This is a genomic window from Legionella birminghamensis, from assembly GCF_900452515.1.
Taxonomy (GTDB): domain Bacteria; phylum Pseudomonadota; class Gammaproteobacteria; order Legionellales; family Legionellaceae; genus Legionella_C; species Legionella_C birminghamensis.
This window is the reverse complement of sequence record NZ_UGNW01000001.1, coordinates 1-57,671: the sequence shown is the minus strand read 5'-3', so window position 1 is coordinate 57,671 and position 57,671 is coordinate 1. Positions and strand designations below refer to the sequence as shown.

Below are 57,671 nucleotides of genomic sequence, written 5' to 3'. Positions count from 1 at the left end.
CATCAACACACTGAAGAACCACGATCTCATTAATATCCTTGCTGTGAATAAAGAACTTGTCAATATAAAAAACAAGCCATTGAAACGTGTCTAAATGGTAGCACCTTTGCGTTTGCTCGCCCAGTCTTAGAATAAAAAAACCAGCTCTATGAGACGAGAAGCCGCTGGCCTGGCCTGTTGGCCTGCCAGCCTGATCTCAACCAATATTAACCAAATGCAGAGAAGCGAGCCCGCCGACCAATGCGGTGATTAAATAAAATACCAGCATCTTCACTCGCTGACGGCCGCGCAACAGGAGGCATAAAGCGGTCAGCACAATGACTGCGGGATAGGTTAGCTGAAGAATTGGGGCAAGAAAAGCAGCAATTCCCTTGAAATCCAATAAAGAAACCGCAAAAGCCGTCAAGCTGGTGAAACAGAGAAACAGCGGAAATTTTTCTTCCTGCCTGAACAGGGTAGAAAGGTAACGCGCAAACAGATTATTCAAGGCCACTGCCGTAGTCAGGCATGAGAAAAACATTGTAATACCCATGAATAAAGTCGCTTTATCACCCATTGCAGTCGAGGCAATGGCCGGCAGCATTAATTCGGGAGAGATATTGCCAATCAGATTTGCATAATGGGCACCCAAATACACTAGCCCTAAATAAATGATTGCCAGCAAGCCCGCGCCAATGATGCTGGGCTTAATTGCAAAGCGAAGAATTTCACGCGAAGAGGCGTTGGGAAATTGCTGTTGAATTTGTTGAAATATCAGGGCAGAAAAGAAAAAAGAAGCGAACAAATCCATGGTCTGATAACCAGTGACAAAGCCATTGCTAAATGCCTTTGCCCCGGCAATGTCGCCTCCGGTTTCCGGCGATTTCCATATCGCTATTCCGATTAACGCAATAAGCGTCAATAACAAAACAGGACTCATCCATTTGCCCAATAATTTGACCATTACCCGATCATTAAGGCAGAAAAAGAAGGTGATTAGGCAGAAAATCAGGCTGAAGGGTAAAAGCGAAATCTGCGGGAACAGGAAATTGACACTACCATAGGCTACCGTGATACAGCGAGGAACTACGCCAAACGACCCTAGTAAGGCCAGCATGATTAGCGGTAGAAGCACGCCCGCAGTCTTTCCGGCTTCTGAAAAAAAGCGCTGGTAGCTGCCTTGATAGAGCTTGATGACAAATAAGCCCATGAGCGGCAAAAAAATGCCTGTTAGTAAAAGTCCGGCAAATCCTAGCAACCAGTTATTTTCACCGGCAAAACCAATTTGCAGCGGGAACACCAGGTTGCCTGAACCAAAAAACATAACAAAGATGGCAAATCCATAAATAAAAATTGATTTGTAATTTTGCATTTAGTTCTCCTTCATGTGCGTTTGGGCGAGAGCAGTTCTGTTTTATATGTCGTTAACAGGCCCTAACGGCCACATTGAAGATGCGCAAGGAAAAGCACTGGAGAAACAAATAACGCTTATTGAAAGACAATTTTATCATCACAAAAGCCAAAAGGTGTTTAATAATACTACAGCTCACACGCTTTGTACACAGTTTTTCTGAGAACTGGATCGCAGCGAAGCAAACACACCGGTATCGCCTAATGGGCCCCGCGGTCGCAGCCGCGGGGATACGATTTCTGCAATTCGACGAGGGTGGCTCGTATCCCCCAGCTTCAACTAGCCCGCATCCCCGCGGCTTCGACTAGCCCATCCCCCCAGCTTCAACTAGCCCGTATCCCCGCGACTGCGACTAGCACGTATCCCCGCGGCTTCGACCGCGGGGCCCAACCCAAGCCCTGTTGAGGCTTATACGCCAATACTCTCAAACGAACAGTGCCCACAGCTGTTCAATCACCTGATTAAGAAAAATGGCATAAACAATAAATCCAAGATAAGCCAGCAGGATTAGCAGGCCGTCTTTTTCAATCAGCCCCAAACCTAAACAAATAATAAGACTGGCAAATATAAAATTGCTAAAAGGGATCGGCAGCAATAATAGCAGGCTCATAAACAGCAAAAGGATACCGTGAACATGCTCAGCGATGTTGGAGGAAAAAAATAACAGCCGGGGTTTTAGCAAACGTTCAACAAACAATAAGTAAGGCCTTGTCTTTGCCAACATTTTTTCAAGTGTCTGAATATCAACGGTTTGCCCGGCCAGGCGTGCAGGCAGCCACAGGCTTTTCCTGCCAATCAGCAAATGCAGCGCAATAAAAACAATCGGCAACCCAAAAACAAATGAAAAACCGGGAATTACTGCGATTGGCAAACCGCTCGGCAAAGCAAACAGGACTGTGATTAAACCGAATGCCCGCTCTCCCATGGATTTAATCAACTCACCAAAACTGATCGACTTCTCGTGGCGATGAAGCAACACAATTTTTCGCAATAACCGTGAAACCGACTCCTTTGCCCTGGCTTTTTTTACTGGCCTTGATTGTTTCAAATCATTTTTCAACCTTAACCCCATTCAGCCCGCTATGCGCATAACTATAACTAAAATAGACAACCAAGCCTATCACCATCCAGATCACAAACCGTAAAAGCGAGAGAGTGGGTAGATTAAATATGAGATAGAGGCAGGATATCACCCCCAAAATCGGCACTACGGGCATAAACGGGGTTCTAAACGGTCGAGGCAACTCGGGATGGGTATAACGCATCACAATGACGCCAACACAAACCGTTATGAATGCGAAAAGAGTTCCGATATTGACCAATTCCGCCAATTCGTTGATCGGCAGCAAAGCAGCAATCAACGACATGAGAATACCACAAATAACAATAATTCGAACGGGAGCTTTGGTTCTTGGCGAGGTATGGGCAAAAAAACGCGGCAATAAGCCGTCCCTGGACATGGCCAGGATAATGCGTGTCAGACCATAGAACAATACCAGCATCACTGTCGTTAAGCCGGCCACAGCGCCAACACCAATAAACCCGGCGGCCGCCCGGTATCCCAGCAAGAGCATGGCATGGGTGACGGGTGAGGAAACATTCAGCGAAGAATAAGGAACAATTCCGGTGAGCAGTCCTGAGACAATAATATAGAACAGGGTACAAAGAATCAGTGAACCCAGAATGCCAACTGGCAGGTCACGCTGTGGATTAATTGCTTCTTCCGCAGCTGTGGACACCGCATCAAAACCAATATAGGCAAAAAATATCAGGGCTCCACCCTGTACAACTCCTTGCCAACCAAAAGGCAGGAAGGGGCTCCAGTTGGCAGGATTCACATTTGAGCTGGCAATGATAATAAATACACAAAGGATTATTAATTTTACAAATACCATCAGATTATTAACCCGCGAGCTGGATTTAATCCCGATAATCAACAGCAGCATTAAAAAAAGAATAATCGACATGGACAAAATATTAAATACACCACCCGCCTGTGGTGCATGCAAAAGATCAGGCGGCAGTATAAGATGCATTGCGCGAAGCAGATCATTAAAATACCCGCTCCAACCTACTGAAACCGCTGGTACCGATATCGCATACTCCAATATAAGATCCCAGCCGACAATCCATGCGACCAGTTCACCGAACCCTGTGTAAGCATAGCCATAAGCACTGCCGCAGCCTCCTACAGCCGCGGCCAGCTCCGCATAGGAATAAGCCGAAAAGGCACAGGCCAACCCGGCCAGGATATAGGAAAACACAATTCCGGGACCGGCATGTGTTGCTGCTACAATACCGGTCAGTACGAAAATTCCCGCACCGATAATGGCGCCAACCCCTAAAAACACCAGATCCAATGCGGATAGGCACCTGGCCAATCTCGAAGCATCGTCCTCGCATTCCAAATTTATCGCTTTTTTACGAAACAAGTCCATGTTAGTATGCTCTTAATAAATAACAATTTAATAGTGGTGATAAAGCTAGGCACCCGACTTGAATTCACTTTAGCATTAAACAAGTGCTGGCTAAACCCCTCGCATTTATATCAATGAATCGTTTACTAATATTCTTATTAATTGTGGGTGTTTCTACTGCTCACGCCACTGAAACCACTTCTTCCTGTGAAGGCCTTCCCTTTTTAATTCATAAAGCATGCCAGCGTTTGCACCAGATATGGTATGACGGCAATAACGAACTTTATGGAACAGGCTATGCCTGGCATAACCGCTACACCTATGATAAAGAACGCCTGAAAACTTACAATGAGCTGGCCTGGGGCGGCGGGCTCGGCAAGGGATTCTACGATGAAGACAAGGACTGGCATGGACTTTATGCTATAGCATTTCTTGACTCACATAAAAATATCGAGCCTGCAGTGGGTTATGCTTTCTTAAAAATGGCTCATCTGGGGGAAAACCTTCGGATTGGCGGCGGTTATAGCGTGCTGGTCACTGCCCGTCCCGACATCTTCAAAGGCATTCCCTTCCCAGGCATCCTTCCATGGGTGTCGATAAACTATCGTCAGCTGAGTATTGGCGCCACGTATATACCAGGCGCCCAGGATGCTGGAAACGTTTTATTCATCTTTGGAAAATGGACTTTTGAAAAACTCTGAACTCATTCGTTGCGCCTGGTGCCTGAAAGACGAACTCTATCAAAATTATCACGATCAGGAGTGGGGAGCCCCCCTGAAAGACCGCCGCAAACTTTTTGAAATGATCATTCTTGAAAGCATGCAGGCCGGATTAAGCTGGCATATTATCCTGAAAAGGCGCGAGGCTATGCGGGAAGCCTTTCATCACTTTTCCCCAGAGGCTCTTGCGGCTTTAGGCGATGAGGAACTTAATGCATTTCTCGGCAATGAGGCATTGATTCGTAATCGCCGCAAAATCTTTTCGGTCAGGCAAAATGCACAGGCCTTTCTTTCTATTGATGAAAAGCAATCGGTTGTTGATTACCTCTGGCAATTTACTCAAGGACAGGTTATTGTCAATAAATGGCGGGATTTGTCTGAAATCCCTACAGAATCGAGTCAATCGCGCGCCATGGCTAAACAATTGCGTCAGGACGGTTTTGTTTTTCTTGGCCCAATCAGCTGTTATGCATTTATGCAGTCTGTGGGCATGGTCAATGATCATCTGCGCTCTTGTTATCGATATAATGAACTTATTGCACAAGCTGCTACTTGATTTGTCAGTTCAGATTCGATAAGATAGATTGCTTGCCTAAAAATAGTACAAATTGCTGTATGATTTTCTGAGGAACGGAGTGCTTTAAAATTCGCAGGAAATGAGCAGAATCATGCTAACTTATCACCCAACGAGGATGTGTTATGTCTGTAGAAGGAATAGTTGTATCCTTTCCCTCAGAAGAAAGCCGTGTTTCTGAATGGAATAAGCAAGATACGATATGGATGCTCAGTCTATACGGCACCGCGATTGGTGCGGGCACCCTTTTTCTTCCAATCGATGCCGGCTTACATGGTATTTGGCCTTTAATTATCATGGCCCTGCTGGCTTTTCCGATGACTTATTTTTCGCATCAGGCTTTATGCCGCTTTGTTTTGTCAGGTACAAGCAAAACCAGTGATATTACCGAAGTGGTCGATGAGCACTTTGGCGCCAGTGCAGGACGCATTCTGACCCTGCTATATTTCTTTGCCATCTATCCGATATTGCTAATGTACAGCGTGGCTATTACCAATACCACGCAAAGCTTTTTATTAAATCAACTGGGTATTGCCCCTCCTCCGCGCGCAGTTTTGGCATTGGTATTGATTCTTGCCTTGATGGCCATAGTCCGCTTTGGGCAGCAAATGATTGTAAGGTCGATGAGCCTTCTGGTTTACCCTTTCGTGACGGTATTGATCCTGTTATCGCTTTATCTGATTCCACATTGGAATACTGCGATTTTTGCCGGAAGCAGCAGTCTGGGTCAGGTTGCCGCTAGCGGAAGTTTCTGGAAAACGCTGTGGCTGGTTATCCCAGTGATGGTATTCTCATTTAACCACTCGCCTATTATCTCTTCTTTTGCCGTGGCCCAGAAAAAAGACTATGAGAAGCAGGCGGATACCAAAAGCTCCACTATTTTGAAATACAGCCATTTGATGATGGTTGCCACGGTCATGTTTTTTGTATTCAGCTGCGTACTCAGCCTGTCAGCACAGGATTTAATGTTGGCCAAGCAGCAAAATATCTCGATTCTATCCTATTTAGCGAATCATTTTAAAACACCGATAATTGCTTATATTGCCCCTTTCATCGCCTTTATTGCAATTTCCAAGTCTTTTCTGGGTCATTATCTGGGCGCGAGTGAAGGCATGCATGGATTAATCGCCAAGGCCCTGCAAAAGAAAAATAAAGCGGTTTCCTATAAGAAGATTCAGCTTGTCATTGAAATCTTTATGATCCTGACCTGCTGGCTGGTGGCAACAGTCAATCCCAGCATCCTGGGGATGATCGAAACCCTGGGCGGCCCGGTGATTGCCATCATTTTGTTCCTGATGCCAATGTATGCGATTGCCACAATTCCGGCTATGCAAAAATATAAACGTCCGCTGGTTAATGCGTTTATCACAATCATGGGCTTAGTGGCTATTTCAGCTATTCTTTACAACCTTTTATAAGGCCTTGTGTGAGGAGCTTAGCTCCGTTTATTGGCCGGTACAGCTTGGATACTGCGGACAGGCCGCAGTACATAGGCCCAGGTCAATGCACTGCTATACTCTGCTACGTATATACTTGCCACGTACCGCGACCCGTTCGCGGTATCGAGGTTGGTGATTTTGGTCAATTTATGCTAAGTTTATGAAAAAACAGCAAGGAATTCAGGATGAAAACGTTTCTCGAACAAGCCTATTTGTATCGCCAATACCATCAGGAGAAAACTACACTTTACACCCATCTCGCGGGTGTTCCCCTTATTATTTTCAGCTTGATGATTTTTTTCGGTTACTTTCATGTAATTGTACCCGGGATATTTGACGTCACTTTAGCTGAGATCCTGACTGCCGTTTTGTTTATTTATTATTTAAAACTAAACTGGCGCCTGGCCTTATTGCTGCTGCCCATACTGGCTATTTTATTATGGATTAGCGCGGTTTTAAGCAACCACGGACCTGATGGCCTTAATTTATGGGTTTTTGTTATTTGTTTTGTTATTGGCTGGGCTTTACAACTTGCCGGTCATTTTATGGAAGGAACAAAACCAGCATTTATGACAAATGCCCAGCAGGCACTGGTTGCCCCTCTGTTTTTAATTGCCGAGCTTTGCTTTATGGCAGGCTACATGCCAAAACTGCGAGAGGAGCTCCATGGGCCAGAAACGATTGTCGTCACGGAGCCGGTTTCGCCAGTCACTCCCCCGCCCACGCTGGATAGTGAGGACGAGAAGAATCCACCTAATATTTAATCCAACCACCGGCGAAGGCCCTGTATTTCCCGCGGCAAAGATATCTACACACATGTTTTTCCGCTCCGAATCCCCGCGGCTTTGACCGCGGGGCCTAATGAATCTTATTCGGAGCTTCAATTTACTAAGCAGTTCATTCAATCTTTACTTCTGCAGGATTGTAGTTGTTCTAAGCGCTGTTTAAGGCCACCATGGGCCCCGCGGTCGAAGCCGCGGGGATTCGACTGGATTTGTATAGATAGCTATGAGTCTTCACGGCGGGTTAATCTCTCAGTTCGCTAAGCTACCTAATCCCGATGGCTAATCATAAAACACTGATGAATGCGCTTGTTTCGCTTGAAATCCAAATCGATCGTTTCCGCGCTGATATCTTTCACCACAAATTTTTCAGTAATCTGCGGCGCGAGTTTAAACTGCCGTAAATTAGTCGAAAAATAAAGCACGCCTCGCCTGTTTAACAAGCGCATTGCGGCTTCCACCAAATTAATCTGATCCCTTTGTACATCCAGCGTTGTTTTCATCCGCTTGGAATTTGAAAAACTGGGCGGATCAAGAAAAATAACATCATATTTGTCTTTGCTGATGGCAAGCCATTCCATACAGTCAAAATGAACAAACTGATGGCGGGATAAATCAATGTGATTCAGGCGGAAATTATCTTCAGCCCAGTTTAAATAGGTTTTTGACAAGTCGACATTAGTTGTCAATGCACCGGCTAAAGCTGCATGCACACTGGCGCTGGCAGTATAGCAAAAACAGTTTAAAAAACGGGTTTGGGCTGGCAATGAAGCGAAGCGCAAACGCAAGGGGCGGTGATCAAGAAACAGGCCTGTATCCAGATAATCGTATAAATTGACTTTGAGTTTCGCCCGTCCCTCTTCCACAATCATAGTATGCTGTGTCTGCTTCACTTTTTGATACTGTTCGCTGCCCTTCTGCTGCTTTCTTAATTTAACGACCAGTTTATCCGGTGAAATATTCAAGGCCAGCGGCACAACCTGCATCACCTCAAGGCTTCGCTTTTCCACCTTGTGTGCAGCGATTGAGGAAGGTGCGGCATACTCCTGGAGCACAGCATAATCTTTGTAAAGATCAATCGCGTAAGCATATTCGGGCAAATCGGCATCATAGACGCGATAACAGCTGATATTGTTTTTTTTCGCCCATTTCTGCAGATGCTGCATATTCTTCTGCAAACGATTGGCCAGCATTTGCGCCCCGGAAGAAAGCGATTCTTTATCTTTATTTTTTAACTGATTTTCCGCATTGATACTAACACAATATAATTTACATTCTAGCGGACCGTTAAATAAGGTGTACTGCTTACTCGAACGCAATCCTACCGCTTTCGCCAAAAGCGGATTCGTAGTTAAAAAAGCGGCCTCCCAGCCTTGAAAATACTGGTGGCAAACCAGGCCCAGCTGCTGGTATAAAGGAACCAGCTGGGTTGCTTCACCCATTCGTTCCCCATAGGGCGGGTTACACAGCAACAAGCCTTTTTTTGCAACGGGACGGGCATCCTGTAAAGGCTGGCGCTCAAATTCCACCAGGCGGGCCACTCCTGCTTTTTCGGCGTTGGCCAGGGCCATGTGGATGAGCTTGCTGTTATTGTCGCTTCCCTTGATACGGCCATGGGCCGGTTTTACCTGTTGCAAGGCCAAGGCCCTTAATTTATCCCACAGGGATTCCTGGTGCTGTACCCAGTGGATTAAGGATTGGTCATTGCGTAATAACCCGGGGGCAATATTGGCTGCCATCATCGCGGCTTCGATAACCAATGTTCCGGAACCGCAGAAGGGATCCTGGAAACTGTAGCCTTTCTCCGCCAGTTCGGGCCATTTGGCTCTAATCAGCATCGCCGCCGCCAGGGTTTCTTTCAAAGGCGCTTCGCCAGCCTGCTGCCGGTAGCCGCGCTGGTGCAGACTATAACCGCTTAAATCAAAACTGACAGTGATGACGTCCAGCTTCAGATGGGCATGAATCCTGATTTGTGGTTTTTCGCGGTCTACTGAGGGCCTTTGACCCTGTAATTTTCGAAAATGATCGGCAATGGCATCTTTAACCACTTGGGCGCCAAACATGGAATTACGGATATGACCCGAGGAACCATGAAATTCAATGGCCAATGTTTTGTCGGCTTTGAATACAGTTTGCCATGGAAATTGGTTACAAAGCTGGTACAGACTCTGCTCATTATGCGCCTGCCCGCTAAACAGGACTAACTGTACCCGGTTTGCAAGGCGCGACCAGATACAAATCTGATAAACCACCTGGAGGCTGGCCTCCCCATAAACACCTTGCGGGTTAACCCGGGTAATGTGAAGGCCCAGGACTTTTAACTCTGCCTCAAGCAAATACTCCAATCCCTTGGCGCAACTGATAAACAGGGAATAATTCATGCCATGCTCTTAAATAAGTGTTAAGGTCGTATTCTAGGCGAGCAGCCTTTCTTTGTCCAAAATCATTTAGGTCCTTCAACAGAGGCCCGTATAAAACGGAAAAGGGCTTTATACGCACCGTGCGACTGGTTGGCCCTGCGCTCGTCCACAGCCTTTTTGATCAATTGCCTTAGTTGTTGCACATCCGCTGGCTGGTAATAGTCGATAAATTCGGTCAAAGCCTCTTTTCCATCATTGATCAGGCGATCCCGCCACTCTTCCAGCTCATGAAAGGCAGCCGTCTGGGCATTCTTCTCAGATTCTAATGCCTCATAGGCCTCTTTAATGGCCTCATGATCAGCCCCCCGCATTAACTTGCCGATTAACTGTGCCTGGCGTCTCACCGCCCCGTGGCTGCGAATGGATTTTGCGGCATCAATTGCCTGCCGTAATGCCTCATTCAGGGGTAGCTGATCCAGGATGTCAGCCGGTAACTCAACCAACTTAACCCCTAATTTCTGTAAAGCGTCTGCTTCACGTTTTCTCTGTGATTTGCTTATCTCTTCCATTACTAACCTTTTGCGAGATTGATTCCGGCCAGTTTGCTTCAAGACCGGCCTCCTCAATCAGTTTACTAATTTGCTCCGCGATTAAACGGTGCACAACCGTGGTGGGATGCACATGATCCCAGAATAAATAATTATCGCAGTACAGCGCCTCATCTTTGGCAGCCTGCGGCAGCTTCGAATAAATGTAAGCTGTTTCAGCAGCCTCATGCAAAGCCGGATTGGCCTGGATAATTGACCATTGCGCTTCGCTTAAACCTGGATTTTGCTGTTTTAAGTAAGTATACAGTGTATTGCGCGAGGGCGTTAGTGCCGTTAACCAGCCACTGTAACTGCCGAGATAGCAGGGATCTTCAATGTTATGGATCCCATAATCCGCAGGATGGGTAATCGATTCATTGAAAAAGCTGTAGGCATCAAAATACAGAAAGAGGGCGTCGGGGTATTGGTTACGCAGGCTGTCAACCCGTTGCTGTAATTTTTGATTATGCGCCAGTGTCAAACGCGTTAACAAAGAGGGATCGCTTATTTTCTTGGATTGCGGCAGCTTTGCCAAATCAGGCAGATTGATAATCAAAAATTTATTACCGCCTTTGCCAATCAACCGCTCGGCGGCATTGCCTATTGCATCCACTACGCTATCGGTAAGTGCCTCTACATTAGAGGGGCCATTCACATAATTATTGGCGCCAATCCAGATCGTGTATAAGCTGGTGTCTTTGTGGCCATAGGTATTCCAGTAAAGGTAATCATTCAATTCGACTGACAGCGTAAAGGGTAAATTTTCCTTGTAGGATAGTACCGCACCAGCGCCGCCAACCGCATAATTCTGAAAACCAATGCTGTAATCGGAGGGAAAATAATTCTGGTAGAGATACTCAGCCCATAAAGGCCCATTTGAAAAATGCCCTTCGTAATAGGGTGGCGACACCGGCAGAAAATGGAGGAAATAGCGGTACAGGTTACCGTTATCCGATAAGCTGTCGCCAAAAATCACCATCGTATCAAACGCAGGATTAAACCCATAAGCGCTGAGCGAAATGAGCATCGTACACAGCAAAACACGCAATCTGTTGATTAGTTTCATAAACATTCCTTGTAAAATTCAAAATCCCTCTGAGTATAAAAAACTTAATTGCTAACAGCCACAGGGGCAAACCCTGGCGTTTTACGGTTTGAAAGACGAACTTTAAGATAAGTCCGGCTAATCGCATAAAGGTTATAAATGATAATCAGTAACAAGAGCGTATGCAGCCAGGTTACAGTCAGGTGGGCAAACAAAGGCAAGGTAATCAGTACGCCTACGCAACCAGAAAGGCTTAAAATCATTGTCTTCTTCAGGGGAATTTTATCCTGTTGCAAGAAGACCAGCGTGGTCAACGGCTGTTGCATCGCACCTGCGGTTGTCATAATCGGGAAGGCAACAATGGGCGAAACATTCATTAGAAACAGGACGCCCTGAATCATTACAAACAAGCCGATGCCGGCAGAAGTTAAGGCACCGCAGATCACCATTGCCACAAAACCGATCACCAGTTTGGCACCCTGTAATTCAACCACATCGCCCCCCACTGGCATTAAGCGAAACTGATGGGCAAGCAACAGAAGGATAATTCCGGCAAAGCAGCACATCATGGTTAAACGAATAGCCTGTTTGCTTAGGCGGCTGACCACTGCCCCCCCAATTAATCCGCCGACACAAGTCCCAATGACCATCGTTAACATCGTGGTTAAATCAACATCGACCAACTGCATGAAAAAAAGCGATTCGATGGTTCCTGGTATAACCTGGGCGCCGTTATTAACAGCCGGCAATTCGTCATCCGGAAATGTACCCAATAATTTGGCGAGCGCGACATTGACCGCAAAACTGCCAATCCCCAGGGTGTCCGCGATAAAAGCGATCACCCCGCTTATACCCAGTTTAAAATAATCCCTGATGGCAAGCTGCGCTTTTTGCTGATGGTTTAACTGATAGAACATCGCTATCACACAAACAGTACTCAACATCAGAATGACATAAATAATCAGGGTAATTGCCATAACACTCACCAAAAAAATCAGCCTTGCACTCGCAATGGCAACAAGGTTTGAATTTGCACATGCAGCAAGGGAAAAGCAAATTATACAGCAATTCACTTGCACAGCAAACAACAATTGGGACAAACAAGTGTCTTTATGATTTATTTTTTGCCACTCTGCTATAATAAACTTACGAAAACAATTAGACGCAAGGATGTGCTGATGCGCATTACCATTAAGCCCATTGATCCCTCCGCTCCGAAAGAACATCAAAGAAGAATACTAGCCGCCCTTTTTTTTCAAACCCAAATATCTCAAAATGGACAAGTCCGTTATGGATGGGGAACAGTTAATTCGTATGATGTCGTTCTAAGTAATTTCTACAATGACAACGTCTATTATAGCAATGTGGTTGTGGAAGTTCGTTTAACTAAAAAAGTAATTCGCTATAAAAGCAAGCATGCACAGGCAAATAGAGATCGCATGGAAGATAACCGTTACGCGGTATTGAACGAAGGCTTTTTAGGAGCAGGGGGGTTTGGCAGCGCCATTCCGGTTGAGGTGACTTATAAATTTACTCAGTCTTTGACTGATTTAAGCTTTAAAGACAAACCTCGCGGGAAAAGACGCATCGCCAAACGAGCTGCATTTGACCCCAGAAAAGAGGAGCAATGGTATGAAGGCTTCAGGGGGCTTAGACGAGAGTACCACATTGCTGCCAGAACCCCACATGTTTCTCCCAAGCAGCCTGTGATTTACGATAAAAATGCCTATATGGTCGAGCGCCTGATGGAAGGTTCAACACTGGGTGATATTCTCGACGGCGATCGAACCAAATCAAGGTATTTGACCCTGGAAGAACGCTTTGCGCTTTGTATCAATTTGCTCGAGGCATTTAAGGAGCAGGTTTTTGCTGTCAAAATTGTGCATCGGGATCTTAAACCGGAAAATATTGTCATTGACAAGGATTGGAGCGTAAAAACAATCGATTTTGGCTTATCGAAACTGGAGGGTGAAACGGTCATTACGGAGAACGTGGGCTCCTTCGGATATATAAGCCCTGAAGCAATGCAATCACTACCAACTGATTATCGCTCTGATCTGTTCGCTTTGGGGCGAATGATTGGAGCGATTTGGTGGAATTCGAATTTTTTCTATGATGAAGCATTAAAGGGCAATGTTATCAAAGCGGCACAAGCTGAGGATTACAAATATCTATTCATGAATCTGGATGGTCTCAAGACCGAGGTGAGGACGATTATTACCGATACATTGAAGGGGCTAACCGCTTTTGAGCAGGAAAAGCGTATCCATATTGATGATGCAATTAACAATATGAAAAAAGCCAGCGATATGCAGTTTAAGCAGAAAGAGGAAACAGTGCCTGCGGAGCAAAGCAGTCCGCCTCGGGAAAAAAAAGGGGCTTTTCGCAAAATGGCCTCGATGTTTTTTGGCAGAAACTCGGAGAAAAAGAAAAGACGCAGCCGAAACAGTATCGGCAAAGGAAAAAAGGAAGACATAACGCCAGAAAAACCCGACTCTTCAATCCATAGCTAAGGGTAGGCTGGGCTATAAAGCCCAGCACCAATGCCTGCAGGAACCAGACTACCCAACCAAACGCTTGGCAATTGAAGCGACATGCTTACCTTGAAACCTTGCAATCTGCCGTTCAATTTCTGAAGGCGTCCGTTTACCATCTGCACCGGCAATGGTGCCCGCACCATAGGGCGAACTGCCGCGCATTTCACTCAGATCGGTTAATCCTTTTTCAGAATACGGGACTCCCACTATGATCATGCCGTGATGGATCAGCGTATTCCAGAAGGACATGATGGTCGATTCATTACCCCCGCCGGTGCCTGTAGACACAAAGACTGAAGCCACTTTACCAATCAGGCCGCCATTAACCCACATGCCGCCTGTCTGATCCAGGAAATTGCGCATCTGCGCTGCCATATTACCAAACCGCGTTGGCGTACCAAAAATGATTGCGTCATAATCAGCCAGCTCCTGGGGGCTGGCGATGGGCGCCTCCTGATTAAGCTTCACCCCTGCTTTTTTAGCAATGTCTTCTGGCATGGTTTCAGGTACGCGTTTCAAAGTAACCTCAACCCCCTCTACCTCCTTTGCACCCTTGCTTACTTCTTCAGCCATGGCTTCAACATGTCCATAACTTGAATAATACAGTACTAAAACCTTCGCCATTTTGCTCTCCTTAGTAATATTCAGCGTCCACCAGGCTGCAGACCCGGTTAAAATCGTTGGTTTCGAAAATCCTCTACCGCCTGGAACACTTCCTCCTGGGTGTTCATTACAAAAGGCCCCAGACGGGCAATAGGCTCGCCAAGCTTTCTGGCGGCAATTAAAATGCAATGGCAGGCTTCGCTTTGCGTGCCCAGGTTAACCTCATCGCCGTCGCTGAGGATTGCCATTTCTTTGCTGGCGACCGCCTGTGCATCAATCAATAATCCGCCCTGCAGTACAAATACCAGGCATTGATGGCCAGATGGCACTTGTTGTACAAATATACTGTGCGGCGGTAATTTTATATCAAAAAAAAGGGGGGCTGTGGCAATGCCTTTGACAGGGGATGAAGCAGTAGCCGTTTCACCGGCAATTAATTTAATCTCGACGCCATTTGGCAGGGTTTCATAAGCCAGCTGCCCGGCAGTATACTCCTGGTAAGCCGGTGGAATCATTTTTTTTGCTGCCGGCAAATTAAGCCAGAGCTGCAGACCGGTCAGACGCGCAGATTCCCTGGGCATTTCGGAATGAATAATACCCCGGCCAGCCGTCATCCATTGAACACCCCCGGGGCCGATAACACCGTGATGGCCATGATTGTCCTGATGTTCAATTTCCCCGTCCAGTAAATAGGTTATCGTTTCAAATCCGCGGTGGGGATGAGAGGGAAAGCCGGCGATGTAATCCAGGGGATTATCGCTGTCAAAAAAATCAAATAACAGCATTGGCTCATAAGGATTATCCCGTTCCATCCCAATATAACGCTGAAGTTTAACGCCGCCGCCTTCGCGAACCAGCATACCGGTCAATACCTTTGCCACTTTACGTTGATTCATGTGAAGCTCCCGCTGCGTTGCTTAATTATAATTGCAGCTTTTTCTGTTTAGACAGCCTATGTTAAACTAGCGGCTGTTTCAACCTTTAGGACGACATCGTGACTGCTGCAAAATTCATTATAGCACTGCTACTGACCTCTGTTATCTCCCTGGCCCAGGCCGCCGTATTGACCGACATGGAAGGCAAGCGAATTGAACTCAACAGTCTGAAAGGCAAATGGGTGCTGATTAACTATTGGGCCAGCTGGTGTCAGCCCTGCCTGAATGAAATCAGTGAACTGAATCATTTTTATAAGAATAACAAAGAAAAAATAGCGCTTTTTGCCGTTAATTATGATGCGCTTCCCCTGTACGAACAGCAAAAATTGATCAAGCAATTTGGCATTAATTATCCAAGCCTGGCAATTGACCCGGGCCGCTCCCTGAATTTTGAACACCCGCGCGCCGTACCTGCCACCTTTATTATTAATCCCCAGGGCGAGCTGGTGAAGATACTCTATGGCGAGCAAAACAGGGATTCATTGAATGAAGCGATTGTTGCAGGCTAACGGGCGAAGCTTCCGAATCCCCGCGGCACCAACACCGAATCCCCGCGGCACCAACACCGAATCCCCGCGGCACCGACACCGAATCCCCGCGGCACCGACACCGAATCCCCGCGGCACCGACACCGAATCCCCGCGGCACCGACCGCGGGGCCCATGCCTGTAGGAGTAGCATAGCCCTCAGACAAGTTTCAATGTTTCCAAAAAATAAGATTTAACAGGTAGTATAAGCAAGTGTGCTTAACATTAAATTGGCTTCGTGGGGGCTCCGCGGTCGCAAGCCGCGGGGATTCGGATGTTCGATACCGGGACACTGCCAAACTTGACAGCTTCCCGCATATATCTAAAAATGATTTATTAATCAAATCGAAAAACCGATCTTATTGGTTTTCAGGTTGAGCGAATGCCCTCGAGCGCTGATACCCCCCAATATCTCCCATCTGAACATTATTACCTGTTTGCACATGTGCTCAGGGGGCTGGCATCCGCAATTGTTTTTTTAGGCGCCCATCTCCTCGGCCACTTCTGGCTTAATCACCCGGCAGTCTGTCAATTGCTGGGGCTGCACGTTTGCGAAGCCGCCCCTTATCCACCAGAGTTAGTCTCTATCGTAAATGACACCGGCTGGTTTCGATACAGCCATTTCGGCGTGTCCTTATTTTTCTTAATCAGCGGCTTTGTGATACCCTTCTCACTGATTAAATATTCAAGAAAGCAATTCCTGATCACTCGCTTTTTCAGAATTTATCCCACCTATTGGGCCGCTTTTTTTTTCGCACTTATCGCACTCCTGCTGTTCCACCGCGGGCAATTATGGATTAGCAGCTTCGACATTCTTGCGCAGTTGACACTCACCCGCGATCTATTCTGGGTTCCCAGTCTGGATGCAATCAGCTGGACATTACAAATCGAAATCAAATTTTATCTGCTTTGCGCTCTGTTTTCCTCTCTGCTGGTATCCGGAAAAAAAGTCCATTTTCTTGCCTTGGTTATTGGTTTAAGCATTTCGGGATTTCTGCTTTTACGAACGCTGTCGGGCCTTGATGTCCAGCCTGAAAAATGGGCACTCAGCGTTTCCTGGTACGGTCTGGCACATGCACTAGGCAATTCAGCCTTCTACATTATTTACATGCTGATGGGGACCTGCTTTAACTGGCACTGCCGCAAATTTTTATCGACCCGGCAGCTTTCGGCCTTTCTTCTGTTTTTTTTCCTCTTATTCATGCTCTTATGGTCAATGAGTGATTATCAATCACAATTTTATCCCGGCACATTCAACTACGGTCTCGCGTTAATGATATTTGCCATTGCCTATTCATTCAGGCATCGGAGCTCAGCACCTGCGATATTTATCTGGCTGGGTAATATCAGTTATCCCCTTTACGCGGTTCATCTATTACCCAGTTATGCCCTAATCTACTGGCTGACGTACCAGAAACACATCCCGGCAACAATCGCCGTTCTACTGGCCAGCATTATTGCAATCTGCATGGCTTTGTTACTGCATCGCTGGATTGAACTGCCCAGCAATGACTTTGGCAAGCGCCTGGCGGACACTAAACTTAACTGCGACAACCCATAGACTTCTGGCTACGGGACGATTAAAATGCCTTGGTTTATTTCCATTTGCAGTAAGGATTACAATGCAGCTCATCAACAATCAATTGGCCAGACTTAGCCGTCATCATGACCTTATTAATACTGCAGTTCAGCGCGTACTCGCTAGTGGGATGCTGATACTGGGGCCAGAATGCACGCGATTTGAGCAGCTGTTTGCTGATTACTTACAAGTGGAGCATTGCATAGGCCTGGCCAATGGCACAGATGCCATTGAATTTGCACTGAAGGCCTGCGGTATCGTTGCGGGCGACCTGGTCGCCACTGTTGCCAATGCCGGCGCCTATACTACTACAGCCCTGCAGGCGATTGGCGCCAAACCTTATTTTCTTGATGTCGATTTAAACAGCAATAATACCAACTTACAGGAGGTGAGCCAGGCTATCGCATCTGGAGCCAAAGCGATCGTAGTAACACATTTATACGGTCTGGCAGTCAGTGAAATAGCAGAAATTGCAGCCTTTTGTAAAGAGCATGCGGTTCCTTTAATAGAAGATTGCGCGCAGGCACACGGTGCAGCCATCCACAATAAGAAAGTAGGAGCCTTTGGCGATGCAGCAAGCTTTAGCTTTTATCCCACCAAAAATTTGGGCGCATTGGGAGACGGCGGAGCTGTAGTCACGCGACACAAGGCTATTGCTGAGAAAATCCGCTCTTTAAGACAATATGGCTGGGGTAAAAAATACCAGATTGAGATGGGAGCGGCTCGTAACAGTCGACTGGATGAGCTCCAGGCATCTATTTTGTGTGAATTACTGCCTCATCTCGACAATGATAATGAACAACGGAGAAAAATAGCAGCACATTATAGTGAAGGTATCCTATCTCCCAATATTCAGTGCCCCGCAGTAAACAATTCCAGTTATGTGGCCCATCTCTATGTTATCCGAACAACCCAGAGGGACTCTCTTCGTGAACACTTACTCAAAAATCAGATTGCTTCTGACGTTCATTATCCAATTCCCGATTACAGGCAGCCTTTTTTAAGGGGCAGCTTTCCGAATGTAAACCTGAAAAACACAGAAGTACTTTGTAATGAATGTTTGAGCCTTCCCTGTTACCCGGAAATGACTATAGGGGAAGTGGAAAATGTTATCCACGCAATTAATAACTGGCAAGCATGAAATACTCAGTCATTATCCCCATTTACAAGAGCGAAAAAAATATTCCGGATCTCTTAAAGGCGCTGCAAGAGATGAATTGCCAGCTCAATGGGCATATGGAAGCTGTTTTTGTCGTTGACGGCAGCCCGGATCAGTCCTATGAGTTGTTAAAAACGGCGATTGAACATCTTGAGTTTCCGGCAAAATTAATTGCACACTCACGAAATTTCGGTGCTTTTTCTGCCATTCGAACCGGTTTACGCGCAGCACGGGGCAAATATTTCAGTGTGATGGCAGCTGATTTGCAAGAACCGCCTGAACTGTTAATCAGTATTTTTTCCTGTCTTGCCAACAACGAATGCGATGTAGCGATTGGTACAAGAAATAGCCGTAAAGATCCCTTCGTTTCTCGCCTAACCTCGAACCTGTTCTGGGCTATATACAAGCGTATGGTAGTACGTGATATGCCCAAGGGAGGCGTAGATATATTTGGCTGTAACCAGGTATTTCGTGATCAGTTATTAAATCTTGAAGAATCGCGCTCCTCTCTGATTGCTTTAATATTCTGGCTGGGTTTTCGGAGAAAACTGGTTAATTACGAAAGGCAAGAGCGAAAGATTGGCAAGTCCTCGTGGACATTCCGTAAAAAAATGGATTACATGATGGACAGCATTTTTGCCTTCACCGATTATCCGATACGCCTCTTAACTCGCCTGGGTGCCATCGGCACTTTGATTTCTTTCCTTGGCGGATTATTCATCTTTATCATGCGCCTTACAGACATGATTACCGTCCCTGGTTATGCGGCTATCATTCTAACCGTCCTTTTTTTTGGCGCACTTAACTTATTAGGCCTTGGCTTAATCGGCACTTACGCCTGGCGGGGGTATGAAAATACCAAGCAGCGTCCTTTAGCCATTATAGCCATTGAGCATAGCAATGATTGGAGTTAATATGAGCATCCAGTTTCAGAAGCCACAATTAAATGCGCCAGCCATAGAGACCATTATCGAAGGTGTAAGCTTACATTGCTTCAAATCAGTCACTGATTCACGAGGCGAGTTGGTGGTGGGCGAGTTTTTGAGAGATATTCCCTTTATTGCCAAACGCTTCTTTTTTGTACACGGAGTTCCGGCCAATGAAATTAGAGGGAAACATGCACATCGTCAATGCCATCAATTCATAATATGCGCCAAGGGCGCCTGCACAGTTAGTGTCGATAACGGCAGGGAGCGCAAATACCTTACTCTCGATAGTCCGGCAAAAGGCATTTATTTACCGCCTCTGACCTGGGGAGAGCAGTATAAATACTCACAGGACGCAGTTCTCCTGGTTTTTGCATCAGACTATTATGATAAAGACGATTATATTTATGACTACACAGAATTTTGTGAACTGGCTCAAAAGGCAGCCAATGGTTATTAATTTTCGTGGAGTGGATTTTTTGCGCATGGGCCGCTTTGTGGCCGGCGGTGGCTTATCGACTGGGTTTACTTATGTAGTTTACCTACTTTTAAGCAATTGGGTAAATTATCAACTGGCTTACGGAGTTGCTTATTTCCTTGGTGTTTTATTTGCTTACTGGTTTAATACTATTATTGTATTCCGCAAGTTATTATCATTTAAAGGCCTGTTTACCTATCCCCTTATTTATTTATTCCAGTATGCTGTATCAGCCCTTTCACTAGGTTTAGTCGTGGAGAAACTAGGCATAAGCCCCAGCATAGCGCCCTTGCTAGTGATTGCCGCTACACTTCCTATTACATATTTTATGAACAAACTGGTGCTGGAGTGGTCTAGCCCAAATAAAAAATAGGCCTTATTTAATCTTTTATGGAAAAAAAATGCTGGATTATTTTCGCAATACTAGAACGACCACCGACAAAAAAAACAAGCTTTCTAAAGCCTCTGCTTTTACAAATCAGCCGATTTTTTCATTTCTGCTCTGCTCGACCATACTGACTTCATTGCTTTGGCTGCCATTCGGTATTCGATTAAATGGTTTAATTGAAGAATGGGGATTGCTTGGAGTTTTTACAAACCACGGTGTTTTTTTTGCTGCTACGCCTGGCAGCCTGCTCTCTGGTCATGCTGCGCGCCCATTAACATTATTGCCTCAGGCAATCGCCTATTTTCTGGATTCTGATTCATTTGTCTATTGGAATTTAATGTTGTATTTATCATTGATTCTTAAAGGGACGGCAGCCTCTTATATTGTATGGCGAATTACAAACTCCTTTCGCTGGGCATTATTCATGGGCCCCTTCATGCTGGTTTATCCCGCAGACAGTATGCAGCTATCATTTCGCGCCCTGCATATCAATTGGGCGTTAGCACTATCGCTCTCAGGCTGTTGCCTATTATTTAAGGCGCTGGATGCCAAGCGTCGATCAACAGAGACTTTTCATTCAGCTGTCTCTGCACTGATATTTTTGATGGCACTTGCTATGTATGAAGCGTCATTTGCTTATATCATTTTTCCGTTTGCGCTGATTATCGGACAAAAAGGCATTGTTGCAGGTTTCCAAATTTTTTGGAGAAAAAAAAATGTGGTATTAATCTGGCTATTGGCGCCTCTTGCCTATTTGGTATATGCTACTTACGTAGTTAGTCATGGCAACACCTATCAACAAAGCTTTTCCGCCAACCAAGACCTCCTTATTGCTAACTTTCCCAAACTGTTCTCTATCGGCTTACTTCGCAGTGTGCTTGGAGGCTGGGTTGATGCCACGCTGATTTGCTTCCGGGAGCTTAGCTGGACTGCATACATTTATCTTTTTATAGCCTGCAGCCTGATTTTTGCTTTCCTGTATGGCTCACAAACTACACTAAGACAGGTGAATCATGAACATTGTTCAGGCGGAACTTTGATTCGAATGTCAGTAATTTGCCTCTTTCTTATTATTTGCGGGTATAGTCCTTATATATTTTCTTTATCGCATTTATATATAAGCCAGAGGACATTCCTTTTTGCAACACCGGCAGCAGCTATGTTTTGGATCTTTCTGCTTCTGTTACTTAGCAAAGCGAGCTCCAGGCTTGCCAATGGATTTTCTTTTATAATGCTTTTTATTGGCCTGGGAGCAGGACTTTTTCAATTTCATCATTATGTTCAACTCTCCACCGTCCAAACGCATATTCTGGCCGATATCGTAGACCATTTTGATGGAAAAATGGAAAAAGATAACACCCTGTTGATAAGGGATAAAAGTAATTTACTCGATCAAATCTGGATGTTCTACAGTACAAACCTGCAAGGGGCTCTGGCCTACATGTATGGGCACCCCTTTGAGAATCTCCAGATTTGCAGTGAGCCAGGTCACTATTGGCTGTTAATCGATACGGTAAACAGACCTGGCCAGTGCATTGAAAAAGAACAGAGTTGGGTGTTCAGCTATCCAGAACCAGTACGTTACAATGGGAAAGTAGTTGGCTCTAAACCACCTGTGCTTGTAATACCTAAAGAACGAATAACAGCAATAACGATTGATGCAAGTGCAGCTACCCGCCCAGCCGCTGGCAGCGTAAATTATGACACAAAAAATAACCCTCATTTCATAAAAAAATACAATAAGATTTTGGCAGAGCAACGATGGCCACAATATTTTAATTCATTTTTTAACACAACTCCCCCAGATAGATATAAATGGGGTTTTGGGGACTGGTGGAATTTGGATTTACCCACAGCAGGAATTGGCTGGCGGGGGGCTGAGTGGACTGTTGGTAATTTTAAGCACTCCTCAGGAGCATGGAAAACACAGGAAAATTCTGCCCTGCGATTTCAACTGGAGCCAAGTAAACATAGATACCGCTTAGCGGGTTTAGTTGACAGTATCATAAGTGACGAAATTCGTTCCAGCATCATGCTTGTCATTAATAAACATGCAATAAAACCAGAGTGGATCGACACGAATGAGTTTATCGCCGATCTACCTTCTGATTATTTAAAAAATGGAAGTAACTTATTGGTCATCTCTTCCAAAGTTGACATGGATTATTTTGGATTGTCTTTTCGATTATTAAATATTGAACTAGCCCCCATGGATGATAGACAAAAGGAACAATTATGATTTTAGTAACAGGCGGCTCGGGGTTCATTGGTTCCAATTTTATCTTGAATTGGCTTCTTACAAGAAATGAACCGGTTATCAACCTTGACGCATTAACCTATGCTGGAAATCCGGCAAATCTCATCTCATTAAAGAACGATCCGCGCTATCAGTTCATTCACGGGAATATCTGTAATCGGGAGCTGGTCTTTGCGACGCTTTTGAAAATGCGGCCACGCGCCATTATCCACATGGCAGCAGAAAGCCATGTCGATCGCTCCATTGCCGATCCGGGTGTTTTCCTCAAAACCAATGTTGAAGGCAGCTTTAGCCTGCTTGACGCCGCTTATCATTACTGGAATACAATGAATGAAACAGAAAAATCTGCTTTTCGTTTTATTCATGTATCCACCGACGAGGTATACGGTTCCCTGGAACCCGCAGAGCCGGCCTTCAAAGAAACCACTCCTTATCAACCCAATAGTCCCTATTCGGCTAGTAAAGCAGCAAGCGATCACCTGGCGCGCGCATGGTTTCATACTTATGGCCTACCGACCATCATCACGCATTGCTCTAATAATTACGGCCCCTTTCAGTTTCCGGAAAAGCTCATTCCTTTAATGATCACACGCGCTCTTTCACAGCAAACATTACCCATTTATGGCGATGGCCAAAATATCCGGGATTGGCTTTATGTCATCGATCACTGTCAGGCGCTCGAAGTTATCCTGGAAACCGGTGTGCCGGGGAACACCTACAATATTGGCGGTAATAATGAAATTAACAACTTGACAATTGTTAACACATTGTGCTGCTTATTAAATAACTATCGGCCTTCAGCTCAGGGAGATTACCGCAAGCTGATACAGTTCGTGAAAGACAGGCCCGGACATGACAAACGTTATGCCATCGACTCAGGAAAAATTCAGAGAGAACTGGGTTGGAAACCAATGGAGACCTTTGAAAGCGGGATCAGCAAAACGGTAACCTGGTATCTTGAAAATACGGACTGGACTTCTCATCTAACTAATAAACTTCAACAATCTACAATAATGGCTTAAATTATGAACAGAAAAGGGATTATATTAGCAGGCGGGTCAGGTACACGCCTTCATCCGGTTACTCTATCCATTTCAAAACAGTTATTGCCTGTTTTTGATAAGCCTATGATTTATTATCCCTTAACCACCTTAATGCTCGCAGGAATCAGGGAAATATTAATCATTACCACACCCCATGACCAATTTAACTTCCGCCAGTTATTAGGTGACGGCAGTCAATGGGGAATTGAGCTGCACTATGTTTGCCAGGAGCTCCCCAACGGGATAGCACAAGCTTTCATACTGGGTGAAGAGTTCCTTAATGGCTCTCCTTCTGTGTTAATCCTTGGGGATAACATTTTCTATGGCCATAATTTAAAGCAATTACTCTCCCAGGCTAATTCCCGCACCGAGTTTAATACCGTTTTTGCATACCCGGTTCAGGATCCTGAGCGATATGGGGTTGTCCAGTTTGATCAGGATGGACAGGCTATTGCGATAGAGGAGAAGCCCAGGCAACCAAAATCACGTTATGCAATCACCGGCATTTATTTTTATGACAATTCAGTTGTGGAGGTTGCCAAATCGATTAAACCTTCGGCACGTGGTGAATATGAAATAACGGATATTAATCAGTATTATATCCAAACCGGCAAACTATATGTTGAAGTGATGGGAAGAGGATTCGCGTGGCTGGATACCGGTACGCATGAATCGATGCTCGAAGCCTCACACTTTGTATCGACACTAGAAAAACGGCAGGGATTTAAAATCGCCTGTCCTGAAGAAATAGCCTGGCGACAAAAATGGATCAATGATACGCAACTTGCCTTTATGGGGGAGCAGCTGCAAAAATCGGATTATGGCCGCTATTTATTAAGCATTTTAAAGGACGCCGGAATACACAGGGAAGTCGATTCTTATTTTACTGTTTAATGGGAATAAAAATGATTGAAATAACCTCCGCCATGCCTGCCAAGGCCGATCATCAAAGAAACCGATTATTATTTATTTTAGTATCCCTTTGGGTGGCGATATTAATAGTATTGCTCAGCCTTCAATTGGCTGGATTTTCATTTGGATTTGGAATTACAGCAAGGGGCGAAGATACTAACTGGCTAAATCTTATCGCCAATGCCAAAGGAAAAGCGACTGTTTTTGCAAGAGTTTTCTGGCAAATTGATGGCCGCAATCCCTTATCTCCCTGGTTTTGGGCAGCCATATCGCCTTTAATTAGTAAAAGCATTGGCTGGCTTTATTTCGTTCGATGTGTCACCGATTTGCTGTTGGCGGTTTCAATGTTTCTGCTTCTACTGGAGCTGAATGATAAACGCAACCCCCTTTTTGCATTTGGGACAGCACTGCTCGTGCTGGTTTGGAATTTTTTCATTAACTATAGTCAGTTAATCTGGGTCTTCCATATGGCCGCTGTATGCAGTTTGCTTACGATTTTATTTTATTGTAAGTACCTTAATAGCAATCGCAGCAAAGCAAATTATTTGGCTTTATCGTTACTATTTTATCTTGTATCCCTTTCGACCTACACTCTGCATTCAGGAGCGATAATAGCTGTTTTCTTATTAAGCCTCTTTTTTTCAAAGAATCCAGAGCGCCTCAGTGAGCGGCTAAGAGCCACATTAATAGACAGCAGTTTTTTCCTGTTTGTCTTAATTATTTTTTATCTAATCTGGAATACTACTAGCCCCGTCCCACAAGCGCTTCAAGAGGGTTTAAAATGGACTGCTCTTTTTAAAAGCATAAAATTTGTCTTATTTCATCCCGACAATTTCGTTTTTTATAAAACCCTTGTAATTGATCGCTCTTTAACTATCCCCGTCTTTTTGTTGTCACTCATTTTTTTTAATGCACTGTTTTTCTGGATATTTGGTTTTGCCAGGACTAATGGGCAAACACTTCAAATCCCTAAACTGTCAATCTTCATTGTCCTATTAGCTTTCGCGGCTCCTGTTGTCATGGTTGAAGCGACCAGCAGGACCTTTTTCCCCGGAAGCCGATCTCCAATGATTAGCCAGATATTACAGCCATTATTGTATTTAAGTGTTATATATTTAATCTGTGACTATTTACCTCTGAGGGCAGACAATAAATTGAAGCTGGTGAAAGCTCTTAGCGCATCCTTTATTGCCTTCATTTTCACAATTTCAATAGAATATAATCATTGCCTGGTAGAACTCGATATCAAATCCGGTGTATTGAGGAATAGCTATATAGCAAAAATATACGAGCGTTATGAACTTGGCTATAGGTTTGAAAAAAGCTAGGTCGTGTTTATAACTCTTTGGAACACCTTGGATGCCTCGACCTGTTCCAAGACCTCTAATAAATGTTTCAACCTGCAAACACTGATATAACAGTGGCTGCAGGCAGCCTCCTTAATTATTATCGGATTTCAAAAACAACTTGACTATAATTTTGTTTTTCATAGGGCAGAGAACGCACTTCTGAAAAAACATATTTTCTAAATAAGAAGCCAACAATTAGGAGGATCACAAGATCGAAACCAACTATCACAAAATATTGAGAATGTGTAACCCATGGACCAATATTCATAAAGAAAAGTGAGACTGATTTACTGAGTGAGAACCAGAACCGGGAAAATATCAGATTCATCAGGATTAAAGTAATGGTCACAGGCCAACTTATTCGATATCGGTTCAACACAGACCCTAAAAGGATTAGAAACATGGGGAACGCCGTTATAATTTGCCGAGACTCAGAGCAAATTGAAAATATGACTGTCACCAGTAGAAAAAGGACACATCCCAAACCAAACTCTATTGCTTTTTGATTGATCTGCCTCCAGAACAACAACATCAGCACTGGTGCTAAACCAAAGTAAAATATATGGAGTGCAATTGAAATTCCTGGCTCAACTACCGCGGTAATAGGTGCAGCATGAATATATCTATTCAGATCCATATTCGGTGGTGCATCACTTGCGATCCCATTAATGGTTAATTTAACTACAACCCACAAGATTACAAATAAAAGAGCCGCGTTAACGTTAAAGTTTTTTAGAAACTCCCGAAGCATTTCTAGCGGAGTCAAACTATAACGCAATCCATAAAACACATAAGCTCCCAAAGCCATTAAGCTAAGTGGTAATAATCTCCAATCAACTGAGGTAAATCTGGATGCAAATTCCGGCAATGGAAATAGACAGTGCAAACACCAGCAGCACACCATTAGAGCAACTATCAATGCTATTGCGCCATTGCTTTGCCGTATTGAGGGCTTTTCCCTTCCTTCAAAAGCAAATAAGAATAGGCAAGCAAAATTGTAGATTAACGAAGGAAAAACAAATGAGCCTAGTAATGCAGTGATCCACAAACCCAATCGATTTCGGTCTATATAGAAATAAGCTCCCAACATTCCCATAAACATACCGCTTGGATCCGTTAACACCGGATAATAGGTGTTCATCTTTAGCACTGCAAAATTAAATAGCAACAATCCCGTACATAAATATTTGGTATTGGAGGACCAGTTTAATCGTGCTCCTATACGAAACAGTAGATACACACAACCCATAATTAAACAATAATTATACAGTAAAAATACACTAAGCAGGTTTTTGGTCACCATCAAATCAATATGCGCGACAGAAGCTATTCTATGTATAATCATTGGCGTTAGTATACGTTGTACCAAATAGCTGTTGTAATGGTTAAACAACTCTTTTGTATGTAAACGAGCCATTTCCGCATAGATTGTCCCATCCCAACCCAAGCCGTCATTTACTGGAATTTGTTCTCCGAAACCTAGAGAACCTATGTAATAGAAACTAAAAAAAAATAGACTGGTACCCCATAAGAATCGAATAAGGGTGTTTTTATTGAGAATAAACAAATGCCGTGACATATCAAAAGGGCCTTTAATATAAAAGGGCTCTAGATTATCAGCTCAGCCACAGGAATTTCAACAATCAAAATTAGACAGATCCTGAATAACCTCTCCAAAAATTGAGCTTAACCGGTCTTAAGCCTTTTCCCTATTGAGATACTTCCCCACAGTCGTTCATGCAGATAATAAAGAAAAATTTTTGAGAAGAATTCAAAAAAGCCAACATAGAGCGCAAACTTTGTTTCATGAGTAATGAGAAAGGTAATCAGCACTGTTGTGGCAGTTGCAAACAACCGCCAGCTGATTGATTTTAAAAAGCTTCTCAAATGGGATTCATTCATCGCCTATCCTACCCCGTGACAAGCTCGTCATTTCGGATTTGGGAATTTGATCCTTCTGTTTCCTCTTCCAGTATCAGATATCCCTCATTAACCAGGTAGGCGACGATCTTTTCAACGGCAGCCTCTATGGACAGATTATTCGTATCCAGCGTTATTTCAGGCTGCTCCGGAGCCTCGTAGGGGTCATCAATGCCTGTAAATCCTTTAATTTCCCCACGGCGTGCTTTCGCATACAAGCCCTTTGTATCCCGTTCCTCGCAAGCCGCTAATGAGGTGGACAGGTACACTTCAATATAGCCTCCTGAAGAAGCGATCAGCTGGCGATTCTGCTCGCGCGCATCGCGATAAGGGGCGATAGCGGCACAAATTGCGACACCGCCCGCCTTCGTTACTTCAGAAGCCACATAACCTATTCGTCGGATATTCAAATCGCGATCGGCCTTGCTAAAACCTAATTCATTGGCAAGTATCCTGCGCACCACATCCCCGTCCAGCAAGGTAATATTGCGCTTGCCGAGACTCATTAAGCGGGCCATCAGCGCGTTTGCCAATGTGGTTTTTCCCGCTCCCGAAAGGCCGGTGAAAAACAGCGTAAAACCTTGCTTGCATTTAGCAGGATAGGATTGGCGAAGCTCGTTAATAATACCGGGAAAAGAGAACCATTCCGGGATTGATTTATCAGATAGCAGCATTTGCCGCAGTTGCGTGCCAGATACATTAAGGGCTGTCTCTTCCGCTTTAATTTCATTAACAGGACAAAAACTGTGCCGCTCCTTCACATAGACCATCTCTTGAAAAAAGACCGGCTCTATCCCTATTTCTTGCTTAAACTGCCTGACTAAGTCTTGTGCGGCATAGGGTTCGTAAAAAGGCTTACCCGCCGCATCATTGCCTGGACCGGCATGGTCTCTTCCTACAATGAAATGGGTGCAGCCATAGTTTTTTCGAATCAGTGCATGCCATAAGGCTTCCCGCGGGCCGGCCATGCGCATGGCTAATGGCAGCAGCCCCAAAGTGGCATTACGTCTTGGGTATGCTTTCAGTATTTTCTGGTAGCATCTTACCCGGGTAAAATAATCAATATCGCCAGGCTTTGTTAAACCAACTACCGGATGTATTAATAAGTGCGCATCATATTCCTGGGAAGCGCGCAAAGTAAGTTCCATATGCGCCCGGTGCATTGGATTTCGTGTCTGGAAGCCAACAATACGCTCAATCTTATTCGTTTCAAAAAATTTTTTCAGTGCCTCAGGGGTATGGCGGTAATCGACAAAATCATAATGGCGGGGGAACTGAATGCATTCCAAGCGTCCGCCTATGTACCAGCTGCCTGCCTGTTTAAACAGATAATTGACACCCGGGTGCTTCAGGTCTGTCGTAGCAAACAGCTGCTCGGCTTCAAACTGTTTATCCGGCATCCACTTGTCACTGACAGTTAGATTGGCCAACAAGGTATTATCCTCATCATATAAACCGATTGTTTGCCCGCAATCGATGGCCGAAGCAAATTCCTCATTGACATCCAGAGTAATTGGAACGGGCCAGACTTCGCCGCTGCCTAAACGCATATCGTTTAAAACCGAATTATAATCGTGTTCTGTTAAAAATCCTGTCAGCGGCTTAAACCCTCCTACCAGCAGCATCTCCAGATCGCAGCGCTGACGAGATGTTAGAATCCATTTATGTGACATTTTATTCTCCAGAAACACCATTAATCCCGCCATATTACTCTTTTCTGCGCTAATCATTCAATCAATTACAATGAAATTTTTATCCTTGGATTCAAAGTTATATACTAGAGAACTTGTTATTAACATTAGGGATTTAATATGAGCAAACATCTTAAAGAAATTGATGAATCTTATACCGAGCATTTTCTGTTTGCTCAATGCTTGGGTTTTAAATTGATTTTTGCGGGCTTCGCCTGTCTTATTCACGCTATCATACCAGACCTCTTTGTCAACACAGGGAGTAAGACAATCGATACGCTAAGCCAGCGGATTAAAAAAAGGAAAGAAAAAAATGTCTCATGTTGATATCCAGGAGATAATTAATCTCTCAAGCCAGGCTGCCAATGCAATTTTAAGGGTTTATCAAAAAATGGAGCTGACCAGTACGGTCAAAACAGACAAAACCCCCTTGACGGAGGCCGATCAAATTTCCCATGATATTATCACGGCGGGGCTCAAATCCCTTTATCCACATATTCCCATTATTTCTGAGGAATCCAGTACCAACATGGAGTATGAGACACGAAAGAGATTTGATTTTTTCTTTCTGGTTGACCCCCTTGATGGTACCAAAGAATTCCTGAACCGCAACGGCGAATTTACTATCAATATTGCCTTGATTCACAAGGACAGTCCCGTGCTTGGAGTAGTTCATGCACCGGTAAGCAAAAGTATTTATTATGCGGAAAAAGGCAGGGGCGCTTTTAAAATTAACAATCAGCTTCAGACTCAATTAGTTGCGAAAAACAACTTGAAAGATACTATAACCATTACTCTCAGCCGTTCCCACCAATGCCCAGCTACCGCTGAATATCTGGAAAAACTGAATAGAGACGGGAATTCATTCCAGCTAATTACGGCGGGAAGCGCATTGAAGTTTGCCTTGCTGGCCGAGGGCAAAGCGGACGTCTATCCCCGCTTTTCACCCACGATGGAATGGGATACAGCTGCGGGGCATGCCATTCTTCTTGAAACAGGAAAACAAATTACGGAAATCGGCACTGCACGAACTTTAAAATACAATAAAAGAGAACTCGTAAACCCTGGCTTTATCGCCGCTTAGAAATGTTTAGTAGATCAATCCTTGAGGATTGATCTACATCCGCATATATTAGCTTATGCCTAATTTCTCATAAATTGTTTTAACTTTTTTTCGTAACTCGGATTTACCGCTTCCTTCACCCAGGGTAAGTGCTACATTTTTGAATTGTGATCCATAGGCTCTAAAGCCAATATGGCCTTGTGTCCAGCCAGTTGCTTTACTCACCGCCGGGAGGTCTTTTGCTGAAACAGTAAACTGCTCTTCACTGATCTTGATTGACAACTGTCCAGTTATCGGCAGGTCAGCAAGCAGCAATTCTGTATTCTGCCAAGCGTCGTTCGTATTAACCCAGTATCCCAGGCTCGCCTGTTTAAGGGATTTGTTATACAGCAGGAGCAATGCGGACATATTGCTGTCATCAGGCCCGCAGTAATTAAAGATAAAACTTAAATGGGATCCATCCGCTTCCTGATCAAAAGAGTATTCGAAAGAAACATTGTAAGCGCCTTTGCTTGCATTCTTGAAAAATCCAACGGTCATGCCCGCGTTTTTCGGCTTTATCCACCCCCCATCAACCACCTGCCAGCCATTTAAGACACAGTTGAATTGATTTAATAAGTGGCGGTTCGCTTGCCAATGCTGGCTATCGCTTAATTTCTTTTGCCGCTGCATTTCTTTCTGCTCTTCATTCGACTTGATTTGCGCCTCAAGTAGGTCCAAACCGCTAAATAAGCTGCTATTGTGTGCTTCGTCCACCGCGTCAAGCAAACGGACTTCATGTACGGCACCGTAATTGCCCAGGGGGATATAATCCAGGGTTTTTAAGGAATGACGATCAATGACCCACAATTCGCTTAACAGGTTTTTTCGATGCACGCGGGCTACAATCTCACTGTCACCAATGAGGATATAGTCTGAACTTACAGCCAGGCCGCGGGAGTAATGCGATGCCCCGCTCGCCCAAACTGTTTCATCAGCCTTGATGTCCACCAGCTCACCTGCTTCGGAATGGCAGGCAAAGAGGTTGTCCTCATTATCCACCCAAATATTGTGCATTCCATTTCGATGATTAGCCTCGTATTTATCGATTAATTCTCCTTCAGGGTAGGAGAACACCAGCACCTGCGAACCGCGTTTGAATCGATGCGCCAGCACATACAAGCGGTTTCTCTTTAGGAAAATGGAATTGAAATGCTCGCCGCAGGCGTTATCCGGGCCTAATCTGTCCCAGTAAATATCATTAATCCGAAGATCTTTATAATAGCCATTTTCTGCATTGTAAAAACTGATACAATTTCTACCTGTATTGGTAGCAATGATTATATTATCAGGTGCACACAGAATTTGATGCGGCTGCGAGAGGAAGCATGCCGACTGCTTGTTATTATACGATAAATAGCCTTTCTCTGAGTGAATATAGCTTTCAAGATCCAGCATGCGATCGTTTTCTACACCGGAGTGACTTAACACTAGCTGATCATTGTTCTCCCACCATGAGATACCATAGTATTCACGGCGGCCTGACTCCACTATATTTATTTGCCGTGTTTCAAGATCAACAAGCAATATATTATTAACAGTAGACACTAAGGCTTTCAACTTTTTGCATCCTTCTCGAAAATTTATCGTTTGGTATATTAATCATTACTAATTACCACCACTCTTTGACCTGGTATAAACAGAATTAATCAACGACACATTCCACCGTCTCCGATACAGTTTCTTTCTTTTTTGATACGGGTTCCTGTTTATTTAATAGCTGTAAGAAATCGCGAAAAAAATGCTCTACAGTCCTCTGCTCAAAATTTTTAGCCGCCTCTTTTTGCATTGAAAGCAGGCTTTCTGTATTCCCCAGAAGCCAGCGTATTTTCTCAGCAATTTCCTTGTAATCATAAGGATCGAATAAAGAGTGTGAAGAGACAGTTGTGTTAGCGAACATCATTTCTGACTCGATTGTTTTTGAAAGAATCACAGGCTTGTTAAAGGCTAATGATTGTAATAATACGGTATGAGGATCATCAAATTCAAATGAAGAATCAATAACAAAAAGGGACAATTTATAACAAGCCGCCAACTCCTGTTCGGACAAATTGTCGAACCACATGACATGCTGATACAAGCCGTTATTTTTGATGAAGTCGAGGGCATCCTGGTGAATGCTTTTACATTGATTAATAATAAGCTTGGTAGTTAGCGGCACTTGTCCCAGAATTAACTTATACGCTTTAAGTACATTAATCAGGTTCCCACGCTTCCTGGATCCACTGGTATAAAAGAAATAATCCAGTTCATTTGAAAAATGATGAATCGGACAATAATCAAACAGATTGCGAGAGGATATTACTCTTATAAAATTTCGTGCCAGCGTTTTACTTGCCGTCTCATTATCTGCAAAACCGCTAATATCGATTAAGTGTTTTAAATTGGACAATGCAGGGGGAATTAGACTAATTTTCTTATCTTTTCTGGAAAACCGGTTAATTACCTCAATCATAGCCTTATTATGAATAAGAAAATGCTTGGCACTGGCAATTAGTTTTCCGCTGTGACGCAGTTGATCGATTGACGAAAGTGAATCCCGGGCAAATTGTATGGGGGAGTATTTATAAAACTCCTCAATGACCTGTACTATGCACTCTTTTTTGATACGGCTAACGTCAACCCAGCTGGTTGAGGGAATAAGCCATAATTCAATATCCTTGCGCTGATTGATAATCCTGTTAATACGCCGTGTTTCTGCTGCAATAATTACAGGATAAATTGATTTGTCCAGGTTAGAACACCAGGCGAAGAATTTTCCTCTCAACCAGTTATTTACACGTTGAACCCGTCGTGAAACCACTCGCTTGACTTTTAACAGGAAAATGCCGGCAAACAGGAATGGGCATCCGGCTAATGCTATCAATCCCATGAACAGAAAATGGACCCAGCTTCTCGATGATATCAACCTCAGCATAAAGGCATTAAAAGCAGCCAATAGGGCTTCTTTCGTTTTTGCCTTTATACGTGGCCAAAGCCCACTCTTCGATCTATTAAGCAGATGCTGCAAACTATCATTTACTGTACAAATCAATGGTTCTCTGGAGGGGCTTACAAATTCAAAAACATTCGGATTTATTAAATGATGTCGAAGGATCCCTTTTAATGAATCACTTGCCCAGCTGGGGCAGGCAATTACAAACTTAATCTCATCCTGTACTGCTGCAATTTTTAAAAAAGCGAGTAGATTGGTTTCATCATCTTGATATAAACCAGATCTCGAAGGATGGGAAAAATATATTCCGTATTTTTTTATAGACATTGCTCTATCAGTTCCCAGTAATGCTTTTTCAATTGATCCATGTTTTTATTAAACTCCCTTTTTTGCAGGGAAGCGCTTCTTTTATCCACACCACTTTCCATCTGCTTAAGTGCATGAGCGTAATCCCGCGCACCCGCATTATCCATCCATTTTATATTTAATTTGAATTGATCATTTATACACTCAAGTGCGGATTGCCTAAGCGCCAAAACATTGATGTTTAATCTTGAGCAATCAAGGATAGTATATAAATTACCGTCTGTTAAGCTGGGATGCCATAAAAACTTACATGTGGGCAGTAACTGTTGGTATTTTTCCTGAGATAAACGTCTATGTCTGACTATTCTCTTCTCATTATCCAGCCATTGCTGCTGTTGCTCAGTGAGAAGAATTCCATCTTCAGGCATCAAGCCGAGGGCATAACAGTCAGTTTGCCCACCCAGCTCTTCATAATAAATCCTGAGTCCATCTAATACCATATCAAGGTTCTTTTGCCAGTTTTGATCAACAACCCAGAGGAAGCGATCCAATGCCGGTTTTTTTTCCAGTGCAATCTCATCAAGTTCGGAGCATACAACCCACCGAGCAACCTTGTTTTCCGGAATGCCAATCACACGCACCAAACTATCTGACAGATAACTGGAGGTGGTAAACGTTGCTTCAGCAATATGGCAATGAGGAATTAGTTGATCATCAAAAAGATTCTGGGCATTTTTTTCGGCAGAGGAAGAGAAATTCAGTAAATTCAAGATGTAGGGTCTGATTGGTAAGATCGGGTAACGTAGACAGTCCACAGGGAAAATCCATAAGTCACAATCCAGAAAACAGTTAATCCCGTCATCAGGAACATAGAAATCGGCATTTACCAATGGCTTTGGACAACCCTCATAGCTTAAAGCCCTGAATGATGCTTCACTGTCCAGTGTTACCCATTTAAATAATCGATAATTGAATTCCGCAAGCTCTTCCTTACTTATTACAGGTATTTGCTCAAACGCGAATATTAAATCCAATTCTGTACCCGCCTGCTTAGCTCCGGCTTTTAGCATCTGAATCATTAGCTGAAGTTCATAGTTTATTGCATCATTGAAAAAAAGGGCGATGCGGAACTTCTTTTTCTTTATGACAGGAGGGCGACTCTTATGCTCTTCCACCAATTGGGCTATCCGCTGGAATCCTTTCAGCCAATCGTTATAGCAAGTCTCCAGCCGCATTGGATTTAGCAACACTTCCTGACTTTTTCGTATATCAGCGATGAGGCTCCAATCATCATTAAGGATACGTTTTATTTTTTTTCTTGCTTCATCAATGGATTCGCAACGTCCTGGTAAAGAATGTCCGCCGAACTGATCTAGGATTCCGCCTGCCATAAAAATCAACGGCATACCTGCTTTTAAAGCTTCGAACGGATGATAGTGGATATGGTTTGGTTCAGAGCTATGATAGTACATCACCCGCATTTCACGCATATTGCGTTCATGGGCTTCTTTTGCGACAAAACCTAGAATATTGGGATCGGAAACATACACAGGTTGGCTGCCTGCGATTGCATGAGGAAAATCACCGAGTTGTTCTACAAACTCCCGGTAAATCTGTTGATAATAGACACTAAATCCAATATCCGGGCACACGAAATATATTTTCTTGTTGGTACCAATCCACTCATCATTCATTTCACAATCAAACATACCAGCCGGTAAATCCACACGCCGCTCGGCAAGGAAGGGGCGTTCAATGGTATGCAAATGAGGATACGCCTGGCCAAAAACTAATCTTTCGCCAAGTAGCTCGGCATATCGTTTAGTGTTTGTCTGTTCAATAATCATACTGTATGAGAGGGTTTTATCGAGCCCATAAGTCCGCCATACAGCAATACCCTTGTAATGCTTTGCTACAAGTTTAAGTAAATTACAGTCATACAGAATAAAAAAGATTACCGGAAAATATTTGTTGGCGATTTCCCAGGCTTCAACACTTGGATTAATGTACCAGTTCTGCGCATTTAAAATATCCAGTTCTTTTTTTGGAATAGTTAAATTCTGGTCTTCAGAATGATCAACAGATACACTGCGAAACCTTGGATCGGAAGGGTATATTTTTGGTAAATATATTTCTTCTACGCCCAGCTTTTTCATTATGGCCAGTTCAAATTTTCTGGCAGTGCCATGATTTAATAGCCACATTAATCTCTTTATCATTCCATATCCTCAGCAAATTTCCTTTGAAGCCGAGCAGGTGTGCCTGTATAAACCCCTGCTATATCCAAATCTCTGGTTACGGTAGCCCCCGCACCAATAATAATGTTATTTCCAATCGTTATACCATCCTTGACGACAGCGCCAGCACCAACGAATACATAATCCCCTAGACTGACCTTGCCTGCCAATGTCGCATTGACCGAAATATGGCAAAAATTACCCACATGGCAATCGTGCTCAATAATTGCGCCATTGTTAATGATACAAGCCTTTCCCACAATAGCCATAGGACCAACGAATGAATAGTGTCCAGCTATAGTTCCTGCACCAACCACTGAACCTACACCTTGTCTCGCCAAGTACGATAATACTCTACTCATCGGCCACTGCTGCCTGATAGCCCAATGGTATTGCCGTTCGCGTCGGTGGTTATCGCCTGCTGCCGGAATACAGGCATCGACCATTCCTGTATAAACCTTAAGTACGGGATAATGAAGGAAATACTCGTTTTCTCCAGCATTTTCATCAATAAAAACAAGGGAATCAATATCATTGGATAAAGCAATATCCGCCACACTGCGTGCGTGGCCACCGAATCCCAGGATTACTAATTGCTTCATATAACTTGTCCACTGGCTTCAACATTAACCGACTCTGAAATCCTGTCAAGCTCATTGATGTAATCATTCACTACATCCTTCCAGGTTCGTTGAGCCAGCTTATCGAAGAAATGAACTTGCTGTTTTAACAATTTGTCCCGATTAGTCAAAGCCCACTCAATCCGGTCGGCAAGCGATTTCCAACTATAGGGATCAAATAACATCTGCTGCTGCAAGCCAGGATCATTGATAATCTCGGTCGTGACGGGAATATCAGCCATGACCACAGGGGTGCCTACTGACAAGGCCTCTGTAAACGTAAACGGACAACCACCCTCGCTCAGGCTTGGGTTAACGGCCAAGTCGGCTAGTTTATAGCAAGCAGCAAGTTCCGCTACTGATAAGCCCGACAATAATAAAACTTCATGACCAAGCTGGTTGTCAATAATAAACTGGTCAATCTCCTCCATCACCTTGGGCTTTCCTGTAAGGATTAATTTATGGGTTACAAATCGTTCCCTCAATAAATACTGATAAGCACGGAGCAATGTTATTACATTCTTGGAAGGCCTGAACTGACTGGCATAAAAAATAAACTTCAAATCTGCATTTGCCGCGGTGCCGCCATTTTCTTGCAGCGAGCTTTTAGTCAATGCGTTTGAAAAATGCTGTTGATAAGCGTTTTCAATTTCCTTACTGCTCATTGCCTGTTGTTCAATAATTTGATGGAGGGTATTGGCAGCATGGGGAATCACACGAACGTGTTTTTCCTTTCGTTTATAACGTTTAACTAATATCGTTTTCTTAACATGGTCACTGTATGTAACGAAATGAGTCCCGCCTTCAATTGCGTGCTCTATTGTTTTAAATGTATCTAAAAAGCGGTTGCCGCCAACATTGGCAAAACCAATAGGAAACTCGGTGAGGACAACATCGGGAACACACATAAGATGCGGTCTTGAGATTTGATTGAAAGAGGGCCAGAATGCAGTAGGAGAATACCAGGCTCTCACTTCAGTCATGCCCTCAATCAGCTTAAGCATTAGATCAGTTTCTTGCTGCTCAATTACCTTAAACCAGCCAGTTACAGTAAAACTATCTTTGGGGCTACGAATGATTCCAAGAATCGGTCTGATTATCCGCTTGAAAAACCAACTTTTTTTAATGTAGCCTTGTTTAAAAAATGATTCATTTAAAAATCTGACTATTTTATCTACTGCTGAAAATATACTGATAACCAAAAAGCTAATTAAAACGGGAACACCTAATAAAAGGAATTGAAGAATATTGGTTGCGGTAAGAATTTTTTTTCTAAAATAAAAGTTGGTTTTCTTAAACCGATCAAGAAAAGTTACTTTTTTTGTCTTTTCTTTTTTTGGCTTGAGACGCGAAATAATTTGCTGGTACCAATCAAATAACTGCAGGCTAATAATCGGTTTTGCCGGGGCAATAATTTGAAAAGAGCTCTCTGGAACTGATTCTGCCTTCATTAGAGCCAGAATGCTTTTCTTGCTCCAGCTTGGGCAAACAATGATGAAATGGGCACCTTTGCTTTCAATCGCGCCATTTAAAAAGGCTGCCAGGTGGCGCCCTAACCCCTGATCGCGCAAATCAATGGTCGGCGGGTAAGCCAAATAAATCCCATAGATTTTTTTCATAGACATTCGCGAATTACCTTCCAATATTTAACAGCAAAATTGCCTGAGTGAGAGTTTGAAATGGCGTTTGCAGATTCGACATTATTCTTGAGCTCCTCTCGATTGGCTTCCATCCATTTCAGTTGCCGCCCCATATCATTCGGATTATTGGCATCCATCCAGGTCAGATGTAATTTAAGATCATTATCAATTTCCTGCATTGCTGGATAACTGCTGGATAAAGATGGAACATTATACAAAGCCGCTTCGATTACTGAAAAAGCACCATTATCAATTTTGGTTGGATGCCATAGAAAAGAAGCATTTACTAGCTTAGCCTGATATTTTTTCTCATTTAAGTTTGAAAAGAAATGAATATTTGATTTTAAACTGTCACTTTGTTCAATCAGACTGGAAATACTGGCCTGCTCTGCCAATTGCGCTGAATTGATGCCGGTGATATGGCACTCAAGCGATCCCTCCAATTCTTCATAATAGTATTTTAATGCTTGAAACCCATTGAAATTATTTTTATGGGCACCCTCGTTGGTTGGCCATAAGAAATAATTCCTGTCGACAACTAATGCTTCCGGTTTCATTTTAAAATGAGGGAGGAGTATCGGCAACTTATGGAGCTTTTCTTTGGAAATTCCCCCATATTGCATTGCATCCTGATAAGTTTGATTAGTGGTTGTTAAAACAGCTTTTGCTTTTTGGGCATTGCTAATCAGCACCTGTTTATCTGCGTTAATCCCGGGTATATAGCGCTCAATATAATTATAAATCATCATGACATAAGGTCTAAGCGGCAAAATGGGAGCCTGGACTCGATCTGAAATAATTAACCATAAATCGCAGTCGCTTAAGAAATTCATCTTATCATCAAAAATGGAGTAGAGGGACTCAGTGGGCTGCCATTGAGTATGGCCTGCGTAGTACATTGCCTTTTCAGCAGCAGATGCATCAATAAAATCCCACTGATACTGCCTGATTTTAATTTCTTCCGGCAATTCCTCGATTAAATCCTGCCCATACAGTTTCTGCTCTTTCAGACAGGTTATAATAATTTCAGCTTCTTCATTACATTGTCTGCTGCCATTAAGTAAGGTTTCAGCGAGCAGGCAAGCGCCTTTTAAATTACCGCCGCCATATGCTAAAGGCAGCACTATAGCAATTTTTCTTTTTTTTCTGAGCCAATAACTCGGCTTCCCAGAACAGCTGTCTGATTTGAATTGAGAAAAACTATTATGAAACGCTTGCATTAGCTATATCCTTAAGGCTATTTACGCAACTTGGTTTAGTTTCTCATAGTGAGTAATGGCAGCGGAAACAGGACCATCATAAACTAAAACACCGTGATGGAACACTAATCCCCTTTCACAAAGCGACCTCAATGCATTAAAGTCATGAGAAGCAAGCACTAATATTTCTGCCTGCTCTATCAGTCCTTTGATTCTTTCCTTTGCTTTTAGCATAAAATTGGCATCACCAGTACCGATCACTTCGTCTAGTAATAAGATGTCTCCACCTACAGCCGTAGATATTGCAAATGCAAGCCTCACCTGCATTCCAGCAGAATAGGTTTTTATTGGATAATCAATAAACTCTCCGAGACCCGCGAACTCTACAATTTCTTCCTCTCTTTTCTTCATGAACTTTGGGGATAACCCAAGAAGCAAACCTCGGTAGAGAATATTTTCCCTGCCGGTAGCATCCGGTTCAAATCCCAGGCTTAAATCAAATAATGACCTGATTTCACCTCTGACATCCAATTTTCCAGAAGAAATAGGATAGAGACCCGCAACTGTTTTTAGAAAAGTGCTCTTCCCAGCGCCGTTATGGCCAATTAATCCAATACGCTCCCCAGCCTTGATATTCAGGGTAATGTCTTTCAGCGCATGGATATCGGTCACCCTTTTCTTTTTTTTGCTGTCCCCCAGGCGGCTTAGTAAGGCTTTGAGCGAACGCTCCTGATAAGCTACTGAAGCATAATGCAGGTTTACATTTTCTAAGTTAATATAATTTTTATTCATAAATTTCAAAACTATTGGTTCACAATTATTTCATAAGTAGAAAATAACGCGACGCTCCGCCTTGCTTCCAACCCATACAGCAAGGAGAGTGCAAACGGCTGCCGCCCCCAGGCATACCAGATAATTATCCAGTGTAGGCCACTGCCCCTCCAGTACCGGGGCGCGAATAATCTGCAGCAAATGGTATAGGGGATTGTAATCCACTAAGGCGCTCAAACCGCCATTGCGAAACATTTTTGCTTCAAAATAAACGGGCGAGATGAACCAGACCACTTGCAGGATGAGTCCCATTGCGTGTGAAACATCTCGAAACCGGGTACCCACATAAGCCAGGAGACTCGCCAATGGCCAGATGATCAATCCAAGCAAGGGGAATACAGTCAGCGTTGCAATCCAGCTGAAGCCGAAGTTTTCGGGCATTACTATCAAAGCCCAAACCCAAAGAACGGTACTGGCAAGCGCCAGGACTATCAAATTGCTGAGCACCAGACGCAAAGTGTATATGGCCAGTGGATGCCTGCACTGCTTGATATAGGCGTCTGCCTGGACAAAAGCAAGTGCACCACCGGTCAATGAAGAACCAATAAACTCCCAGACGATCAATCCAGATAATATATAGGGGGCGTAATAAGTGATATTGACATGAAACAAGCGGCTGAACACTAAAGCCAGCAATAGCGTCATTCCCAGCGGTTGAATAATTGACCAGAAAATGCCCATTGCGGAGCGGCGCCAGCGGGATCTTAAATCCGCCATTGCCAGGTGAGACCAAAAAAAGCGGGAAGTCCAAATGCCTTTTAAATAATTGTTCATACGCAAATTTTTAACCAGGTTTTACCGAACTGATTCGGTACTTCATAAAGTGATGCAAATGATTTGCGATGAATAATACGCTAGTTATGGTTATAAATAAAGCAATCTAAAAAAGAGTTTTATTATTGCTTAATACATACAGCCGTGCACAGTTGCTCTCATCAAACTACATGGGCCCCGCGGTCGATGCCGCGGGGATTCGATAATCGGCGCCACGGGTATTCGACTTACCGTATACCCACGGCGTAGACCTTCCGCATTCCCACGGCGTAGCCCTTCCGCATTCCCGCGGCGTAGACCTTCCGCATTCCCGCGGCGTAGACCTTCCGTATTCCCGCGGCGTAGACCTTCCGTATTCCCGCGGCGTAGACCGCGGGACCCACGCCTATCCCTGTTACAATATCAGTCTCTATTTTAATCTCATTGTAGGCCAGCCGCACCCGAATAAACCTTATTTACTAAAAAAAGCACGGATAGCTTCGCAAATATAGGCCACATCCTTATATTCCAGCACCGGTGAACTGGGCAAATTAATGCCTCGCTCAGATAAGGAAACAGCTACAGGAAACTCGCCCGCGGCCGCACAATGCGGCAACTGGTGTGAGGGATGGAAAAAGGGTCGGGTTTCAATTTCTCTGGCTTTCAGGAAATCACGCAGCGCTTGTCTTTCTTTTGCATCATTAAGAATGATGGAACACATCCAGAATGAATGGCGGGTGCCTTCCGTTTCCTTATGGAAATACAGGGGCAGATCAGACAATGCTTCCTCATACCATGCTGCGATCTCACGCTTTTTAGCAAGGATGGTATCGGCCTGCTCTAGCTGTGCCAAACCAATCGCGGCACAAATATTAGTCATGCGATAATTATAGGCAACGATGTTATGCCAATACTCGCGTTCGGAAGACACCCCTTGGTTTTTCAGATGGTAAGCGCGCTCATGCAATGCTTTCGTTTTGCAAAGAACCATTCCCCCCTCACCAGTGGTAATGGTTTTATTGCCAAAAAAACTGAACGTAGCAACATCGCCAAAAGTGCCCACATGCTGGCCTTTATAGAAAGTGCCGAAGGCTTCGGCGCAATCTTCAATCAAATAAAGCTGATGCGCTTTGCAGATAGCCATCAGCTGATCCATATCGCAGGGAAGGCCGTAAAGGTGCACAGCCATCACCGCTTTGGTTCGTGGTGTAATTTTGCGTATGACATCGGCCGGATCAATTTGCAGACTGGGTTCCAAAGAATCAACGTAGACTGGAGTAGCACCTGTCTGGATAATGGTATTCACTGAAGCAACATACGTCAGCGTGGGAACAATAACCTCATCCCCTTCGCCAAGGCCCAGAGCTTCCAAGGCTAAATGAATGGCGACCGTTCCATTGGAAACGGTAGTAGCATAGGGCGAACCGGTGTACTCAGCAAAGGCCTTTTCAAATCTGCCGATGAACTCTCCCTTGGAAGAAATCCAGGTAGAATCCAGGCATTGATTGACATACTCTTTTTCACGGCCACCGAAATAGGGTTGATAGACTGGAATCATCGTTTTATCACCTGCAAGCCATTATTCATTAAAATTACTGTACTTAAAGCCATGCTGACGCATCAAATCATCACGCTGCGCTTCCTTCAAATCTTCACGCATCATTTCAGTGACCAGGTCTTCAAAGCTTGTCTGGGGTTCCCAGCCTAATTTTTCTTTAGCCTTGGCCGCATCGCCCAGTAATGTTTCCACTTCAGCAGGGCGGAAATAGCGCGGATCGACTTCTACAATACAACGGCCAGTCTTCACATCGTAGCCCTTTTCCTGCTCGTTCTCGCCTTCCCACTGCATTTCAATACCAATTTGCCGAGCAGCAATTTCTACGAACTCACGCACAGAATGCTGTTTACCAGTAGCAATAACGAAGTCTTCCGCCTGGTTTTGCTGCAGCATAAGCCATTGCATTTCAACGTAATCGCGGGCATGTCCCCAGTCACGTAATGCATTTAAATTACCCAGATAAAGGCGTTCCTGGAAGCCTAATTTGATTCTTGCCAGGGCGCGGGTAATTTTACGGGTCACAAAGGTTTCACCACGAATAGGCGACTCGTGGTTAAACAAAATGCCATTACAGGCATAAATGCCGTAGGCTTCGCGGTAATTTACGGTAATCCAGTAAGCATACAGCTTCGCCACTGCATAAGGGCTTCGCGGATAAAAGGGAGTCGTTTCACGCTGCGGTACTTCCTGTACTAAACCATAAAGCTCTGAGGTACTGGCCTGATAAAAGCGGGTTTTTTTCTCTAAACCCGTAATTCGAATCGCTTCCAGCAGCCTTAATGCACCAAGCGCATCCGAATTGGCGGTGTATTCAGGCTCTTCGAAAGAAACAGCCACGTGACTTTGGGCTGCGAGATTATAAATCTCATCAGGTTGTACCTGTTGCACAATACGAATCAGGCTGGAGGAATCAGTCAGATCGCCATGATGCAGGGTCAGATCATAGCCCTTGCAGTGCGGATCATGATAGAGATGGTCGATACGGTCCGTATTAAATAAAGAAGAGCGGCGTTTGATACCATGAACCTCATAGCCTTTTGCCAAAAGTAACTCAGCAAGATAAGCTCCATCTTGTCCAGTGATACCAGTAATTAATGCGACTTTCTTTTGCATGCTATTTCCTTCAAACACCTTTTCGTAATTTTCTGATCAAACGTGAGCTAGTCTGCATTAATTAATGACTCGACTTCACGTACCCGTTCGCTAACCAATGAATGACAACCGCGTGACTCAATGTTAAGCCGTAAAAGGGGTTCAGTATTGGAGGCGCGAATATTCATGCGCCATTTGCTGAACTCGAGACTTAGGCCATCGGTTTTGTCAATATGAGGAACTTCCTCGTCTGTATTAACAGTGTTCGAATAATAATTCAACACTCGTTCAAGGACCGGGTTAACATCGGTTACCTTGTAATTCAGTTCACCGCTGCAAGGATAGAGAGACATTCGCTCTTTAACGAGCTGCGACAAAGTTTTACCTGTTTTGGACAACAACTCAATAACAAGCAGCCAGGGAATCATGCCGCTGTCACAATAGGCAAAATCGCGAAAATAGTGATGAGCACTCATCTCACCACCATAAATGGCATTTTCCTGCCGCATTCTTTCTTTGATAAAGGCATGGCCGGTTTTACTTTGTATCGCCAGGCCGCCTGCATTGCTGACCACATCAATGGTGTTCCAGGTCAGGCGTGGATCGTAAATAATTTTTTCAGCGGGATGCTGATTAAGAAACGTTGCCGCTAACAATCCTACGATATAATAACCCTCAATAAACTGCCCTTTTTCATCAAAAAGAAAACAGCGGTCGAAATCACCATCCCAGGCAATACCCATAGTCGCCTGATGCTGAATCACTGCATTGGCAGTTGAGGATCGATTTTCCGGCAATAAGGGATTGGGAATACCGTTTGGAAAATGACCATCCGGTTCATGATTAATTTTGATGAAATGAACAGGGATTTCAAGTTTATTAAATCGTTTTTCCAGCTCGTCGATTACATGACCCGCTGCGCCATTACCCGCATTCACTACCAAAGTGCAAGGGGTTATGGTGGCCAGATCCAGATATCCAAGAAGATGATCGCAATATGCCTGTAAGATACTTTGCTTAATGCAGGTTCCCTTTTTTACCGGCGTGATAAATTCATTCTGCTCGGCCAGACGCTGGATTTCTCGAAGCCCGCTATCCCCACTAATCGGTAAAGCACCTCGTCCAACCATCTTCATGCCATTATAATTCATCGGATTGTGGCTGGCGGTTACTTCAATACCGCCATCAACATCGAGATGGAAAGACGCAAAATAGACTTCTTCCGTCCCTGTCAGGCCCAGATCAATCACATCAGCGCCGGCATCATTGATCCCACGGATAAGCGCTGCTTTCAAAGATTCTGTTGATAAGCGGATGTCCCCGCCGACAACAAGACGCTTGGCGGAAAGGAATTGGGCAAACGCCCGTCCAATCCGATAAGCAATGCCTTCATCCAGATCAATACCCAATTGGCCGCGAATATCATAGGCCTTAAAACAGGTTAAACCAGTCATTACACACGTCCATAATTATCTTCGAAACGGATAATATCATCTTCCCCGAGATATTCTCCACTCTGTACTTCAATCATGACCAGATTCAACACGCCGGGGTTTTCGAGGCGATGGCGGTGCCCTGCAGGAATATACGTCGACTGGTTAGTACCTACAAGCATTTCCTGATCACCGTTAACCACTTTTGCCATACCGCTAACCACAATCCAGTGTTCGCTGCGATGATGGTGCATTTGTAAACTTAAACTGGCTCCTGGTTTTACTTCAATCCGCTTGATTTTGAAGTTCGTGCCTTCTTCGAGAACAGTAAAGGTTCCCCAGGGGCGATGAACTGTTCGATGCAGTTTATGCGCTTCATGACCCTGTGCTTTTAATTCCGCATAAACGTGTTTGACATCCTGTGCACGTTGCTTGTTAGCGACCAGCAGGGCATCAGGCGTGTCAATGATAATCAAATCATCTACACCCACAGCACCGACTAAACGGTCATTGCTTTGGATATAGCAATTGCTGCTTTCATGAATCAGGGCATGGCCTTCCACGCGGTTACCGGCCTCATCGGGCATTGACAAATCACCGATTGCGCTCCAGGAACCAATATCACTCCAGCCAATATTACAGGGGACTACAGCAACCCTTGACGCATGGGAAGCAGGCTCCATCACAGCATAATCGATGGAATTATCCGGTATCTGCGCAAATAAACCTGAATCGAGCTGGATCTGCTCGAACTCTTTGCTTTGTTCATGTTTTGAAGCAGCGATGCAAGAAGCGGTCGCATTTAAAATGTCGGGACAGAATTCTTCCAGCGCTTCCAGGATACGGCCAGCAGTAAAGCAGAACATGCCGGAATTCCACAGGTAATGACCAGATTCAATAAACGCCTGCGCATTTTCTCGAGAGGGTTTTTCTACAAAACGGGTTACCGCATAGCCTTCAGGCTTGGCGTTATTGCTCTGCAGGTTAATCGGCGCTGTAATATTGGCTTCAATATACCCATAACCGGTTTCTGGATGGCTGGGTTCAATACCAAAGGTAACCAGATGCCCAGCAGCAGCCAAAGCACTGGCTTGGGCCACAGCCGTCTGGAAGGCATCCTGATTTTCAATCAGGTGATCAGCAGCCAGAATCAGCATAACAGCCTCTTCGCCATATTTCCGGGCGATAGCCAGGGCTGCGGCAGCCACTGCGGCTGTCGTATTTCTGCCAAAAGGTTCAAGGATGAAAGATGAATAAAGGGACGCTTGATTCACCTCGCGATAATTATCCTGAATCTTAAAGAATAATTCGCGGTTGGTAACAGTCATTACTTCCTTGACGCCCGGAATTAAGGCACCGCGAAGAAATGCCTTTTGCAATAAGGTCTGGCCATCGCTAAGTTGAATAAAAGGCTTGGGATGTAATTCACGGGAAACAGGCCATAAACGTGAACCAGCTCCTCCGCATAAAATTGTTGGTATTATTTGCATTAAATCCTCACTGAATTCCGAAAAACGTCGAGGGTGAACTGTCTGTCGACATGCCTTTTTAAGAACACATGGTTAAAAAGTTTCTGGGAGTTTACCTCAGTCCGTATCAGAATGGAACATTATACGCTGGAATCGCTAACGACCTGGTGATAGATAGTGCTGTAATCCGCTGCCATTTTGTCAGCAGTAAAACAGTCAAGATAACGCTTTCTTGCATTTCTGCCCATAATTTCAGCGGACTGCTGGTTATTCCACAAGTATTGCAGCGCATTTTTCAATGCCTGGGGATTTTCGGGAGGAATGACCAGGCCGGTCTCCTCATTCTGGTTTATGAAACTGGTTCCGGAGCCAATTTCACAGGAAATCAACGGTTTGGCGGCCATTGCCGCCTCGAGCAGTGAAATCCCGAATGCTTCCGAACGCAGATGGGAGGGGAAAACAAATGCATAGGAGAGTTTGAGTAAAGCCATTTTGTCTTCTTCATTGACAGAACCCACAAAATGAAGCTGTTTTAAGCCAAGATCCTCTGCCTGCTGCTTTAAGGCCATCTCTTCTGGACCATTTCCGACAATGACTACCGGATAATCAAGCCCAGGCAATGCTGATAGTAAGGTGTGCAAGCCTTTGTAATAACGCAGCATTCCAACAAAGAGGAAAAAGCGTTCCCCTAAACGCTGCCGCCAGTACTTCATTCTTTCATCACTGGGAAGGGGATACACTGTTTCATCTAATCCAATCGGTACAATACTGGTCTTGTTCTGATACCGATTTAGTACTTTACTGCTCGCGAGATAATTGGGCGAAGTTGCCACAATACGATTCACCCGTCGCAGGAAGGCATGCATCAGGGGTTGATATAACTTCAATAAATTCTTTTGCCTTACTATATCGGAATGATAAGTGACTACCGTCGGCTTTTTTATTCGCGATGCAAAATGCACCACATCCATAAAGGGCCATGGAAAATGATAATGGATTACATCTGCATCCTTCGCCAGCTCACTAAATCGGCGTATGGCAGAAAAAGAAAAACCGGTGGATGCCAATTGAAGATCAAGGGGAGCGCGATGAACTGTATGCCCGGAAAATTGAACCGTCTCTGCTGATTTGTCCGCACTGAGGGCCAATACCTCACTGGACACCCCTAGGGCACTTACACTGTTGATTAACTGATATATAAATTGCTCAACACCGCCTTTTGTATCGGTGATGTATGTTTTGTAAAAATGAAGGACACGCATATAACCCGCAGGATTCTGTGTTAAGCCATGAATTGTAAAAAATGTAGGCTGGGCTGTAAAGTGCGGCATTTGGTTGTCCGCTGGGCTTTGCAGTCCAGCCTACTTAAATAAGAAATCGCGCTGCGCTTTCGTCAGGCGTACACTGAGGTCCCAGCCTCCTTCTTCATTAATTTTTTCAGATTTCACGGCATTAAGCTCATATAGATTGGCACGCAGCTTTGCCTGATCAGGTGCAAGATGAAGCAATTCATCAGTCGCCTGGCCATGCAGTTGTGCAGCAATCGCTTCCCGCAAGCCTTCCAGCCCTGCGCCTGTTTTTGCAGATAACCACACTTTGGTCCCTTCCTCTTGCTGATCCAGCCTGGGACTCCATCCCTCCTGCTGATCAATTTTATTGAAGACCTGAATGATGGGAATATCATCAACCTCTATTTCTGCGAGTACCCGTTCCACGGCCTCCACATTTTCACGCCAGATGGGATCAGAAATATCGACCACATGCAGCAAGAGATCAGCCTCCTGCGTTTCTTCGAGTGTGGCGCGAAAGGCTTCAACCAATTGATGGGGTAAGTCACGGATAAAACCAACTGTATCCGCCAGAATAATAGCGCCTGCTCCCGGTAAATCGACCTTGCGCATGGTTGGATCAAGCGTTGCGAAGAGCTGATTCGCTGCGTAAATTTGTTCACCAGTCAATGCATTGAATAAGGTCGACTTTCCTGCATTGGTATAGCCCACTAAAGAGACGGTTGGCATAGCCGCCTTTTGCCGCGCCCGTCGGTTTTGATCACGGCTGCGCCTAACCTTTTCAAGGCGTTTATTGATGTAACGAATTCGTTCGCGTAGCAATCGGCGGTCAGTTTCAAGCTGGGTTTCACCAGGCCCCCTTAAGCCGATCCCGCCTTTTTGCCGCTCAAGATGAGTCCATCCACGTACCAAACGGGTCGATAAGTGCTGTAATTGGGCAAGCTCAACCTGTAATTTACCCTCAAAAGTGCGGGCTCTTTGGGCGAAAATATCAAGAATCAAGCCGCTTCGATCGACCACCCGACATTGCAGCAAGCGTTCAAGATTTCTTTCCTGAGAGGGCGACAGTTCATGATTCACCAGTACCAGATCAGCCTTATGGAAAGCGACCTGTTCCTGAATTTCCTCCGCTTTGCCGAGACCCACATAATATTTGGCTTCAGGGGTAGCCCTGCTGCCGGTAATAACAGCGACCACCTCCGCTTGCGCGGAAGTGGCTAACTCTTTAAATTCCTGTAATGCTCTTTCTGCGTTTAGGCCAGGCAGAGCCAATTGCACGAGAATGGCGCGCTCGCCAGCTTTCGGTCTTTCAAACACTCAGTTCTACCATCAGTCAATATATTCATAATTTATCAGTCTGCCATATTTTCATCTTCCTCACCAGCAGGAATTTTAATCATCCTGGAAGGAACGACAGTTGATATTGCATGCTTATACACCATTTGGGTCACTGAGTTTTTCAACATAACGACATATTGATCAAATGAATCAACAAGCCCATGCAGTTTAATGCCATTCACCAGAAACACTGACACAGGTACTTTTTCCTTGCGCAGTTCATTGAGAAATGGATCTTGCAGTAATGAATTTTTAGACATTGCCCCTCTCCTTATTCTTATTATTGAGGCCAAGCACACTCAATACTGATGTCGACCCTTCAAAAAAAAACTTTAATTTTTTTCATTACATCCGCTGGTGTTTACGTTACTATAAATCGCCCGACAATATGACAGTTTGCTTAAATTGGGCCAGTAACCAACTATATAAAGGAGTTTATATGAAATTCACTAGTGCAGAGCTCGCTGAGATTGCCAAAACAGAAGATGCTTATAAGAAACTATTCGCTGATAATTCCATTGATGAAAGTGAAAACCAGGAAGCACTTGCAGAATTGGACGAGGATACACAGCGTCTGCTTGCCACGAACGTTATCAGCCATTGTCCCGAAGATGAACTACGCAATGTTAGCAGACAAACTACCGGATTAGCTGTTTCTGCTGCATCCGTATTTGCAAAGAAGCTTCAAGCAGTTTATGAAATCAATAGCCGTATCCGTTCTATTACCGACATCAATAATGCAAAACCGCACAAACTATGGACTGGTAAATTCGATGCCAAGCTGTTTCATCCTTATCCTGAATTTGTGAATCAACTGTTGGGCGATAGTGAGAATCAGAATAAAATTGCCCATATCCTGGCTGAAAAGACTCCTGCAGAAGAACTTACAGTTGTATTGAACAATATGCGTAATGCGTTTGCTTCCAAAACAACTGAAGCAGGTACAAAAATTGATGAGGATCATGAATTTTGCAAGCTGCTTGGCAATGCTATTGATGCAGCGATTCATATGGACTTCTTAATAGATTGTAAAGATGATGAAGAATTCCTTTCTCATTTGCAGGATTTGCATCACCATTTCCATCACTTCCCAAGATTATCCAATCGTATCACCCCTCATTTGGAAACAATTTCAAAACGGGTTGCCGGCATGAAGGAAGAGCATTGTGCCCAAGCCTGCTTGCATTTGTCAGCGCTATCCCCAAATGCTGATGCGCCTAATGTATTTGCACATATTGCAGATTTTGTTCATAAAAACCGTCCAGCTCAAGCGGATGAGAAAGAGGTTAAAGAAAAAGCAAGTACAGCAACAGTAGGCGATCAGCATGAAGAAGAGGATACAGCCCAAACTCATCATCAATCTACACAGAGTGATCATTCAGACGAAGAGGTCCAGGTTACCCCACTGCCAGCATTTTCCTCTGCGAAGTCAGCTGAGCAGGTCAATCCCGGTAAATCCAGATTCTCCTGTTTCGGTTCATCAGCTAGAACCGCTGCTCCTAAAGATGAGGCTGCTTATGAATCGGATGAAGAAGAAGCTGCGACTCAGCAATCACGTTCCTGTTTCGGTTGGGGCTCAAGCAAATAGCGAGTTGTGGCTGTCGTTGTTTTGAGAGATCTCTTACAACAACGTCATCATTTGACGTTAGGAGTTGTGCCAAGGTTTCATTATACTTATATCTAAAGGGATGACAGGGATTGTCTGACAGGAAGTCAGCAAAGGGACCAGCATAAGGAATGTGCTTCGCCGCAGGGATGTGGCTTTACTCTCTTATTTATCCAAATCAATCAATTCATACCCGTTGAATTCAAACATCTTACAAACCTTATAATCCCAAGACGAATTTTTCCTGATTAGAAGTAGATACTTTTTAAATCACCGCCGCATCACCCGGCCCGAATCTCAACGAAAACACCACTGAATCCCCGCGGCAACGACCGCAGGGCCCACACGAAGCCAATTTAATATTAAGAACACATGTTTATAACTATCTGTTAAATCCTATTTTTTGGCAACATTGAAACTTGTCTGAGCACCACATACTTCAACAGGCATGGGCCCCGCGGTCAAAGCCGCGGGGATTCGGGAAGGTATCAGCGCGGGGATTCGTGAGAGTACCACCACACTAGGATCGAGGACATTTGGATCTGCTTACCGAAAGTTCATTGAATTACACGTCAATATTTTCTGCTTCCAAAGCATTCGACTCAATAAACTCACGCCGCGGTTCAACATGATCGCCCATCAAAGTGGTGAAAATCTCATCAGCTGCAACAGCATCTTCAATACTGACCTGCAGCATACGGCGTACTTCCGGATCCATTGTCGTTTCCCAGAGTTGCTCTGGATTCATCTCCCCCAATCCTTTATAGCGTTGGATAGTTTGGCCGCGTTTGGCTTCATCCAGCAGCCATCCCAGCGCTTGCTCAAAACTTTCTACTTCAAGGGATTTTTCCCCACGTTTTATCGCAGCGCCTTCCTCTATTAAATTTGCAAGTTTTGCGCCCAGTCCCGTTATTTCACGGTAATCTTTGGAAAAGAAAAACTCGGCATTTAGGATAATATATGAATCCATACCGTGCTGGGTCACTGTTACTCGAGGTAGATAGTGATCATTTTCCGTATTATGAATTACGTCGACTGCATAGTTGTGTGTCTTGGCTGCCACCTGCTGCAAGCTTTGATGCAATTGGTTAGCCCAGCTGTTAACCGTTTCGCGATTATTGAAATCATCCGCATGCAAACTGGGCAAATAACCTATTCGCTTTAGTATATCAACGTTGTAACGTCGGGAATGCCGCTTGATAATTTTCTCAACTCGTCTAAATTGCATAACCAGCTCTTCCAGAGCCTTGGCAGTAATGGCCGGAGCATCTGTACCCGGCGAAAAAGACGCGCCTTCCAAAGCACTCTGGGTTAAATAATCATAAAGCGCTTCATCATCTTTAACATACTGTTCCTGCTTGCCACGTTTTACTTTGTATAAAGGAGGTTGTGCAATATAGATATAACCCCTTTCAATGAGTTCGGGAGTTTGGCGATAGAAAAATGTTAACAACAGAGTTCGAATATGTGAGCCATCCACATCCGCATCCGTCATAATAATAATGCGGTGATAACGAATCTTGTCTGGATCATATTCATCTGGACCAATTCCGCATCCCAAAGCGGTAATCAGCGTTGCAACCTCTTGAGAGGAAAGCATTTTATCAAATCGTGCTTTCTCAACATTAAGGATCTTCCCCTTAAGAGGAAGAATCGCTTGGAATTTTCTATCCCTTCCTTGCTTGGCAGAACCACCCGCTGAGTCACCCTCTACAATATAAAGTTCAGAAAGTGCGGGATCTTTTTCCTGACAATCGGCCAGTTTTCCAGGTAGACCGGCAATATCCAAAGCGCCTTTACGTCGCGTCATTTCACGTGCTCGACGAGCCGCCTCTCTGGCTCTGGCAGCATCAATAATTTTTCCGACAATCGATTTAGCAATAGCTGGATTTTCTAATAGAAAGTCGTTTAATTTTTCCGCCACTAAGGACTCCACAGCTGCCTTCACTTCAGAGGAAACCAGTTTATCCTTTGTTTGCGAAGAGAACTTTGGATCAGGTACTTTGACCGATAATACAGCCGTTAATCCTTCGCGCGCATCATCACCAGTAGTCGTTATTTTGGCTTTTTTTGCAAAACCTTCATTTTCAATATAATTATTTAATGTCCGGGTTAATGCGGCTCTAAAACCCGCAAGATGGGTTCCGCCATCTCGTTGTGGAATATTATTGGTGAAGCAAAAGATGGTTTCCTGAAAGGAATCATTCCATTGCATTGCCAATTCAATCTGAATGTTATCTTTCTCGCCCGTCAATGAAAAAACCAAAGGCATAATTGGCGTTTTATTGCGGTTTAGATGTTCCACAAAAGCCTTTATACCGCCCTCGTAGCGAAATGTATCTTGTTTTTGAGTGCGCTCATCAAAGAGATGAATGCATACGCCAGAGTTTAAGAAAGATAATTCGCGCAGACGTTTTGCCAGAATATCATAATGAAATTCAATATTAGAAAATGTATTGGCACTTGGCTTGAACCAGACTTGAGTTCCTGTGGAATTTGCATCCCCTGTCGCCGCCAACGGCGCGTCAGGAACACCATTGCGATAGTGCTGCTCATGCACTTTTCCATGCCGACGGATAAGCAGGTGTAACTCCTCAGATAAGGCATTAACCACCGACACGCCCACACCATGAAGACCACCTGATACCTTGTATGAATTATCATCGAACTTACCGCCAGCATGCAGTACGGTCATAATAACTTCAGCAGCAGAGCGGCCTTCTTCCTTATGGATATCAACCGGAATACCGCGCCCATCGTCTTTCACTGTAATAGATTCGTCCGCATGAATACGTACATGAATCTCTTTACAATGTCCAGCCAAGGCTTCGTCAATCGCGTTATCCACTACCTCAAAAACCATGTGATGCAAACCGGTTCCATCATCGGTATCGCCAATGTACATACCTGGACGTTTTCTGACTGCATCTAATCCTTTTAATACTTTAATATTCGATGAGTCATAACTCGCATCAACACTCATAAAAGTTCCTCTACATGCCGTTGTCGCAAAAACCGAATTATAGCATTAATTCGTCTGTCTTTACATGCCTGGGATTGAATGAAAGAAAGTTTCACGTGAAACATTCACATCACAGTAATATTTCCTGCACTTGTTCGGTATTTAAATACTGGGAGTAATCTTCATCGGGTTGCGCTGTAATAAAAAATTGATTGCCTGAATTTTTGATGTAGTTCATTATCTTTTCAAGATGAAATCGGTCGAGTTCAGCACTTAAATCATCAATCAAAAAAACACAGGATTTATTAAGCAAATTTGTTTGAGCAAACTTTAGTGCAAATAAAAGTATTTTTTGCTGACCACGTGAAAAAAAGGACTTCGCTTTCAGATTTGCATCTGCGGAATTTATTATTATATCGGCATTGTGAATTCCATATTGAGTGAACTGACGATACAGATCACTTTCATAAGTTTCATTTAATAGCACTTCCAAAGACTGACCGTTGTTTTTTTTATCCCAACCTTTGTAATAAGTAATATTCGCATCGAAATGGGTTAATTGAGAGAGCAATTCGCTAAATTGCTTCTGTAATTGCTTAAAATATCGCGTTCGATGCTCATCGATTAAATCAGCCAAATCACTCATGATTTTATTCCAGGGGGCAAGCAATTCTCTTTTTGCTGACTGACGCAGCAAGGCATTACGTTGTTTTAACGCTTGAGAATAATCTTTCCACAACTGAAAATAGGAATGTTCCACGTGAAACACGCCCCAATCGATGAGTTCGCGGCGATGAGAAGGTCCCGCATCGATGATTTGAAAAATACTCTGATAAAATAGCTGGCAAGGTAGAAAGCTTGCTAATTGGCTAGAGGAGGAACAAGGCTGTTGATTAATTTTAGCAATTGCAGCACCACGTATTATTTTTTTTATACTGATCGACTGCTCGTCAATGGTTCTTGCAAAAATGACTGTTTCAACATTACCAAATGAGACGATACTGGACGTTTCTCGTGTACGAAATGAATGCCCTGTGGAAAGTAGGTGAATGGCTTCAAGAAAACTCGTTTTCCCACTGCCATTATTACCTGAGATAATATTAATTTGAGGGTGAAGGGTAAACTGTTCGGATTGGAAATTACGAAAATGATGGATATTTAATTCAGCCAGTTTCATAGCTTCATGGGCATAATAATATATTGATAATACTCATCGCTTAGCGACTCAACCAAAATGCTCCTGTCTGTATTCGACATAGATAAACGGATGTGCGTATCAGAAATAATATTTAAAACGTCCAGCAAATAACTGGCATTAATCCCAATTTTTAACTCACCGCCGTCCACCTGGGCTTCCAATTGTTCACTGGCTTCTTCCTGCTCCTGATTATTAGCGATTAAGGTCAGACCGGCTCCCGGTTGAACATGCATTAAAACGGCACGCGATTTTTCGTGAGCGAGAATAATGATACGGGATAAGGCACGTTTTAAAGGTTCTTTCTCGATAAGGACAAATTTATCATTATCGACTGGAATGGCCTTCGCATAGGGAGGATATCGCGCTTCAATCAACTTGGAGGTAAAGGAATAAACGGATGTATTCAGTCTAAAATGGGACTTACCAGCCAAAACCGTAACCATCTCATCTTCTATTGAGTTGAGAAGACGTAACATTTCTTGAATACCCTTTTTGGGTAACAAAAACCGCTGATCAGAAATTCCAGTATCACATTCTAACTTGCAAATCGCCATGCGATGCCCATCAGTAGCAACACTGGTAATTAATGATTTGTCGACGTTAAATAGAAGCCCATTTAAAAAAATGCGAACGTCTTGCTGCGACATAGCGAAATGGGTGGATTGGAATAAATGAATCAACGCTGCTCGCGAAATAGAAAATTGATACTCGGATTGCTCCTGATTACAAGCGGGAAACTGATCAGCAGGTAAGGTAGCCAATTTAAACTGGCTACGGCCAGATTTAATCAGAACAGTATTTGCCTGCAGACTGATCGTAGGGGCTACATCATCATCAAATGAGCGTATGATATCAATAAATTTTTTTGCTGGTACAGTCAGCTCACTTAACGGCGCTTCAAAACTACAAGGAAGAGACGAGGCAATTTCCATTTCCAGATCTGTTGCAATCATGGTCAACTGGTTATTTTCCAGGCGAAGGAGAATATTAGCTAAAATTGCAAGGCTTTGCCGTTTATCTACAGCACCGGAAACAATTAATAATCTTGGTAATAATTCACTTTTAGCAACATTAAAACTGAGCACAATTTTTCCTTAGGAAGACAATATACGCATAAGATTTTTATAATCCTCAGCAAAACTGCTTTCATCCTGTAAAAGCTCTTTCACTTTCCGGCACGCATGCAGTACAGTCGTGTGATCGCGGCCACCAAAATGATCGCCTATTTCTGGCAAGCTGTGATTTGTTAATTCCTTCGCTAATGCCATTGCCATCTGCCGGGGACGGGCAATGGATCTACTGCGTCGTTTTGAAAGCAAATCAGCTACCTTAACCTTATAATATTCCGCTACGGTTTTTTGAATATTCTCAATAGTTACTAATTTATCCTGTAATGCGAGCAAATCTCGCAAGGCTTCATGAACGAAGTCAATAGTGATGGGTTTACCAGTAAAATGAGCATTCGCAATGACCCGACGCAAAGCACCTTCCAACTCCCTAACATTGGAGCGTATACGTTTGGCAATAAAAAAAGCCACTTCATAGGGAAGCTCAATACTGGATTGTTCGGCTTTGCTCATTAAAATAGCAACGCGTGTTTCGAGTTCGGGCGGCTCCACAGCAACTGTCAGCCCCCAACCAAATCGGGACTTAAGTCGTTCTTCCATACCCTCAATTTCTTTCGGGTAACGATCACTAGTCAAAATAATTTGCTGCTGACCTTCTAATAAAGCATTGAAAGTATGGAAAAATTCTTCCTGGGAGCGATCCTTTCCGGCAAAAAACTGAATATCATCGATGAGTAGAGCGTTTAGGGAACGATAAAAACGTTTGAATTCATTAATTGAGTTGGTTTGCAAAGCTTTAACCATATCGGCAACAAAACGCTCAGAATGCAAATAAAGCACTTTTGCTTCAGGATTATTTTTAAGGATCATATTTCCAATTGCATGCATTAAATGCGTTTTACCTAAACCCACGCCCCCATATATAAACAAAGGATTATAGGCATCACCCGGCCGCTCAGCGACCTGCAGAGATGCAGCTCTGGCTAATTGGTTGGAGTTGCCTTCCACAAAACTGCCAAAATGAAACTTCTTATTCAGATAGCTATTTTTATAGTCCGCGGTTTTCTTGGAAGCCGTTTTTATATAAACCTGTTTGCTGTCATCCCGGTCAGGCGCTGGTGACGAGGTATCTACTCCAGCAGATACCTGGACAGAGGCTGGAGGAGAAGCAGGTTCGCTGCTGCCAATTGCAATGGTCACCGAAGATATCTGGTCGCCGGCTAATTGCATCACCAACTCACGTATTCTTGTGAAAAAATTCTGTTTAATCCATTCGACGATAAACTTGTTGGGCGCTAATAAAACCAGATTATTGTCCTGGTATTGGGCTTGCAATGGGCGTAGCCAGGTATTGAATAGCAGCGGCGGATATTCTTCTTCTAGAAGCTTAGCGCATCTCTGCCAAAGTGATACGGACAC

The 57,671-nt window shown here is 44.0% G+C and carries 50 protein-coding genes (1 of these 50 running past the window's edge); 18 read left to right on the top strand and 32 right to left on the bottom strand.

Features of this window, described 5'->3' with window-relative positions:
• The 4 genes from DYH42_RS00255 to DYH42_RS00240 form a co-directional block, all read right to left on the bottom strand.
• Positions 1–30 carry the 5' end (the start) of an ATP-dependent zinc protease family protein gene (locus DYH42_RS00255; protein ID WP_058524263.1) on the bottom strand. The gene continues 492 nt to the left of window position 1, outside the view, so only the first 30 of its 522 coding nucleotides appear in the window; the start codon lies at positions 28–30; the stop codon falls past the left edge of the window.
• A gap of 166 nt (positions 31–196) precedes the next feature.
• Entirely contained in the window at positions 197–1,351 is a 1,155-nt protein-coding gene (locus DYH42_RS00250; RefSeq protein ID WP_058524264.1) for a branched-chain amino acid transport system II carrier protein, read from the bottom strand.
• 463 nt (positions 1,352–1,814) lie between these two features.
• Positions 1,815–2,450, bottom strand: coding sequence for an exopolysaccharide biosynthesis protein (locus DYH42_RS00245; RefSeq protein WP_162263106.1), 636 nt, complete (start codon positions 2,448–2,450; stop codon positions 1,815–1,817).
• Positions 2,440–3,828 (bottom strand): amino acid permease, encoded by a 1,389-nt coding sequence (locus DYH42_RS00240; protein WP_058524266.1) that lies wholly within the window; start codon positions 3,826–3,828, stop codon positions 2,440–2,442. The genes DYH42_RS00245 and DYH42_RS00240 overlap by 11 nt, the downstream gene beginning before the upstream one ends.
• Positions 3,829–3,941: 113 nt before the next feature.
• On the opposite strand from DYH42_RS00240, the gene pagP reads away from it, so the two are divergent.
• The 4 genes from pagP to DYH42_RS00220 all read left to right on the top strand — a co-directional run bounded on the left by pagP (position 3,942) and on the right by DYH42_RS00220 (position 7,303).
• Entirely contained in the window at positions 3,942–4,508 is a 567-nt protein-coding gene (gene pagP, locus DYH42_RS00235; RefSeq protein ID WP_058524471.1) for a lipid IV(A) palmitoyltransferase PagP, read from the top strand.
• Positions 4,456–5,082, top strand: coding sequence for a DNA-3-methyladenine glycosylase I (locus tag DYH42_RS00230; protein WP_058524267.1), 627 nt, complete (start codon positions 4,456–4,458; stop codon positions 5,080–5,082). The genes pagP and DYH42_RS00230 overlap by 53 nt, the downstream gene beginning before the upstream one ends.
• Positions 5,083–5,225: 143 nt before the next feature.
• Positions 5,226–6,518, top strand: a complete 1,293-nt coding sequence (locus tag DYH42_RS00225; RefSeq protein ID WP_058524268.1) for a serine/threonine transporter — start codon at positions 5,226–5,228, stop codon at positions 6,516–6,518.
• Positions 6,519–6,724: 206 nt separating this feature from the next.
• Complete coding sequence (locus DYH42_RS00220) at positions 6,725–7,303, top strand: Mpo1 family 2-hydroxy fatty acid dioxygenase (RefSeq protein WP_058524269.1); 579 nt, start codon at positions 6,725–6,727, stop codon at positions 7,301–7,303.
• Between the two features lie 287 nt (positions 7,304–7,590).
• Here DYH42_RS00220 and rlmKL read toward each other — a convergent pair whose 3' ends face one another.
• The 4 genes from rlmKL to DYH42_RS00200 all read right to left on the bottom strand — a co-directional run bounded on the left by rlmKL (position 7,591) and on the right by DYH42_RS00200 (position 12,539).
• Positions 7,591–9,702 (bottom strand): bifunctional 23S rRNA (guanine(2069)-N(7))-methyltransferase RlmK/23S rRNA (guanine(2445)-N(2))-methyltransferase RlmL, encoded by a 2,112-nt coding sequence (gene rlmKL, locus DYH42_RS00215; RefSeq protein WP_058524270.1) that lies wholly within the window; start codon positions 9,700–9,702, stop codon positions 7,591–7,593.
• A 62-nt stretch (positions 9,703–9,764) separates the two neighbouring features.
• The gene (gene yjgA / locus DYH42_RS00210) at positions 9,765–10,250 is read right to left on the bottom strand and encodes a ribosome biogenesis factor YjgA (protein WP_058524271.1); all 486 of its coding nucleotides are present in this window, start codon (positions 10,248–10,250) and stop codon (positions 9,765–9,767) included.
• On the bottom strand, positions 10,216–11,334 hold the full coding sequence (locus DYH42_RS00205) for an SGNH/GDSL hydrolase family protein (protein ID WP_058524272.1): 1,119 nt from the start codon (positions 11,332–11,334) through the stop codon (positions 10,216–10,218). The genes yjgA and DYH42_RS00205 overlap by 35 nt, the downstream gene beginning before the upstream one ends.
• A 44-nt stretch (positions 11,335–11,378) precedes the next feature.
• On the bottom strand, positions 11,379–12,539 hold the full coding sequence (locus DYH42_RS00200; RefSeq protein WP_083503173.1) for a sulfite exporter TauE/SafE family protein: 1,161 nt from the start codon (positions 12,537–12,539) through the stop codon (positions 11,379–11,381).
• Here DYH42_RS00200 and DYH42_RS00195 point away from each other — a divergent pair.
• Positions 12,492–13,826: a protein kinase domain-containing protein gene (locus DYH42_RS00195; RefSeq protein ID WP_058524273.1), complete on the top strand. Its 1,335-nt coding sequence runs from the start codon at positions 12,492–12,494 to the stop codon at positions 13,824–13,826. The two genes, DYH42_RS00200 and DYH42_RS00195, sit on opposite strands and share 48 nt — an antisense overlap.
• A gap of 48 nt (positions 13,827–13,874) precedes the next feature.
• Here DYH42_RS00195 and wrbA read toward each other — a convergent pair whose 3' ends face one another.
• Together wrbA and DYH42_RS00185 are read right to left on the bottom strand one after the other, a co-directional pair.
• On the bottom strand, positions 13,875–14,474 hold the full coding sequence (wrbA, locus tag DYH42_RS00190; protein WP_058524274.1) for an NAD(P)H:quinone oxidoreductase: 600 nt from the start codon (positions 14,472–14,474) through the stop codon (positions 13,875–13,877).
• A gap of 47 nt (positions 14,475–14,521) precedes the next feature.
• A complete protein-coding gene (locus DYH42_RS00185) occupies positions 14,522–15,349 on the bottom strand; it encodes a pirin family protein (RefSeq protein WP_058524275.1) in 828 nt (275 codons plus the stop codon).
• A gap of 98 nt (positions 15,350–15,447) precedes the next feature.
• Here DYH42_RS00185 and DYH42_RS00180 point away from each other — a divergent pair, with 98 nt between their 5' ends.
• The 10 genes from DYH42_RS00180 to DYH42_RS00135 all read left to right on the top strand — a co-directional run bounded on the left by DYH42_RS00180 (position 15,448) and on the right by DYH42_RS00135 (position 25,985).
• Positions 15,448–15,897 (top strand): TlpA family protein disulfide reductase, encoded by a 450-nt coding sequence (locus tag DYH42_RS00180; protein WP_237759045.1) that lies wholly within the window; start codon positions 15,448–15,450, stop codon positions 15,895–15,897.
• A 400-nt stretch (positions 15,898–16,297) separates the two neighbouring features.
• Complete coding sequence (locus DYH42_RS00175) at positions 16,298–17,476, top strand: acyltransferase family protein (RefSeq protein ID WP_058524277.1); 1,179 nt, start codon at positions 16,298–16,300, stop codon at positions 17,474–17,476.
• Between the two features lie 61 nt (positions 17,477–17,537).
• Complete coding sequence (locus DYH42_RS00170) at positions 17,538–18,635, top strand: DegT/DnrJ/EryC1/StrS family aminotransferase (RefSeq protein ID WP_058524278.1); 1,098 nt, start codon at positions 17,538–17,540, stop codon at positions 18,633–18,635.
• The gene (locus DYH42_RS00165) at positions 18,632–19,567 is read left to right on the top strand and encodes a glycosyltransferase family 2 protein (protein WP_058524279.1); all 936 of its coding nucleotides are present in this window, start codon (positions 18,632–18,634) and stop codon (positions 19,565–19,567) included. Before DYH42_RS00170 ends, DYH42_RS00165 begins: the two co-directional genes overlap by 4 nt.
• 1 nt (position 19,568) lies before the next feature.
• Entirely contained in the window at positions 19,569–20,039 is a 471-nt protein-coding gene (locus DYH42_RS00160) for a sugar 3,4-ketoisomerase (protein WP_058524280.1), read from the top strand.
• On the top strand, positions 20,029–20,430 hold the full coding sequence (locus DYH42_RS00155; RefSeq protein ID WP_058524281.1) for a GtrA family protein: 402 nt from the start codon (positions 20,029–20,031) through the stop codon (positions 20,428–20,430). Before DYH42_RS00160 ends, DYH42_RS00155 begins: the two co-directional genes overlap by 11 nt.
• Positions 20,431–20,458: 28 nt before the next feature.
• Positions 20,459–22,684: a hypothetical protein gene (locus DYH42_RS00150; protein WP_058524282.1), complete on the top strand. Its 2,226-nt coding sequence runs from the start codon at positions 20,459–20,461 to the stop codon at positions 22,682–22,684.
• Positions 22,681–23,724, top strand: a complete 1,044-nt coding sequence (gene rfbB, locus DYH42_RS00145) for a dTDP-glucose 4,6-dehydratase (protein WP_058524283.1) — start codon at positions 22,681–22,683, stop codon at positions 23,722–23,724. Before DYH42_RS00150 ends, rfbB begins: the two co-directional genes overlap by 4 nt.
• 3 nt (positions 23,725–23,727) lie before the next feature.
• A complete protein-coding gene (gene rfbA / locus DYH42_RS00140; protein ID WP_058524284.1) occupies positions 23,728–24,639 on the top strand; it encodes a glucose-1-phosphate thymidylyltransferase RfbA in 912 nt (303 codons plus the stop codon).
• 11 nt (positions 24,640–24,650) lie between these two features.
• Positions 24,651–25,985: a hypothetical protein gene (locus DYH42_RS00135; protein ID WP_131793026.1), complete on the top strand. Its 1,335-nt coding sequence runs from the start codon at positions 24,651–24,653 to the stop codon at positions 25,983–25,985.
• A gap of 118 nt (positions 25,986–26,103) precedes the next feature.
• On the opposite strand, the gene DYH42_RS00130 is transcribed toward DYH42_RS00135, so the two are convergent.
• From DYH42_RS00130 to DYH42_RS00120, 3 genes are all read right to left on the bottom strand, one after another.
• Positions 26,104–27,585, bottom strand: coding sequence for a hypothetical protein (locus DYH42_RS00130; RefSeq protein ID WP_058524286.1), 1,482 nt, complete (start codon positions 27,583–27,585; stop codon positions 26,104–26,106).
• Between the two features lie 107 nt (positions 27,586–27,692).
• Entirely contained in the window at positions 27,693–27,908 is a 216-nt protein-coding gene (locus DYH42_RS00125) for a DUF2061 domain-containing protein (protein WP_058524287.1), read from the bottom strand.
• Positions 27,909–27,916: 8 nt separating this feature from the next.
• Complete coding sequence (locus DYH42_RS00120; RefSeq protein ID WP_162263107.1) at positions 27,917–29,599, bottom strand: bifunctional sulfate adenylyltransferase/adenylylsulfate kinase; 1,683 nt, start codon at positions 29,597–29,599, stop codon at positions 27,917–27,919.
• 138 nt (positions 29,600–29,737) lie between these two features.
• Between DYH42_RS00120 and DYH42_RS16895 the strand changes: the two genes are divergently transcribed.
• Both DYH42_RS16895 and cysQ read left to right on the top strand, forming a co-directional pair.
• A complete protein-coding gene (locus DYH42_RS16895; protein WP_058524289.1) occupies positions 29,738–29,944 on the top strand; it encodes a DUF6356 family protein in 207 nt (68 codons plus the stop codon).
• Positions 29,931–30,701, top strand: a complete 771-nt coding sequence (gene cysQ, locus DYH42_RS00110) for a 3'(2'),5'-bisphosphate nucleotidase CysQ (protein ID WP_058524290.1) — start codon at positions 29,931–29,933, stop codon at positions 30,699–30,701. The genes DYH42_RS16895 and cysQ overlap by 14 nt, the downstream gene beginning before the upstream one ends.
• A 48-nt stretch (positions 30,702–30,749) precedes the next feature.
• Here cysQ and DYH42_RS00105 read toward each other — a convergent pair whose 3' ends face one another.
• The 15 genes from DYH42_RS00105 to hfq form a co-directional block, all read right to left on the bottom strand.
• A complete protein-coding gene (locus tag DYH42_RS00105) occupies positions 30,750–32,279 on the bottom strand; it encodes a hypothetical protein (RefSeq protein WP_058524291.1) in 1,530 nt (509 codons plus the stop codon).
• Positions 32,280–32,364: 85 nt separating this feature from the next.
• Complete coding sequence (locus DYH42_RS00100; protein WP_058524292.1) at positions 32,365–33,981, bottom strand: glycosyltransferase; 1,617 nt, start codon at positions 33,979–33,981, stop codon at positions 32,365–32,367.
• Positions 33,972–36,179, bottom strand: coding sequence for a hypothetical protein (locus tag DYH42_RS00095; protein WP_065232841.1), 2,208 nt, complete (start codon positions 36,177–36,179; stop codon positions 33,972–33,974). Before DYH42_RS00095 ends, DYH42_RS00100 begins: the two co-directional genes overlap by 10 nt.
• Positions 36,176–36,799 (bottom strand): NeuD/PglB/VioB family sugar acetyltransferase, encoded by a 624-nt coding sequence (locus DYH42_RS00090; RefSeq protein WP_058524294.1) that lies wholly within the window; start codon positions 36,797–36,799, stop codon positions 36,176–36,178. The genes DYH42_RS00095 and DYH42_RS00090 overlap by 4 nt, the downstream gene beginning before the upstream one ends.
• On the bottom strand, positions 36,796–38,442 hold the full coding sequence (locus tag DYH42_RS00085) for a glycosyltransferase (RefSeq protein WP_058524295.1): 1,647 nt from the start codon (positions 38,440–38,442) through the stop codon (positions 36,796–36,798). Before DYH42_RS00085 ends, DYH42_RS00090 begins: the two co-directional genes overlap by 4 nt.
• A complete protein-coding gene (locus tag DYH42_RS00080; RefSeq protein ID WP_058524296.1) occupies positions 38,433–39,677 on the bottom strand; it encodes a glycosyltransferase family protein in 1,245 nt (414 codons plus the stop codon). The genes DYH42_RS00085 and DYH42_RS00080 overlap by 10 nt, the downstream gene beginning before the upstream one ends.
• A 21-nt stretch (positions 39,678–39,698) precedes the next feature.
• Complete coding sequence (locus DYH42_RS00075; protein ID WP_058524297.1) at positions 39,699–40,448, bottom strand: ABC transporter ATP-binding protein; 750 nt, start codon at positions 40,446–40,448, stop codon at positions 39,699–39,701.
• Positions 40,449–40,478: 30 nt separating this feature from the next.
• Complete coding sequence (locus tag DYH42_RS00070; protein WP_058524298.1) at positions 40,479–41,261, bottom strand: ABC transporter permease; 783 nt, start codon at positions 41,259–41,261, stop codon at positions 40,479–40,481.
• Positions 41,262–41,712: 451 nt separating this feature from the next.
• A complete protein-coding gene (locus DYH42_RS00060; RefSeq protein ID WP_058524300.1) occupies positions 41,713–42,798 on the bottom strand; it encodes a DegT/DnrJ/EryC1/StrS family aminotransferase in 1,086 nt (361 codons plus the stop codon).
• A 21-nt stretch (positions 42,799–42,819) separates the two neighbouring features.
• Entirely contained in the window at positions 42,820–43,911 is a 1,092-nt protein-coding gene (gene gmd / locus DYH42_RS00055) for a GDP-mannose 4,6-dehydratase (protein ID WP_058524301.1), read from the bottom strand.
• A 47-nt stretch (positions 43,912–43,958) separates the two neighbouring features.
• Positions 43,959–45,344 carry a phosphohexomutase domain-containing protein gene (locus tag DYH42_RS00050; protein WP_058524302.1) on the bottom strand — a complete coding sequence of 462 codons (1,386 nt, stop codon included), beginning with the start codon at positions 45,342–45,344 and terminating at the stop codon, positions 43,959–43,961.
• Complete coding sequence (locus DYH42_RS00045; protein WP_058524303.1) at positions 45,344–46,813, bottom strand: mannose-1-phosphate guanylyltransferase/mannose-6-phosphate isomerase; 1,470 nt, start codon at positions 46,811–46,813, stop codon at positions 45,344–45,346. The genes DYH42_RS00050 and DYH42_RS00045 overlap by 1 nt, the downstream gene beginning before the upstream one ends.
• Positions 46,814–46,932: 119 nt before the next feature.
• Positions 46,933–48,123 carry a glycosyltransferase family 4 protein gene (locus DYH42_RS00040; protein WP_272946882.1) on the bottom strand — a complete coding sequence of 397 codons (1,191 nt, stop codon included), beginning with the start codon at positions 48,121–48,123 and terminating at the stop codon, positions 46,933–46,935.
• Between the two features lie 30 nt (positions 48,124–48,153).
• On the bottom strand, positions 48,154–49,398 hold the full coding sequence (gene hflX, locus DYH42_RS00035; RefSeq protein WP_058524304.1) for a ribosome rescue GTPase HflX: 1,245 nt from the start codon (positions 49,396–49,398) through the stop codon (positions 48,154–48,156).
• A 35-nt stretch (positions 49,399–49,433) separates the two neighbouring features.
• Positions 49,434–49,679, bottom strand: coding sequence for an RNA chaperone Hfq (hfq, locus tag DYH42_RS00030; RefSeq protein ID WP_058524305.1), 246 nt, complete (start codon positions 49,677–49,679; stop codon positions 49,434–49,436).
• 179 nt (positions 49,680–49,858) lie between these two features.
• On the opposite strand from hfq, the gene DYH42_RS00025 reads away from it, so the two are divergent.
• Positions 49,859–51,007: a hypothetical protein gene (locus tag DYH42_RS00025; protein ID WP_058524306.1), complete on the top strand. Its 1,149-nt coding sequence runs from the start codon at positions 49,859–49,861 to the stop codon at positions 51,005–51,007.
• 583 nt (positions 51,008–51,590) lie between these two features.
• Here DYH42_RS00025 and gyrB read toward each other — a convergent pair.
• From gyrB to dnaA, 4 genes are all read right to left on the bottom strand, one after another.
• The gene (gene gyrB / locus DYH42_RS00020) at positions 51,591–54,008 is read right to left on the bottom strand and encodes a DNA topoisomerase (ATP-hydrolyzing) subunit B (protein ID WP_058524307.1); all 2,418 of its coding nucleotides are present in this window, start codon (positions 54,006–54,008) and stop codon (positions 51,591–51,593) included.
• Positions 54,009–54,117: 109 nt separating this feature from the next.
• Positions 54,118–55,164: a DNA replication/repair protein RecF gene (gene recF / locus DYH42_RS00015; RefSeq protein WP_058524308.1), complete on the bottom strand. Its 1,047-nt coding sequence runs from the start codon at positions 55,162–55,164 to the stop codon at positions 54,118–54,120.
• The gene (gene dnaN / locus DYH42_RS00010) at positions 55,161–56,270 is read right to left on the bottom strand and encodes a DNA polymerase III subunit beta (protein WP_058524309.1); all 1,110 of its coding nucleotides are present in this window, start codon (positions 56,268–56,270) and stop codon (positions 55,161–55,163) included. The genes recF and dnaN overlap by 4 nt, the downstream gene beginning before the upstream one ends.
• A gap of 9 nt (positions 56,271–56,279) precedes the next feature.
• The coding region (dnaA, locus tag DYH42_RS00005; RefSeq protein WP_425324466.1) for a chromosomal replication initiator protein DnaA at positions 56,280–57,671 on the bottom strand (1,392 nt) is incomplete at its 5' end.

Excerpts from the sequence above, each read along its gene's own strand:
- DYH42_RS00155 (WP_058524281.1), top strand. The coding sequence starts at position 20,029 with ATGGTTATTAATTTTCGTGGAGTGGATTTTTTGCGCATGGGCCGCTTT.
- DYH42_RS00135 (WP_131793026.1), top strand. The coding sequence starts at position 24,651 with ATGATTGAAATAACCTCCGCCATGCCTGCCAAGGCCGATCATCAAAGA.
- DYH42_RS00250 (WP_058524264.1), bottom strand. The coding sequence starts at position 1,351 with ATGCAAAATTACAAATCAATTTTTATTTATGGATTTGCCATCTTTGTT.
- DYH42_RS00170 (WP_058524278.1), top strand. The coding sequence starts at position 17,538 with ATGCAGCTCATCAACAATCAATTGGCCAGACTTAGCCGTCATCATGAC.
- gyrB (WP_058524307.1), bottom strand. The coding sequence starts at position 54,008 with ATGAGTGTTGATGCGAGTTATGACTCATCGAATATTAAAGTATTAAAA.
- DYH42_RS00165 (WP_058524279.1), top strand. The coding sequence starts at position 18,632 with ATGAAATACTCAGTCATTATCCCCATTTACAAGAGCGAAAAAAATATT.
- DYH42_RS00220 (WP_058524269.1), top strand. The coding sequence starts at position 6,725 with ATGAAAACGTTTCTCGAACAAGCCTATTTGTATCGCCAATACCATCAG.
- DYH42_RS00080 (WP_058524296.1), bottom strand. The coding sequence starts at position 39,677 with ATGCAAGCGTTTCATAATAGTTTTTCTCAATTCAAATCAGACAGCTGT.
- DYH42_RS00185 (WP_058524275.1), bottom strand. The coding sequence starts at position 15,349 with ATGAATCAACGTAAAGTGGCAAAGGTATTGACCGGTATGCTGGTTCGC.
- DYH42_RS00195 (WP_058524273.1), top strand. The coding sequence starts at position 12,492 with ATGCGCATTACCATTAAGCCCATTGATCCCTCCGCTCCGAAAGAACAT.
- DYH42_RS00160 (WP_058524280.1), top strand. The coding sequence starts at position 19,569 with ATGAGCATCCAGTTTCAGAAGCCACAATTAAATGCGCCAGCCATAGAG.
- hfq (WP_058524305.1), bottom strand. The coding sequence starts at position 49,679 with ATGTCTAAAAATTCATTACTGCAAGATCCATTTCTCAATGAACTGCGC.
- DYH42_RS00090 (WP_058524294.1), bottom strand. The coding sequence starts at position 36,799 with ATGAAGCAATTAGTAATCCTGGGATTCGGTGGCCACGCACGCAGTGTG.
- DYH42_RS00085 (WP_058524295.1), bottom strand. The coding sequence starts at position 38,442 with ATGTCTATGAAAAAAATCTATGGGATTTATTTGGCTTACCCGCCGACC.
- DYH42_RS00200 (WP_083503173.1), bottom strand. The coding sequence starts at position 12,539 with ATGTTCTTTCGGAGCGGAGGGATCAATGGGCTTAATGGTAATGCGCAT.
- DYH42_RS00230 (WP_058524267.1), top strand. The coding sequence starts at position 4,456 with ATGCTGGAAACGTTTTATTCATCTTTGGAAAATGGACTTTTGAAAAAC.
- DYH42_RS00100 (WP_058524292.1), bottom strand. The coding sequence starts at position 33,981 with ATGTCTATAAAAAAATACGGAATATATTTTTCCCATCCTTCGAGATCT.
- DYH42_RS00225 (WP_058524268.1), top strand. The coding sequence starts at position 5,226 with ATGTCTGTAGAAGGAATAGTTGTATCCTTTCCCTCAGAAGAAAGCCGT.
- DYH42_RS00025 (WP_058524306.1), top strand. The coding sequence starts at position 49,859 with ATGAAATTCACTAGTGCAGAGCTCGCTGAGATTGCCAAAACAGAAGAT.
- cysQ (WP_058524290.1), top strand. The coding sequence starts at position 29,931 with ATGTCTCATGTTGATATCCAGGAGATAATTAATCTCTCAAGCCAGGCT.
- DYH42_RS00120 (WP_162263107.1), bottom strand. The coding sequence starts at position 29,599 with ATGTCACATAAATGGATTCTAACATCTCGTCAGCGCTGCGATCTGGAG.
- DYH42_RS00045 (WP_058524303.1), bottom strand. The coding sequence starts at position 46,813 with ATGCAAATAATACCAACAATTTTATGCGGAGGAGCTGGTTCACGTTTA.
- recF (WP_058524308.1), bottom strand. The coding sequence starts at position 55,164 with ATGAAACTGGCTGAATTAAATATCCATCATTTTCGTAATTTCCAATCC.
- DYH42_RS00050 (WP_058524302.1), bottom strand. The coding sequence starts at position 45,344 with ATGACTGGTTTAACCTGTTTTAAGGCCTATGATATTCGCGGCCAATTG.
- DYH42_RS16895 (WP_058524289.1), top strand. The coding sequence starts at position 29,738 with ATGAGCAAACATCTTAAAGAAATTGATGAATCTTATACCGAGCATTTT.
- pagP (WP_058524471.1), top strand. The coding sequence starts at position 3,942 with ATGAATCGTTTACTAATATTCTTATTAATTGTGGGTGTTTCTACTGCT.
- DYH42_RS00040 (WP_272946882.1), bottom strand. The coding sequence starts at position 48,123 with ATGCCGCACTTTACAGCCCAGCCTACATTTTTTACAATTCATGGCTTA.
- DYH42_RS00075 (WP_058524297.1), bottom strand. The coding sequence starts at position 40,448 with ATGAATAAAAATTATATTAACTTAGAAAATGTAAACCTGCATTATGCT.
- DYH42_RS00125 (WP_058524287.1), bottom strand. The coding sequence starts at position 27,908 with ATGAATGAATCCCATTTGAGAAGCTTTTTAAAATCAATCAGCTGGCGG.
- DYH42_RS00060 (WP_058524300.1), bottom strand. The coding sequence starts at position 42,798 with ATGATTCCAGTCTATCAACCCTATTTCGGTGGCCGTGAAAAAGAGTAT.
- wrbA (WP_058524274.1), bottom strand. The coding sequence starts at position 14,474 with ATGGCGAAGGTTTTAGTACTGTATTATTCAAGTTATGGACATGTTGAA.
- DYH42_RS00095 (WP_065232841.1), bottom strand. The coding sequence starts at position 36,179 with ATGATAAAGAGATTAATGTGGCTATTAAATCATGGCACTGCCAGAAAA.
- DYH42_RS00130 (WP_058524286.1), bottom strand. The coding sequence starts at position 27,585 with ATGTCACGGCATTTGTTTATTCTCAATAAAAACACCCTTATTCGATTC.
- DYH42_RS00150 (WP_058524282.1), top strand. The coding sequence starts at position 20,459 with ATGCTGGATTATTTTCGCAATACTAGAACGACCACCGACAAAAAAAAC.
- DYH42_RS00205 (WP_058524272.1), bottom strand. The coding sequence starts at position 11,334 with ATGAAACTAATCAACAGATTGCGTGTTTTGCTGTGTACGATGCTCATT.
- DYH42_RS00070 (WP_058524298.1), bottom strand. The coding sequence starts at position 41,261 with ATGAACAATTATTTAAAAGGCATTTGGACTTCCCGCTTTTTTTGGTCT.
- rlmKL (WP_058524270.1), bottom strand. The coding sequence starts at position 9,702 with ATGAATTATTCCCTGTTTATCAGTTGCGCCAAGGGATTGGAGTATTTG.
- yjgA (WP_058524271.1), bottom strand. The coding sequence starts at position 10,250 with ATGGAAGAGATAAGCAAATCACAGAGAAAACGTGAAGCAGACGCTTTA.
- rfbA (WP_058524284.1), top strand. The coding sequence starts at position 23,728 with ATGAACAGAAAAGGGATTATATTAGCAGGCGGGTCAGGTACACGCCTT.
- DYH42_RS00240 (WP_058524266.1), bottom strand. The coding sequence starts at position 3,828 with ATGGACTTGTTTCGTAAAAAAGCGATAAATTTGGAATGCGAGGACGAT.
- rfbB (WP_058524283.1), top strand. The coding sequence starts at position 22,681 with ATGATTTTAGTAACAGGCGGCTCGGGGTTCATTGGTTCCAATTTTATC.
- DYH42_RS00175 (WP_058524277.1), top strand. The coding sequence starts at position 16,298 with ATGCCCTCGAGCGCTGATACCCCCCAATATCTCCCATCTGAACATTAT.
- gmd (WP_058524301.1), bottom strand. The coding sequence starts at position 43,911 with ATGCAAAAGAAAGTCGCATTAATTACTGGTATCACTGGACAAGATGGA.